The organism is Chromobacterium amazonense (assembly GCF_001855565.1).
Classification (GTDB): domain Bacteria; phylum Pseudomonadota; class Gammaproteobacteria; order Burkholderiales; family Chromobacteriaceae; genus Chromobacterium; species Chromobacterium amazonense.
The window spans coordinates 1-55,764 of record NZ_MKCR01000012.1 but is presented as its reverse complement, the minus strand read 5'-3'; the positions used below and the strand labels follow the sequence as shown (position 1 = coordinate 55,764).

Annotated in this window: 56 protein-coding genes, 5 tRNA genes and 1 riboswitch (1 of these 62 only partly in view); of the genes, 14 read left to right on the top strand and 47 right to left on the bottom strand. The window is 61.4% G+C overall.

Annotated elements, in window-relative coordinates; genetic code table 11:
- The 35 genes from rpsN to rsmD form a co-directional block, all read right to left on the bottom strand.
- On the bottom strand, positions 1 to 226 hold the 5' portion of the coding sequence (rpsN, locus tag BI343_RS07640) for a 30S ribosomal protein S14 (protein WP_043627122.1). It extends 80 nt beyond the left edge of the window; only the first 226 of its 306 coding nucleotides appear in the window; the start codon lies at positions 224 to 226; the stop codon falls past the left edge of the window.
- A 4-nt stretch (positions 227 to 230) separates the two neighbouring features.
- Positions 231 to 770 (bottom strand): 50S ribosomal protein L5, encoded by a 540-nt coding sequence (gene rplE, locus BI343_RS07635; protein WP_043627125.1) that lies wholly within the window; start codon positions 768 to 770, stop codon positions 231 to 233.
- A 9-nt stretch (positions 771 to 779) separates the two neighbouring features.
- On the bottom strand, positions 780 to 1,094 hold the full coding sequence (rplX, locus tag BI343_RS07630) for a 50S ribosomal protein L24 (protein ID WP_011137722.1): 315 nt from the start codon (positions 1,092 to 1,094) through the stop codon (positions 780 to 782).
- Positions 1,095 to 1,103: 9 nt separating this feature from the next.
- Positions 1,104 to 1,472, bottom strand: a complete 369-nt coding sequence (rplN, locus tag BI343_RS07625) for a 50S ribosomal protein L14 (protein WP_043579386.1) — start codon at positions 1,470 to 1,472, stop codon at positions 1,104 to 1,106.
- A gap of 205 nt (positions 1,473 to 1,677) precedes the next feature.
- Complete coding sequence (gene rpsQ / locus BI343_RS07620) at positions 1,678 to 1,941, bottom strand: 30S ribosomal protein S17 (RefSeq protein WP_043627127.1); 264 nt, start codon at positions 1,939 to 1,941, stop codon at positions 1,678 to 1,680.
- 1 nt (position 1,942) lies between these two features.
- Positions 1,943 to 2,131, bottom strand: coding sequence for a 50S ribosomal protein L29 (gene rpmC / locus BI343_RS07615; protein ID WP_043627129.1), 189 nt, complete (start codon positions 2,129 to 2,131; stop codon positions 1,943 to 1,945).
- On the bottom strand, positions 2,131 to 2,547 hold the full coding sequence (gene rplP, locus BI343_RS07610; protein ID WP_043627131.1) for a 50S ribosomal protein L16: 417 nt from the start codon (positions 2,545 to 2,547) through the stop codon (positions 2,131 to 2,133). Before rplP ends, rpmC begins: the two co-directional genes overlap by 1 nt.
- Positions 2,531 to 3,232, bottom strand: a complete 702-nt coding sequence (gene rpsC, locus BI343_RS07605; protein ID WP_043579382.1) for a 30S ribosomal protein S3 — start codon at positions 3,230 to 3,232, stop codon at positions 2,531 to 2,533. The genes rplP and rpsC overlap by 17 nt, the downstream gene beginning before the upstream one ends.
- A gap of 10 nt (positions 3,233 to 3,242) precedes the next feature.
- On the bottom strand, positions 3,243 to 3,572 hold the full coding sequence (rplV, locus tag BI343_RS07600) for a 50S ribosomal protein L22 (protein ID WP_043627133.1): 330 nt from the start codon (positions 3,570 to 3,572) through the stop codon (positions 3,243 to 3,245).
- 9 nt (positions 3,573 to 3,581) lie between these two features.
- The gene (rpsS, locus tag BI343_RS07595; protein ID WP_011137729.1) at positions 3,582 to 3,860 is read right to left on the bottom strand and encodes a 30S ribosomal protein S19; all 279 of its coding nucleotides are present in this window, start codon (positions 3,858 to 3,860) and stop codon (positions 3,582 to 3,584) included.
- Positions 3,861 to 3,866: 6 nt separating this feature from the next.
- On the bottom strand, positions 3,867 to 4,700 hold the full coding sequence (gene rplB / locus BI343_RS07590; RefSeq protein ID WP_043627136.1) for a 50S ribosomal protein L2: 834 nt from the start codon (positions 4,698 to 4,700) through the stop codon (positions 3,867 to 3,869).
- An 11-nt stretch (positions 4,701 to 4,711) separates the two neighbouring features.
- A complete protein-coding gene (gene rplW, locus BI343_RS07585; protein WP_019100830.1) occupies positions 4,712 to 5,020 on the bottom strand; it encodes a 50S ribosomal protein L23 in 309 nt (102 codons plus the stop codon).
- Positions 5,017 to 5,637 (bottom strand): 50S ribosomal protein L4, encoded by a 621-nt coding sequence (rplD, locus tag BI343_RS07580; RefSeq protein WP_071109263.1) that lies wholly within the window; start codon positions 5,635 to 5,637, stop codon positions 5,017 to 5,019. The genes rplW and rplD overlap by 4 nt, the downstream gene beginning before the upstream one ends.
- Positions 5,637 to 6,281, bottom strand: a complete 645-nt coding sequence (gene rplC / locus BI343_RS07575; protein ID WP_043627140.1) for a 50S ribosomal protein L3 — start codon at positions 6,279 to 6,281, stop codon at positions 5,637 to 5,639. The genes rplD and rplC overlap by 1 nt, the downstream gene beginning before the upstream one ends.
- Before the next feature lie 158 nt (positions 6,282 to 6,439).
- On the bottom strand, positions 6,440 to 6,751 hold the full coding sequence (gene rpsJ, locus BI343_RS07570) for a 30S ribosomal protein S10 (protein WP_011137734.1): 312 nt from the start codon (positions 6,749 to 6,751) through the stop codon (positions 6,440 to 6,442).
- An 18-nt stretch (positions 6,752 to 6,769) separates the two neighbouring features.
- On the bottom strand, positions 6,770 to 7,960 hold the full coding sequence (gene tuf / locus BI343_RS07565) for an elongation factor Tu (protein WP_071109258.1): 1,191 nt from the start codon (positions 7,958 to 7,960) through the stop codon (positions 6,770 to 6,772).
- 79 nt (positions 7,961 to 8,039) lie between these two features.
- Positions 8,040 to 10,136: an elongation factor G gene (gene fusA / locus BI343_RS07560; protein ID WP_071109262.1), complete on the bottom strand. Its 2,097-nt coding sequence runs from the start codon at positions 10,134 to 10,136 to the stop codon at positions 8,040 to 8,042.
- Positions 10,137 to 10,163: 27 nt separating this feature from the next.
- Positions 10,164 to 10,634: a 30S ribosomal protein S7 gene (rpsG, locus tag BI343_RS07555; RefSeq protein ID WP_043629991.1), complete on the bottom strand. Its 471-nt coding sequence runs from the start codon at positions 10,632 to 10,634 to the stop codon at positions 10,164 to 10,166.
- A 111-nt stretch (positions 10,635 to 10,745) separates the two neighbouring features.
- On the bottom strand, positions 10,746 to 11,117 hold the full coding sequence (rpsL, locus tag BI343_RS07550) for a 30S ribosomal protein S12 (protein ID WP_011137738.1): 372 nt from the start codon (positions 11,115 to 11,117) through the stop codon (positions 10,746 to 10,748).
- Between the two features lie 164 nt (positions 11,118 to 11,281).
- Positions 11,282 to 15,472 carry a DNA-directed RNA polymerase subunit beta' gene (rpoC, locus tag BI343_RS07545; protein ID WP_071109261.1) on the bottom strand — a complete coding sequence of 1,397 codons (4,191 nt, stop codon included), beginning with the start codon at positions 15,470 to 15,472 and terminating at the stop codon, positions 11,282 to 11,284.
- 57 nt (positions 15,473 to 15,529) lie between these two features.
- A complete protein-coding gene (gene rpoB, locus BI343_RS07540; protein ID WP_071109260.1) occupies positions 15,530 to 19,705 on the bottom strand; it encodes a DNA-directed RNA polymerase subunit beta in 4,176 nt (1,391 codons plus the stop codon).
- 154 nt (positions 19,706 to 19,859) lie between these two features.
- Positions 19,860 to 20,231 carry a 50S ribosomal protein L7/L12 gene (gene rplL, locus BI343_RS07535; protein ID WP_043629984.1) on the bottom strand — a complete coding sequence of 124 codons (372 nt, stop codon included), beginning with the start codon at positions 20,229 to 20,231 and terminating at the stop codon, positions 19,860 to 19,862.
- 36 nt (positions 20,232 to 20,267) lie between these two features.
- The gene (gene rplJ, locus BI343_RS07530) at positions 20,268 to 20,762 is read right to left on the bottom strand and encodes a 50S ribosomal protein L10 (protein WP_043629983.1); all 495 of its coding nucleotides are present in this window, start codon (positions 20,760 to 20,762) and stop codon (positions 20,268 to 20,270) included.
- Between the two features lie 86 nt (positions 20,763 to 20,848).
- A tRNA-Thr gene (locus BI343_RS07525) sits at positions 20,849 to 20,923 on the bottom strand.
- Between the two features lie 181 nt (positions 20,924 to 21,104).
- Complete coding sequence (rplA, locus tag BI343_RS07520; protein ID WP_043629979.1) at positions 21,105 to 21,800, bottom strand: 50S ribosomal protein L1; 696 nt, start codon at positions 21,798 to 21,800, stop codon at positions 21,105 to 21,107.
- A 1-nt stretch (position 21,801) separates the two neighbouring features.
- Complete coding sequence (rplK, locus tag BI343_RS07515; RefSeq protein ID WP_071109259.1) at positions 21,802 to 22,233, bottom strand: 50S ribosomal protein L11; 432 nt, start codon at positions 22,231 to 22,233, stop codon at positions 21,802 to 21,804.
- A 100-nt stretch (positions 22,234 to 22,333) separates the two neighbouring features.
- Positions 22,334 to 22,867, bottom strand: coding sequence for a transcription termination/antitermination protein NusG (nusG, locus tag BI343_RS07510; protein ID WP_021479133.1), 534 nt, complete (start codon positions 22,865 to 22,867; stop codon positions 22,334 to 22,336).
- Entirely contained in the window at positions 22,867 to 23,223 is a 357-nt protein-coding gene (secE, locus tag BI343_RS07505; protein WP_083340862.1) for a preprotein translocase subunit SecE, read from the bottom strand. Before secE ends, nusG begins: the two co-directional genes overlap by 1 nt.
- 64 nt (positions 23,224 to 23,287) lie before the next feature.
- Positions 23,288 to 23,363: transfer RNA gene (locus tag BI343_RS07500), tRNA-Trp, on the bottom strand.
- A 7-nt stretch (positions 23,364 to 23,370) separates the two neighbouring features.
- Positions 23,371 to 24,561 (bottom strand): elongation factor Tu, encoded by a 1,191-nt coding sequence (tuf, locus tag BI343_RS07495; protein WP_071109258.1) that lies wholly within the window; start codon positions 24,559 to 24,561, stop codon positions 23,371 to 23,373.
- Between the two features lie 40 nt (positions 24,562 to 24,601).
- A tRNA-Thr gene (locus BI343_RS07490) sits at positions 24,602 to 24,676 on the bottom strand.
- Between the two features lie 24 nt (positions 24,677 to 24,700).
- A tRNA-Gly gene (locus BI343_RS07485) sits at positions 24,701 to 24,774 on the bottom strand.
- 52 nt (positions 24,775 to 24,826) lie between these two features.
- A tRNA-Tyr gene (locus BI343_RS07480) sits at positions 24,827 to 24,911 on the bottom strand.
- A gap of 139 nt (positions 24,912 to 25,050) precedes the next feature.
- The gene (locus BI343_RS07475; RefSeq protein WP_043627471.1) at positions 25,051 to 25,302 is read right to left on the bottom strand and encodes a YfhL family 4Fe-4S dicluster ferredoxin; all 252 of its coding nucleotides are present in this window, start codon (positions 25,300 to 25,302) and stop codon (positions 25,051 to 25,053) included.
- Between the two features lie 103 nt (positions 25,303 to 25,405).
- The gene (gene rsmD / locus BI343_RS07470; RefSeq protein ID WP_071109257.1) at positions 25,406 to 25,960 is read right to left on the bottom strand and encodes a 16S rRNA (guanine(966)-N(2))-methyltransferase RsmD; all 555 of its coding nucleotides are present in this window, start codon (positions 25,958 to 25,960) and stop codon (positions 25,406 to 25,408) included.
- 227 nt (positions 25,961 to 26,187) lie between these two features.
- On the opposite strand from rsmD, the gene ftsY reads away from it, so the two are divergent.
- The 4 genes from ftsY to rpoH all read left to right on the top strand — a co-directional run bounded on the left by ftsY (position 26,188) and on the right by rpoH (position 29,923).
- On the top strand, positions 26,188 to 27,330 hold the full coding sequence (gene ftsY / locus BI343_RS07465; protein ID WP_071109256.1) for a signal recognition particle-docking protein FtsY: 1,143 nt from the start codon (positions 26,188 to 26,190) through the stop codon (positions 27,328 to 27,330).
- Between the two features lie 56 nt (positions 27,331 to 27,386).
- Positions 27,387 to 28,040 (top strand): cell division ATP-binding protein FtsE, encoded by a 654-nt coding sequence (ftsE, locus tag BI343_RS07460; protein WP_043627476.1) that lies wholly within the window; start codon positions 27,387 to 27,389, stop codon positions 28,038 to 28,040.
- On the top strand, positions 28,037 to 28,945 hold the full coding sequence (gene ftsX, locus BI343_RS07455; RefSeq protein ID WP_043627477.1) for a permease-like cell division protein FtsX: 909 nt from the start codon (positions 28,037 to 28,039) through the stop codon (positions 28,943 to 28,945). The genes ftsE and ftsX overlap by 4 nt, the downstream gene beginning before the upstream one ends.
- 114 nt (positions 28,946 to 29,059) lie before the next feature.
- A complete protein-coding gene (rpoH, locus tag BI343_RS07450) occupies positions 29,060 to 29,923 on the top strand; it encodes an RNA polymerase sigma factor RpoH (protein ID WP_071109255.1) in 864 nt (287 codons plus the stop codon).
- A gap of 82 nt (positions 29,924 to 30,005) precedes the next feature.
- On the opposite strand, the gene BI343_RS07445 is transcribed toward rpoH, so the two are convergent.
- From BI343_RS07445 to BI343_RS19275, 3 genes are all read right to left on the bottom strand, one after another.
- Positions 30,006 to 31,790: a PglL family O-oligosaccharyltransferase gene (locus BI343_RS07445; RefSeq protein WP_071109254.1), complete on the bottom strand. Its 1,785-nt coding sequence runs from the start codon at positions 31,788 to 31,790 to the stop codon at positions 30,006 to 30,008.
- A gap of 92 nt (positions 31,791 to 31,882) precedes the next feature.
- On the bottom strand, positions 31,883 to 33,346 hold the full coding sequence (locus BI343_RS07440) for a PglL family O-oligosaccharyltransferase (protein WP_071109253.1): 1,464 nt from the start codon (positions 33,344 to 33,346) through the stop codon (positions 31,883 to 31,885).
- Between the two features lie 427 nt (positions 33,347 to 33,773).
- On the bottom strand, positions 33,774 to 34,283 hold the full coding sequence (locus BI343_RS19275; protein WP_083340865.1) for a pilin: 510 nt from the start codon (positions 34,281 to 34,283) through the stop codon (positions 33,774 to 33,776).
- Positions 34,284 to 34,559: 276 nt separating this feature from the next.
- Here BI343_RS19275 and BI343_RS07435 point away from each other — a divergent pair, with 276 nt between their 5' ends.
- The 4 genes from BI343_RS07435 to BI343_RS07420 all read left to right on the top strand — a co-directional run bounded on the left by BI343_RS07435 (position 34,560) and on the right by BI343_RS07420 (position 39,886).
- Positions 34,560 to 35,909 carry an adenosylmethionine--8-amino-7-oxononanoate transaminase gene (locus BI343_RS07435; RefSeq protein ID WP_071109252.1) on the top strand — a complete coding sequence of 450 codons (1,350 nt, stop codon included), beginning with the start codon at positions 34,560 to 34,562 and terminating at the stop codon, positions 35,907 to 35,909.
- Positions 35,910 to 36,003: 94 nt separating this feature from the next.
- Entirely contained in the window at positions 36,004 to 37,506 is a 1,503-nt protein-coding gene (locus BI343_RS07430; RefSeq protein WP_071109251.1) for a hypothetical protein, read from the top strand.
- 86 nt (positions 37,507 to 37,592) lie between these two features.
- Positions 37,593 to 38,711, top strand: a complete 1,119-nt coding sequence (proB, locus tag BI343_RS07425) for a glutamate 5-kinase (protein WP_071109250.1) — start codon at positions 37,593 to 37,595, stop codon at positions 38,709 to 38,711.
- Positions 38,712 to 38,812: 101 nt separating this feature from the next.
- A complete protein-coding gene (locus BI343_RS07420; protein WP_071109249.1) occupies positions 38,813 to 39,886 on the top strand; it encodes an ABC transporter substrate-binding protein in 1,074 nt (357 codons plus the stop codon).
- A 141-nt stretch (positions 39,887 to 40,027) separates the two neighbouring features.
- On the opposite strand, the gene BI343_RS07415 is transcribed toward BI343_RS07420, so the two are convergent.
- Both BI343_RS07415 and ruvB read right to left on the bottom strand, forming a co-directional pair.
- A complete protein-coding gene (locus tag BI343_RS07415; protein WP_071109248.1) occupies positions 40,028 to 40,450 on the bottom strand; it encodes a hypothetical protein in 423 nt (140 codons plus the stop codon).
- 84 nt (positions 40,451 to 40,534) lie between these two features.
- The gene (gene ruvB, locus BI343_RS07410; RefSeq protein WP_043627494.1) at positions 40,535 to 41,572 is read right to left on the bottom strand and encodes a Holliday junction branch migration DNA helicase RuvB; all 1,038 of its coding nucleotides are present in this window, start codon (positions 41,570 to 41,572) and stop codon (positions 40,535 to 40,537) included.
- A gap of 78 nt (positions 41,573 to 41,650) precedes the next feature.
- A riboswitch (FMN riboswitch) is annotated at positions 41,651 to 41,800 on the top strand.
- A 132-nt stretch (positions 41,801 to 41,932) separates the two neighbouring features.
- On the opposite strand from ruvB, the gene ribB reads away from it, so the two are divergent.
- Both ribB and BI343_RS07400 read left to right on the top strand, forming a co-directional pair.
- Entirely contained in the window at positions 41,933 to 42,565 is a 633-nt protein-coding gene (ribB, locus tag BI343_RS07405) for a 3,4-dihydroxy-2-butanone-4-phosphate synthase (protein WP_071109247.1), read from the top strand.
- Complete coding sequence (locus BI343_RS07400; protein WP_244886597.1) at positions 42,562 to 43,263, top strand: riboflavin synthase subunit alpha; 702 nt, start codon at positions 42,562 to 42,564, stop codon at positions 43,261 to 43,263. The genes ribB and BI343_RS07400 overlap by 4 nt, the downstream gene beginning before the upstream one ends.
- A 186-nt stretch (positions 43,264 to 43,449) precedes the next feature.
- Here the strand turns inward: BI343_RS07400 and ruvA are convergent, their stop codons facing one another.
- The 4 genes from ruvA to amgK all read right to left on the bottom strand — a co-directional run bounded on the left by ruvA (position 43,450) and on the right by amgK (position 46,495).
- Positions 43,450 to 44,043 (bottom strand): Holliday junction branch migration protein RuvA, encoded by a 594-nt coding sequence (gene ruvA / locus BI343_RS07395; protein WP_071109245.1) that lies wholly within the window; start codon positions 44,041 to 44,043, stop codon positions 43,450 to 43,452.
- A gap of 192 nt (positions 44,044 to 44,235) precedes the next feature.
- Positions 44,236 to 44,766, bottom strand: a complete 531-nt coding sequence (ruvC, locus tag BI343_RS07390) for a crossover junction endodeoxyribonuclease RuvC (RefSeq protein WP_071109244.1) — start codon at positions 44,764 to 44,766, stop codon at positions 44,236 to 44,238.
- Entirely contained in the window at positions 44,763 to 45,461 is a 699-nt protein-coding gene (murU, locus tag BI343_RS07385) for an N-acetylmuramate alpha-1-phosphate uridylyltransferase MurU (protein WP_071109243.1), read from the bottom strand. The genes ruvC and murU overlap by 4 nt, the downstream gene beginning before the upstream one ends.
- Positions 45,461 to 46,495 carry an N-acetylmuramate/N-acetylglucosamine kinase AmgK gene (gene amgK, locus BI343_RS07380; protein WP_071109242.1) on the bottom strand — a complete coding sequence of 345 codons (1,035 nt, stop codon included), beginning with the start codon at positions 46,493 to 46,495 and terminating at the stop codon, positions 45,461 to 45,463. Before amgK ends, murU begins: the two co-directional genes overlap by 1 nt.
- A gap of 257 nt (positions 46,496 to 46,752) precedes the next feature.
- Here amgK and BI343_RS07375 point away from each other — a divergent pair, with 257 nt between their 5' ends.
- The 3 genes from BI343_RS07375 to pdxA are packed head-to-tail and all read left to right on the top strand — an operon-like array spanning position 46,753 to position 51,338.
- On the top strand, positions 46,753 to 49,032 hold the full coding sequence (locus BI343_RS07375; protein WP_071109304.1) for an LPS-assembly protein LptD: 2,280 nt from the start codon (positions 46,753 to 46,755) through the stop codon (positions 49,030 to 49,032).
- 9 nt (positions 49,033 to 49,041) lie between these two features.
- Positions 49,042 to 50,355, top strand: coding sequence for a peptidylprolyl isomerase (locus BI343_RS07370; protein ID WP_189339011.1), 1,314 nt, complete (start codon positions 49,042 to 49,044; stop codon positions 50,353 to 50,355).
- Positions 50,355 to 51,338: a 4-hydroxythreonine-4-phosphate dehydrogenase PdxA gene (gene pdxA / locus BI343_RS07365; RefSeq protein WP_071109240.1), complete on the top strand. Its 984-nt coding sequence runs from the start codon at positions 50,355 to 50,357 to the stop codon at positions 51,336 to 51,338. Before BI343_RS07370 ends, pdxA begins: the two co-directional genes overlap by 1 nt.
- 36 nt (positions 51,339 to 51,374) lie before the next feature.
- On the opposite strand, the gene BI343_RS07360 is transcribed toward pdxA, so the two are convergent.
- Genes BI343_RS07360 through BI343_RS07350 form a run of 3 tightly spaced genes read right to left on the bottom strand, consistent with a single transcriptional unit; the run spans position 51,375 to position 53,338 of the window.
- Positions 51,375 to 51,878: a TPM domain-containing protein gene (locus BI343_RS07360; RefSeq protein WP_071109239.1), complete on the bottom strand. Its 504-nt coding sequence runs from the start codon at positions 51,876 to 51,878 to the stop codon at positions 51,375 to 51,377.
- A gap of 1 nt (position 51,879) precedes the next feature.
- On the bottom strand, positions 51,880 to 52,731 hold the full coding sequence (locus BI343_RS07355; protein ID WP_071109238.1) for a TPM domain-containing protein: 852 nt from the start codon (positions 52,729 to 52,731) through the stop codon (positions 51,880 to 51,882).
- A 1-nt stretch (position 52,732) separates the two neighbouring features.
- The gene (locus BI343_RS07350; protein WP_071109237.1) at positions 52,733 to 53,338 is read right to left on the bottom strand and encodes a LemA family protein; all 606 of its coding nucleotides are present in this window, start codon (positions 53,336 to 53,338) and stop codon (positions 52,733 to 52,735) included.
- Positions 53,339 to 53,651: 313 nt separating this feature from the next.
- Between BI343_RS07350 and BI343_RS07345 the strand changes: the two genes are divergently transcribed.
- On the top strand, positions 53,652 to 55,764 hold a 2,113-nt coding region (locus BI343_RS07345), incomplete at its 3' end, for a DUF3683 domain-containing protein (protein WP_139165676.1).

Below are 55,764 nucleotides of genomic sequence, written 5' to 3'. Positions count from 1 at the left end.
TACGGAACACACCACGCGGACGACCGGTCACGGCGCAGCGGCGACGCTGGCGAACCGGAGAAGCGTTGCGCGGCAGTTGCTGCAGTTGCAGGCGGGCGGCGAAACGCTCTTCTTCCGAGAGGTTCTGGTTGTTGATGGTGGCGATCAGGGCTTCACGCTTGGCAGCAAACTTATTGGCCAGCTTGACGCGCTTTTCTTCACGGTTAATCAGTGCAAGTCGTGCCATGTGCTTAACCCTTGAACGGGAACTTGAACGCGGCCAGCAGAGCGCGGGCCTCTTCGTCAGTCTTCGCCGTGGTGGTGATAGTGATGTTCATACCACGCAGAGCATCGATCTTGTCGTACTCGATTTCCGGGAAGATGATCTGTTCTTTAACGCCCATGTTGTAGTTGCCACGGCCATCAAAGGACTTGGCAGATACACCACGGAAGTCGCGAACGCGCGGCAAAGCGATGGTTACCAGGCGGTCCAGGAACTCGTACATGCGTTCGCGACGCAGAGTCACCTTGCAACCTACCGGGTAGTTGTCGCGAATCTTGAAGCCTGCGATGGACTTGCGAGCGGTGGTGACAACCGGCTTCTGGCCGGCGATCTTTTCCAGGTCGCCCACGGCGAATTCCATTACCTTCTTATCGGCAACGGCTTCGCCCACGCCCATGTTCACGGTGATCTTCTCGATACGCGGAACTTGCATGATCGACTTGTAGCCGAACTGTTTCATCAGTTCTGGCACTACGCTGTCTTTGTAGAAATCGTAGAGACGTGCCATGTTAGCTCCTTAGGCGCCGATAACTTCGCCGCTGGACTTGAACACGCGCACCTTGCGGCCGTCTTCAAGAACCTTGAAGCCTACGCGGTCAGCCTTTTGGCTTGCCGGATTGAAAATCGCGACGTTGGAAGCATCGATGGGCATGGTCTTCTCGACGATGCCGCCAGCTACGCCACGTACCGGGTTCGGCTTCTGGTGTTTCTTGGCGACATTCACGCCTTCAACTACCAGCTTGGTTTCCAGAACACGCAGGACGGTACCGCGCTTGCCTTTGTCTTTACCGGTGATTACTACGACTTCATCACCTTTACGAATTTTGCGCATGTGACCTCCTTACAGCACTTCAGGAGCCAGCGATACGATCTTCATGAAGCGTTCGGTACGCAGTTCACGCGTAACGGGCCCGAAGATACGTGTGCCGATCGGCTCAAGCTTGTTGTTGAGCAGTACGGCAGCATTGCTGTCAAACTTGATCAAAGAGCCATCCGGACGGCGCACGCCTTTGGCAGTGCGTACCACGACCGCGTTGTATACGTCGCCTTTTTTGACGCGACCACGCGGAGCGGCATCCTTGATGCTCACCTTGATGATGTCACCTACGCTAGCATAGCGACGCTTGGAGCCACCCAGCACCTTGATGCACATAACGTGACGCGCACCAGTGTTGTCAGCGACCTCAAGCATGGTCTGCATTTGGATCATTTGAGATTACCTTTCTAATCCAACTTTATCCGTCACTTTCCACTGCCGTTAGCCTGGGCGCGATGCCAGGCTCGAACAGCGGAAACGCCACAGATCATTCTGTGGCGTATCAAACGGCCAGTTTTGGACCCCGTAAGGGCGGAACTCCTGCACGAAGGGTGCAGGAGATGGCCATTATACAGAGGACCGAAGCCCTCTGCAAGCTTTATACCTGGCGAGATTTCTCAACCAGGCCAGTTACCACCCACGATTTGGTCTTCGAGAGCGGGCGGGACTCGCTGATTACTACGATGTCGCCTGCCTTGAACTCGTTGTTTTCGTCGTGTGCGTGGAACTTCTTGGAGCGACGGATGATCTTGCCGTAGATCGGGTGCTTGACTTTGCGCTCGACCAGTACGGTCACGGTCTTATCCATCTTGTCGCTGACCACAACGCCGGTCAGCGTACGTACCACTTTGGTTTCGCTCATCTTAAACTGCCTTTTCTTTCAGAACGGTACGAACACGAGCGATGTCGCGACGCACTTTCTTCAGTTCAGAGGTCTTGGCGAGTTGCTGAGTAGCGTGCTGCATGCGCAGCGCAAACTGGGCCTTCAGCAGGCTCAGCAGTTCCGCCTTCAGCTCTTCAACAGTTTTGGCTTTCAGTTCGGACGCTTTCATTACTGACCTACCTGTTTGGTTACGAACACAGTGGCGATCGGCAACTTAGCTGCGGCCAGACGGAAAGCTTCGCGAGCGAGTTCCTCGGATACGCCATCCATTTCGTACAGCATCTTGCCAGGCTGAATCTCAGCCACGTAGTACTCCGGAGAGCCCTTGCCCCCGCCCATACGGACTTCGGCCGGCTTGGAGGTGATCGGTTTGTCCGGGAAGATACGGATCCAGATGCGGCCGCCACGCTTGATGTGACGAGTCATCGCACGACGCGCAGCTTCGATCTGACGCGCGGTCAGACGACCACGACCAACAGCCTTCAGACCGAAATCACCAAAGCTCACCTTATTGCCACGAGTGGCGATACCGGTGTTACGGCCTTTGTGCTGTTTGCGGTACTTGAGTCTAGTTGGCTGCAGCATTGCGGGCACCCTTTCTCATTTTCTTCTCGGGAGCTGCCGGCGCGGCCACAACTTGGCCCGGCTTCAGCTCGCCTTTGTATACCCATACCTTGATGCCGATGATACCGTAGGTAGTCTTGGCTTCGGAGGTAGCGTAATCCACGTCAGCGCGCAGGGTATGCAGCGGAACGCGGCCTTCGCGGTACCATTCGCTACGCGCGATGTCGATACCGTTCAGACGACCGGACGACATGATCTTGATGCCTTCGGCACCCAGACGCATGGCGTTTTGCATGGCGCGCTTCATGGCGCGACGGAACATAACACGCTTTTCCAGCTGGGAAGCGATGCCGTCGGCGATGATTTGCGCGTCCAGTTCCGGCTTGCGAACTTCTTCGATGTTCACGTGAACCGGCACGCCCAGGCGCTTTTGCAGTTCTTGCTTCAGAACTTCAATGTCTTCGCCCTTCTTGCCAATCACCACGCCCGGACGGGCGCTGTGAATGGTGATGCGGGCGGACTTGGCCGGACGCTCGATGGTTACGCGGCCAACCGAAGCGTGACCCAGACGCTTCTTCAGGAATTCGCGAACTTCGATATCCTGCTTCAGCATTTCCGGGAAGTTCTGCGAAGACGCGAACCACTTGGAAGACCAGTTTTTGTTAACGGCAAGACGGAATCCCGTCGGATGAATCTTCTGACCCATTTCTTACCCCTTAATTGCCAACGGTCAACGAGATGTGGCAGGTCTGCTTTTCGATGCGATTGCCACGACCCTTAGCACGGGCAGTGAAACGCTTCAGACTAGCGCCCTTGTCAACAAAGATGCTGGTGACACGCAGGGTATCGATGTCAGCGCCTTCGTTGTGTTCGGCGTTAGCGATTGCAGATTCCAGCACTTTCTTGATGATTACCGCGCCCTTCTTCGGGGAGAAGGCCAGGATATTCAGCGCCTGATCAACGGGCTTGCCGCGGACCAGATCGGCCACCAGACGACACTTTTGTGCCGACAGGCGAACACTTTTCAGATTTGCAGATACTCTCATCGCTTCACCTTACTTCTTCTTCGCCTTCTTATCGGCAGCATGGCCTTTGAAGGTGCGAGTCAGCGAGAATTCACCCAGTTTGTGGCCGACCATGTTTTCAGAAACATAGACGGGAACGTGAGTGCGACCGTTGTGTACAGCGATGGTCAAACCAATGAAGTCCGGCAGGATGGTCGAACGACGGGACCAGGTCTTGATCGGACGCTTGTCGCTGGTTGCCCGTACCGCATCCACCTTCTTCAGGAGATGCAGGTCAACGAACGGGCCTTTTTTCTGCGAACGTGCCATTGTCAATTACCCTTTGTTGGAATAGCGACGGCGTACGATCATGTTGTCGGTACGCTTGTTGCGACGGGTACGGAAGCCCTTAGTCGGAGTGCCCCACGGGCTCACCGGCACGCGGCCTTCGCCAGTGCGGCCTTCACCACCACCATGCGGGTGATCGATCGGGTTCATCGCCGTACCGCGAACGGTCGGACGGATGCCGCGCCAACGAGTCGCACCGGCCTTGCCCAGCTTGCGCAGGGAGTGCTCTTCGTTACCCACTTCGCCAACGGTCGCACGGCAATCGACGTGCACCAGGCGGATCTCGCCAGAGCGCAGACGCAGTTGAGCGTACACGCCTTCACGAGCCAGCAGCATTGCAGAAGCGCCAGCGGAGCGAACCATCTGAGCGCCCTTGCCGGGTTGCATTTCCACGCAGTGGATAGTGGTACCCACCGGGATGTTGCGGATCGGCAGAGCGTTACCGGCCTTGATCGGAGCCTCGGAACCGGACAGCAGAACCGCGCCCACCTTCACGCCACGCGGGGCGATGATGTAGCGGCGTTCGCCATCGGCGTAGCACAACAGAGCGATGTGGGCAGTGCGGTTCGGATCGTATTCGATGCGTTCCACTTTTGCCGGGATGCCATCCTTGTTGCGACGGAAGTCGATCAGACGGTAGTGCTTCTTGTGGCCACCACCGCGATGACGCGTGGTGATGTGACCATTGTGATTGCGACCACCGGTGGAGTTTTTCTTCTCTACCAGGGCAGCGTGCGGAGCACCCTTGTGCAGGTCAGGGTTTACCACCTTGACGACAGCACGGCGACCCGCGGAAGTCGGTTTTACCTTAACGATAGGCATGCTCTATCTCCTTACTCCGCCGCGGCCGGGGTAGCGGTCAGGTCGATTTCTTGACCTTCAACCAGGCTAACGTAGGCCTTTTTCCAGTCACTGCGACGACCGATGCTACGGCCGAAACGCTTAACCTTGCCCTTGACGTTCACAGTGGAAACGCCTTCAACTTTTACGTTGAACAGCATTTCAACAGCGGCCTTGATTTCCGGCTTGGTTGCGTCTTTAGCAACACGGAACGCCATTTGCTGGTTCTTCTCAGCAATCATGGTGCTCTTTTCGGAAACGATCGGAGCAAGGATTACTTGCAACAGACGTTCTTGGTTCATGCCCACTGCTCCTCCAGTTGCTTCACGGCGTCGCGGGTGATCACGGTCTTCTTGAAGCGCAGCAGGCTGTACGGGTCAGCTTGTTGAGCTTCGATAACCAGCACGTTCGGCAGGTTACGGGAAGACAGATACAGGTTTTCGTTCAGCTCGCCAGTGATGAACAGAGCTTGCTCCAGACCCATCGGCTGCACAGTACCCACGAATTCCTTGGTCTTCGGGCTGGCTACATTCAGCTCGTCCACGATGATCAGACGCTCGTCACGCACCAGTTGCGACAGGATAGCTGCCATGCCAGCACGGAACATCTTGCGGTTGATCTTCTGGGTGAAGTTCTCGTCCGGCTTGTTCGGGAAGGCGCGGCCACCACCACGACGGTTCGGGGTGGAAGTCATACCTGCACGAGCGTTACCAGTGCCCTTCTGACGGAACGGCTTCTTGGTCGAGTGCTTCACTTCGGCACGAGTCAGCTGGGCACGGTTGCCGCTACGGGCGTTCGCCAGGAACGCGGTAACAACTTGGTGAACCAGAGCTTCGTTGTAGTCGCGGCCGAACAGGGAGTCGGACACTTGCAGGCTACCAACAGCCTTGCCTTGGGTATTGATTACATTCAATTCCATCACGCACCCGCTTTCACGCTAGGACGCACGACTACGTCGCCGTTCTTGGCACCCGGGACTGCGCCCTTGACCAGGATCAGCTGACGCTCGGCGTCGATACGAACGATCTCGAGGCACTGAACCGTGCTCTTGACGTTACCGTACTGACCGGCCATGCGCTTGCCCGGGAATACACGACCCGGATCCTGAGCTTGACCAATGGAACCCGGCGTATTGTGCGAACGCGAGTTACCGTGGGAAGCACGGTTGGAAGAGAAGTTGTGACGCTTGATCACACCGGAGAAGCCCTTACCCTTGGAGGTACCGGTTACATCAACCAGTTGACCAACGGAGAAGGTTTCAACAGCGACAGCATCGCCCAGCTTCAGATTGGAGACAGCTTCGGCGGACAGAGCGAACTCTACCAGAACCTCACCTGCTTCAACGCCGGCTTTGGCGAAGTGGCCAGCTGCAGCCTTGTTTACACGATTGGCCTTCTTGGAGCCAAAAGTGACCTGAACGGCATTGTAGCCGTCAGTTTCTGCAGTTTTGATTTGCGTGACGCGGTTAGCGGACATGTCCAGCACAGTTACCGGGATGGTTGCGCCATCTTCGGCAAAAATGCGGGTCATGCCGACTTTGCGACCGACAAGACCTAAACTCATGTTTATTTCCTTTTTCAGGCGCCGATTGCGATTGACCGGCATAAAAAACACGACATAAAAAACAAAAACGGACTCGCCAAAATGGCGAGTCCGCTAATGTATCACAGAAAATTCAAGAGTCGCAAGCACTTAGCCTGCAAACCCTTGAACTTAAGCGATTACTGCAGCTTGATTTCCACATCCACACCGGCCGGCAGGTCGAGCTTCATCAGAGCGTCAACAGTCTTGTCGGTCGGGTCTACGATGTCCATCAGACGCAGGTGAGTGCGGATTTCCAGCTGGTCGCGGGAAGTCTTGTTCACGTGCGGGGAGCGCAGAACGTTGAAACGCTCGATCTTGGTCGGCAGCGGAACCGGGCCCTTAACAACGGCGCCGGTGCGCTTAGCAGTCTCAACGATTTCCTGAGCGGAACGATCGATCAGGTTGTAATCGAACGCCTTCAGGCGGATGCGGATCTTTTGGCTAGACATGAAAAATCTCCGCTTCCGTTACTTGAGGATCTTGGCAACCACGCCGGCGCCGACGGTACGCCCGCCTTCGCGGATAGCGAAGCGCAGACCTTCTTCCATGGCGATCGGTGCGATCAGCTCAACGGAGATTTCCACGTTGTCGCCCGGCATTACCATTTCCACGCCTTCTGCCAGCTTGATCGCGCCGGTCACGTCGGTCGTACGGAAGTAGAACTGCGGACGGTAGTTCGCGAAGAACGGGGTGTGACGGCCACCTTCGTCCTTGGACAGCACGTACACGGAAGCTTGGAACTCGGTGTGCGGGGTGATGGAACCCGGCTTGGCCAGAACCTGGCCGCGCTCGACGTCTTCACGCTTGGTGCCGCGCAGCAGCACGCCCACGTTGTCGCCGGCTTGACCTTGGTCCAGCAGCTTGCGGAACATTTCCACGCCGGTGCAGGTGGTCTTGGCGGTAGCCTTCAGACCCACGATTTCCAGCTCTTCGCCAACCTTGACGATGCCGCGCTCAACGCGACCAGTCACCACGGTGCCGCGGCCGGAGATCGAGAACACGTCTTCGATCGGCAGCAGGAACGGCTTGTCGATGGCGCGTTCCGGAGTCGGGATGTAGGAGTCCAGAGCAGCAGCCAGACGGAAGATGGACGGTTCGCCCATTTCGGATTGGTCGCCTTCCAGCGCCAGACGCGCGGAACCGATCACGATCGGAGTGTCGTCGCCCGGGAAGTCGTAGGAAGACAGCAGATCGCGCACTTCCATTTCCACCAGTTCCAGCAGCTCAGCGTCGTCAACCAGGTCAGCCTTGTTCAGGTAAACGATGATGTACGGCACGCCAACCTGACGGGACAGCAGGATGTGTTCGCGGGTTTGCGGCATCGGACCATCAGCGGCCGAGCAAACCAGGATAGCGCCGTCCATCTGGGCAGCACCGGTAATCATGTTCTTAACGTAGTCGGCGTGACCCGGGCAGTCTACGTGAGCGTAGTGGCGCGATTCGGTTTCGTATTCAACGTGCGCGGTATTGATGGTAATACCACGAGCCTTCTCTTCCGGCGCGCTATCGATCTGGGAGTAGTCCTTAGCTTCGCCACCGAACTTCTTGGACAGAATGGTGGTGATAGCGGCGGTCAGGGTGGTCTTACCGTGGTCCACGTGACCGATGGTGCCGACGTTTACGTGCGGTTTGGTCCGCTCAAACTTTTCTTTTGCCATTTTGCAAAATTCCTTAATTAAAGAACATTAGATCGGGGCTGACCGGACAGATTGAAATGCCGGCCAGCCTCAGCGCGCATTACTTCTTAGCAGCCATTACGGCGTCAGCAACGTGCTTCGGAGCCTCGGAGTAGTGCTTGAACTCCATGGAGTACGTCGCACGACCCTGAGACATGGAACGCAGGTCGGTGGAGTAGCCGAACATCTCGGCCAGCGGTACTTCGGCCTTGATCTTCTTGCCACCCAGACCATCATCGTCCATACCCTGAACGATGCCGCGACGACGGTTCAGGTCGCCCATCACGTCGCCCATGTACTCTTCCGGCGTCTCCACTTCCACAGCCATCATCGGCTCGAGGATGCACGGACCGGCGCGGCGCATGGCTTCCTTGAATGCCAGCGAGCCTGCCAGTTCGAACGCGATCTGCGAGGAGTCGACGTCGTGGTAGGAACCGAAGGTCAGACGCACAGTCACGTCCACCACCGGGAAGCCAGCCAGAATGCCGTTGTTCAGGGTGTTTTGGATACCCTTGTCCACAGACGGGATGAATTCGCGCGGAATCACGCCACCCTTGATCTCGTCGAAGAACTTGTAGCCATTGCCTTCGCCGGAGGGCTCCAACGTGATCACGGCATGACCGTACTGACCCTTACCACCAGACTGCTTAACGTGCTTACCTTCAACATCGGTAACCGTCTTGGTGATGGTTTCGCGGTAGGCCACTTGCGGAGCGCCGACGTTAGCTTCCACGCCGAATTCGCGCTTCATGCGGTCAACCAGAATTTCCAGGTGCAGTTCGCCCATACCGGAAATGATGGTTTGGCCGGATTCTTCGTCGGTACGCACGCGGAACGACGGGTCTTCCTTGGCCAAGCGGTTCAGGGCCACGCCCATCTTTTCCTGGTCAGCCTTGGTCTTCGGCTCAACGGCAACGTGAATCACCGGATCCGGGAACTCCATGCGCTCCAGGATGATTTCGGCGTCAACGGCGCACAGGGTTTCACCGGTGGTGACTTCCTTCAGGCCGATGGCGGCGGCGATGTCGCCGGCGCGCACTTCGTCGATTTCCTTACGGTCGTTGGCGTGCATCTGCACGATACGGCCGATGCGCTCTTTCTTGCCCTTGACCGAGTTCAGCACGGTGTCGCCGGACTTCACCACGCCGGAATAGACGCGGAAGAAGGTCAGCTGGCCCACGTACGGGTCGTTCATCAGCTTGAAGGCCAGAGCCGAGAACGGCTCTTCGTCGGAAGCGTGACGCTCGGCTTCCACGCCATTGGTCTCGCCCTTGATCGCCGGAACTTCAACCGGCGACGGCAGCAGCTCGATCACGGCGTCCAGCATGCGCTGAACACCCTTGTTCTTGAACGCGGAACCGCACAGCATCGGCTGGATTTCGCACTTCAGGGTCCGCTCGCGCAGGCCGGCGATGATTTCTTCCTCGGTCAGCGCTTCGCCGCCCAAGTACTTGTCCATCATCTCGTCGCTGACTTCGGCAGCGGCTTCGACCATCTTCTCGCGCCATTCTTCGGCAACGGCAACCAGGTCGGCCGGGATGTCGCCATATTCGAACTTCATGCCCTGAGAGGCTTCGTCCCAAATGATGGCCTTCATCTTCAGCAGGTCAACCACGCCACTGAAACCGTCTTCAGCGCCGATCGGCACAACGATAGGCACCGGATTGCCGCGCAGACGGGTTTTCACCTGTTCTACGGCACGGAAGAAGTTGGCGCCTTGACGGTCCATCTTGTTCACGAAGGCAATGCGCGGAACCTTGTACTTGTTAGCCTGACGCCATACGGTTTCAGACTGCGGCTGCACGCCGCCCACAGCGCAGTACACCATCACGGCGCCGTCCAGAACGCGCATGGAACGCTCCACCTCAATGGTGAAGTCCACGTGTCCCGGGGTGTCGATGATGTTGAAACGGTGCTCGGGGAATTGCATCCCCATGCCCTTCCAGAACGTGGTGGTGGCGGCGGAGGTGATGGTGATGCCACGCTCCTGCTCTTGCTCCATCCAGTCCATGGTAGCGGCGCCGTCGTGAACCTCGCCGATCTTGTGGTTCACGCCGGTGTAAAACAGAATACGCTCGGTAGTAGTCGTCTTACCGGCGTCAATGTGAGCGGAGATACCGATATTACGGTAGCGCTCGATGGGGGTTTTCCGTGCCACGGTTTACACCTTAAAAAGTGAACTAGCTTAGAAACGGAAGTGCGAGAAGGCCTTGTTGGCCTCTGCCATGCGGTGCACTTCGTCACGCTTCTTCATCGCGCCGCCACGGCCTTCAGCCGCGTCGATCAGCTCACCAGCCAGGCGCAGGTCCATGGACTTTTCGCCGCGCTTGCGCGCAGCGTCACGCAGCCAGCGCATGGCCAGGGCCATACGACGGGACGGACGGACTTCAACAGGAACTTGATAGTTTGCACCACCTACGCGGCGGCTCTTCACTTCCACCACCGGCTTGGCGTTGGACAGCGCGGTGTTGAACACTTCCAGAGCGTTCTTGCCGGTTTTCTTTTCGATCTGTTCCAGCGCGCCGTAAATGATGCGTTCCGCAACAGACTTCTTGCCGTCGATCATCACGACGTTCATGAATTTGGAGAGATCCTGGGAACCGAACTTCGGATCCGGCAGAATTTCACGCTTGGGGACTTCTCTGCGACGTGGCATGTTAATTCCTTAATTATTCAGTTGAGCTCTACTTGCTCATGACTACCCAACGGAGCAGTCACTTACTAGACGACCCTGAGTGTTGATCAGGCCGCCTTGAGTACGTCCCAATTACTTAGGACGCTTGGCACCGTACTTGGAGCGAGCTTGCTTACGGTCTTTCACGCCAGCGGTATCCAGGGAACCGCGCACGGTGTGGTAACGCACACCCGGCAAGTCCTTGACACGACCGCCGCGGATCAGCACCACGGAGTGTTCCTGCAGGTTGTGGCCTTCACCGCCGATGTACGAAATGACTTCGAAACCGTTGGTCAGACGAACCTTGCACACTTTACGCAGAGCCGAGTTCGGCTTCTTCGGAGTGGTGGTGTAAACACGGGTGCACACGCCACGCTTCTGCGGGCAGGCTTCCAGCGCAGGCACCTTGCTCTTCGCCGTGATGGCGACGCGGCCCTTGCGAACGAGTTGGTTAATGGTTGGCATTACTATCAGTTCCTAGTTGAAGCTTCCCGGAAGCAACACGCCTCCAGAAAGGACGGAGGATTATATTTTAGTCAACGGCTTACCGTCAAATAAAAAACGCCGCTCCAGCAACGTTAACCGTTGATGGAGCAGCGTTTTTTCAACACTTGGCCGCAAGGCCCAGCTTAGTCGTCGCTTTCCAGCGCGGCCGGAGCCGGATCGAACAGCTGTGAATCGCCAGCGTCCAGGCCCAGGTGTTGACGGCGACGGGTGCGGTGGTAGGCGAGACCGGTGCCGGCCGGGATCAGACGGCCGACGATCACGTTTTCCTTCAGACCGCGCAGGTCGTCCTTCTTGCCCATGATGGCCGCTTCGGTCAGCACGCGCGTGGTTTCCTGGAAGGAAGCCGCGGAGATGAACGAGTCGGTGGACAGCGAAGCCTTGGTGATGCCCAGCAGCACGTTTTCGTACTGCGCCGGCTCCTTGCCTTCCGCCATCATCTTGTCGTTCATTTCCAGCACGTCGGCGCGCTCCACCTGCTCGCCCTGGATGAATTCGGTGTCGCCGCTGTCGGAGATGACCACGCGACGCAGCATCTGGCGAATGATCACCTCGATGTGCTTGTCGTTGATCTTCACGCCCTGCAGACGATACACCTCCTGCACTTCCTGAACGATGTAGCGGGCCAGCGCCTCGATGCCCTGCAGACGCAGGATGTCGTGCGGATCGACCGGACCGTCGACGATGGATTCGCCGCGGTTCACCACCTGGCCGTCGTGGACCAGCACGTGCTTGTCCTTCGGAATCAGGTTTTCGTAACCGTTGCCTTCCAGATCGGTAATGATCAGGCGCTGCTTGCCCTTGGTGTCCTTACCGAACGAAACGGTACCAGTCACCTCCGCCAGCATGCCGGCATCTTTCGGCGAACGGGCTTCGAACAGCTCGGCCACGCGCGGCAGACCACCGGTAATGTCGCGGGTCTTGGACGATTCCTGCGGGATGCGGGCCAGCACTTCGCCCTTGCCCACGTCCTGACCATCGCGCACGGTGATGATGGCGCCGACCTGGAAGGTGATCGATACCGAGGCGTCGGAACCGGCCAGCTTCACTTCGTTGCCGTTGTCGTCAAGCAGCTTCACCAGCGGACGCAGCATCTTGGACTGGGAGCCGGCGCGGCGTTTCGGGTCGATGACCACCAGCGTGGACAGGCCGGTCACTTCGTCGGTCTGCTTGGCTACGGTCACGCCTTCTTCGACGTTCTCGAACTTCACGCGGCCAGCGTACTCGGTGATGATCGGACGGGTGTGCGGATCCCAGGTGGCCAGCACGGTGCCTGCCTTGATCTGCAGACCGTCGGTCACCATCAGGGTCGCGCCGTACGGCACCTTGTGACGCTCGCGCTCACGGCCCATGTCGTCGTGGATCACCACTTCGCCGGAGCGGGTGATGACGATGAGCTCGCCCTTGGTATTCGCCACGTAGCGCATCTGGCTGGAGAAGCGCACGGTGCCGTTGGACTTGCCTTCCACCTGGCTGGCGGCTGCGTTTCGAGACGCGGCGCCACCGATGTGGAAGGTACGCATGGTCAGCTGGGTGCCCGGTTCGCCGATGGACTGCGCAGCGATCACGCCCACGGCTTCGCCAGCGTTGACCTGCTTGCCGCGCGCCAGATCGCGGCCGTAGCACTTGGCGCACAGGCCGTAGCGCGTGTCGCAAGTGATGGCGGTGCGAACCTTGACTTCGTCGATGCCCAGGCTGTCGATCAGATCGACCATCTGCTCGTCCAGCAGCGTAGCGGCTTCGATCACGGTTTCGCCGGTGGACGGGTCCACCACGTCAACCGCGGTCACGCGGCCGAGGATACGGTCGCGCAGCGCTTCGATCACGTCGCCGCCCTGCAGCACGGCCTTCATGGTGAAGCCGTTGGTGGTGCCGCAATCATCCTCGATCACCACCAGATCCTGGGTTACGTCGACCAGACGACGCGTCAGGTAACCGGAGTTAGCGGTCTTCAAGGCCGTATCCGCCAGACCCTTACGGGCGCCGTGGGTCGAGATGAAGTACTGGAGTACGGTCAGACCCTCGCGGAAGTTCGCGGTAATCGGCGTTTCGATAATCGAACCGTCCGGCTTGGCCATCAGACCCCGCATGCCGGCCAGCTGCTTGATCTGGGCTGCGGAACCCCGCGCGCCCGAGTCGGCCATCATGTAAATGGAGTTGAAGGATTCCTGATCGACTTCCTTGCCGTCGCGGTCCAGCACCTTCTGCTTGGACAGCTCGTCCATCATCGCCTTGGCGATCTTGTCGCCGGTGCGGCCCCAGATGTCGACTACCTTGTTGTAGCGCTCGCCCTGGGTCACCAGACCTTGACGGTACTGTTCCTCGATCTCCTTGACTTCCTTGTTGGCCTCACCCAGCAGGTCAACTTTCTTGGCCGGGATCTGCATGTCGTCCACGCAGATGGAGATGCCGCCGCGGGTGGAGTAGGCAAAACCGGTGTACATCAGCTGGTCGGCGAAGATCACCGTGTCGCGGATGCCGCAACGACGGAACGAAGCGTTGATCAGCTTTGAGATCTCTTTCTTCTTCAGCGCCTTGTTGATGTGCTCGAACGGCAGGCCCTTAGGCAGGATGTCGGACAGAATGGCGCGGCCCACGGTGGTGTCGTAACGCTTGATCACCGGTTGGAATTCGCCCTGCTCGTCCTTTTCCCATTCCTTCAGACGGACGGTGATGCGGGTGGCCAGCTCGACCTGACGGGTTTCGTAGGCGCGATGCACTTCCTTGGTGTCCGCAAACACCATGCCTTCGCCCTTGCCATTCACCTTGTCGCGGGTCATGTAGTACAGACCCAACACGATATCCTGCGACGGCACGATGATAGGCTCGCCGTTGGCCGGGGACAGCACGTTGTTGGTGGCCAGCATCAGGGTGCGGGCTTCCATTTGCGCTTCCAGCGACAGCGGGACGTGGACGGCCATTTGGTCGCCGTCGAAGTCGGCGTTGAACGCCGCGCAGACCAGCGGGTGCAGCTGGATGGCCTTGCCTTCGATCAGTACCGGCTCGAACGCCTGGATACCCAGGCGGTGCAGCGTCGGCGCGCGGTTCAGCAGCACCGGATGCTCGCGGATCACGTCTTCCAGGATGTCCCAGACTTCCGGCACTTCCTGTTCGACCAGCTTCTTGGCCGCCTTGATGGTGGACGCCAGGCCCATCACTTCCAGCTTGTGGAAGATGAAGGGCTTGAACAGCTCCAGCGCCATCTTCTTCGGCAGGCCGCACTGATGCAGACGCAGGGTCGGACCTACGGTAATCACGGAACGACCGGAGTAGTCCACGCGCTTACCCAGCAAGTTCTGACGGAAACGACCGCCCTTGCCCTTGATCATGTCGGCCAGCGACTTCAGCGGACGCTTGTTGGCGCCGGTCATGGCCTTGCCGCGACGGCCGTTGTCCAGCAGGGAGTCAACCGATTCCTGCAGCATGCGCTTTTCGTTGCGCACGATGATGTCCGGTGCGCGCAGCTCCAGCAGGCGCTTCAGACGGTTGTTACGGTTGATGACGCGGCGGTACAGGTCGTTCAGGTCGGACGTGGCGAAACGGCCGCCGTCCAGCGGCACCAGCGGACGCAGCTCCGGCGGCAGCACCGGCAGCACTTCCAGGATCATCCATTCCGGCTTCATGCCGGAACGTTGGAAGGCCTCCAGCACTTTCAGGCGCTTGGCGATCTTCTTGATCTTGGTGTCGGAGTTGGTGGCTTCCAGCTCGCGGCGCAGGTTCTCGATCTCGCTGTCGAGGTCCAGCTTCTTCAGCAGTTCCTTCACCGCCTCGGCGCCCATCATGGCGACGAACTCTTCACCATACTGGTCTTCCTTGTCCAGGAAGTCCTCTTCGGTCAACAGCTGGCGGTACTGCAGCGGAGTCATGCCCGGATCGGTCACGACGAACGCTTCGAAGTACAGCACGCGTTCGATGTCGCGCAGCGTCATGTCCAGCACCATGCCCAGACGCGACGGCAGCGACTTCAGGAACCAGATGTGCGCGGTCGGGCTGGCCAGCTCGATGTGGCCCATGCGCTCGCGGCGCACTTTGGACAGCGTGACTTCCACGCCGCACTTCTCGCAGATGACGCCGCGATGCTTCAGGCGCTTGTACTTGCCGCACAAGCATTCGTAGTCCTTCACCGGTCCGAAGATGCGGGCGCAGAACAGGCCGTCGCGTTCCGGCTTGAAGGTACGATAGTTGATGGTTTCCGGCTTTTTGACTTCGCCATAAGACCAGGAACGGATCTTGTCAGGCGAGGCGATGCCGATCTTAATCGCATCAAACTCTTCTTCTTGCGTGACTTGCTTAAAGAGGTCGAGCAGAGCTTTCATTGCGTCTCCAGTCAGGGGACAGGCGCGGCGTCAATCTTGCCGCGCCCATGGACCCAATCAATAACGTTCCAGGTCGATATCCAGGCCGAGCGAACGGATTTCCTTCACCAGCACGTTGAAGGATTCCGGCATGCCGGCATCGATCTTGTGCTCGCCCTTGACGATGTTTTCGTAGACCTTGGTACGGCCGGTCACATCGTCAGACTTCACCGTCAGCATTTCCTGCAGGGTGTAGGCGGCGCCATAGGCTTCCAGCGCCCACACTTCCATCTCACCGAAACGCTGGCCGCCGAACTGGGCCTTGCCGCCCAGCGGCTGCTGGGTCACCAGCGAGTACGGGCCGGTGGAACGGGCGTGCATCTTGTCGTCGACCAAGTGGTGCAGCTTCAGGTAGTGCATCACGCCTACGGTGACCTTGCGGTCGAAGGCTTCGCCGGAGCGGCCGTCGAACAGGGTCATCTGGGTCTTGGACTCGTTGAACTCCATCTTTTCGGTCAGCTCGTCGCCATCCGGGTAAGCCAGATCCAGCATGTGCTTGATCTCGGCTTCCTTGGCGCCGTCGAATACCGGCGTGGCGAAGGTCATGCCCTTGCGCAGGTTCTGCGCCAGCTGCAGCACTTCGTCGTCGCTCAGGCTGGCGATCTGCTCCGGCTTGCCGGTTTCGTTGTAGATGCGCTCCAGGTAGCCGCGGATTTCGGCAGCCGACTGCTGTTCCTTCAGCATGCGGTCGATGCGCTCGCCGATGCCCTTGGCGGCCCAACCCAGGTGCACTTCAAGAATCTGACCGATGTTCATACGCGACGGTACGCCCAGCGGGTTCAGCACGATGTCGACCGGACGGCCGTCGCCCATGTACGGCATGTCTTCCACCGGCAGGATGCGCGATACCACACCCTTGTTGCCGTGGCGGCCAGCCATCTTGTCGCCGGCCTGCAGGCGGCGCTTCACGGCCAGGTAGACCTTGACCATCTTCTGCACGCCCGGCGGCAGCTCGTCGCCCTGGGTCAGCTTGCGCTTCTTGTCTTCGAACTTGAGGTCGAATTCTTCGCGCTTCTGCGCCAGGCTTTCCTTGATCAGCTCCAGCTGCTTGGCGATGTCTTCATCGCTCATGCGGATGTCGAACCAATCATGCTTGGTCGGCAGGCTTGCCAGGTATTCCTGGTCGATCACGGTGCCCTTGGCCAGACGCTTCGGACCGCCGTTGGCAACCTTGCCCACGATCAGACGCTCGATACGGCTGAAGGCGTCGTTGTCGAAAATCCGCAGCTGGTCGTTCAGGTCCAGACGGTAGCGCTTCAGTTCCGCGTCGATGATGGACTGGGCGCGCTTGTCGCGCTCGATGCCTTCGCGGGTGAACACTTGCACGTCGATCACCGTGCCCACGGTGCCGGTCGGCACGCGCAAGCTCGTGTCCTTCACGTCGGAAGCCTTCTCGCCGAAGATGGCGCGCAGCAGCTTCTCTTCCGGCGTCAGCTGGGTTTCACCCTTAGGCGTGACCTTGCCCACCAGCACGTCGCCGGCTTCGACTTCGGCGCCGATGTAGACGATGCCGGACTCATCCAGACGGCCTGCCATGCGTTCGGACAGGTTCGGGATGTCGCGGGTGATTTCTTCCGGCCCCAGCTTGGTGTCGCGGGCAACCACGGACAGTTCTTCGATGTGGATCGAGGTGTAGCGGTCTTCTGCAACCAGCTTTTCCGAGATCAGGATCGAGTCTTCGTAGTTGTAGCCGTTCCACGGCATGAAGGCGATGGTCATGTTCTGACCCAGCGCCAGCTCGCCCAGGTCGGTGGAGGCGCCGTCGGCCACCACGTCGCCGCGCGCGATGTGGTCGCCCACCTTCACGATCGGACGCTGGTTGATGTTGGTGTTCTGGTTGGAACGGGTGAACTTGGTCAGGTTGTAGATGTCCACGCCCACTTCGCCAGCGGTCGCTTCCTCGTCGTTGACGCGGACCACCACGCGGCCGGCGTCGACGTAGTCCACCACGCCGCCGCGACGCGCCACCACGGTGGTGCCGGAGTCAACCGCCACGGAACGCTCGATGCCGGTGCCGACATACGCTTTTTCCGGACGCAGGCACGGTACGGCCTGACGTTGCATGTTGGCGCCCATCAAGGCGCGGTTCGCGTCGTCATGCTCCAGGAACGGAATCAGCGAGGCAGCAACGGATACCACCTGGCCGGTGGCCACGTCCATGTACTGCACGCGATCCGGCGTCGCCAGAATGGTTTCGCCCTTCTCGCGGCAGGTCACCAGCTCGTCGACCAGGCGGCCTTCGCCATCCAGCTCGGCGTTGGCCTGAGCGATGACGTAGCGGCCTTCCTCGATCGCGGACAGGTAATCGATCTCGTTGGTGACCTTGCCATCCACGACCTTGCGGTACGGGGTTTCCAGGAAGCCGAACTCGTTGGTGCGGGCGTAGACCGACAGCGAGTTGATCAGACCGATGTTCGGGCCTTCCGGCGTTTCGATCGGGCACACGCGGCCGTAGTGGGTCGGGTGCACGTCGCGCACTTCGAAGCCTGCGCGTTCGCGGGTCAGACCGCCCGGACCCAGGGCCGATACGCGGCGCTTGTGGGTGATTTCCGACAGCGGGTTGGTCTGGTCCATGAACTGGGACAGCTGCGAGGAACCAAAGAATTCCTTGATCGCGGCGGACACCGGCTTGGCGTTGATCAGGTCGTGCGGCATCAGGTTGTCGGACTCGGCCTGGTTCAGGCGTTCCTTCACCGCGCGCTCGACGCGCACCAGACCGGCGCGGAACTGGTTCTCGGCCAGTTCGCCCACGGAACGCACGCGACGGTTGCCCAGGTGATCGATGTCGTCTACTTCGCCGCGGCCGTTGCGCAGCTCGGTCAGGATGGCGATCACGGACACGATGTCTTCCGTCGACAGCGTGCCTTCGGTCACATCGCGGCGCGAAGCGAACTTCTCGCCGATCAGGGTCTTGAACCACTCCGGCGTCTTGTCGTCGAACTTGTACTGGTAGGTGCGCGAGCTGAACTTCATGCGGCCCACGCGCGACAGATCGTAGGTTTCGTCGCTGAAGAACAGGCGCTGGAACAGCGCTTCCACCGCGTCTTCGGTCGGCGGTTCGCCCGGACGCATCATGCGATAGATCGCGACGCGCGCCTGGGTCTGGTCCTGGATGTCGTCGGTGCGCAGGGTTTGCGAGATGTACGCGCCCTGGTCCAGATCGTTGGTGAACAGCACCTCGACCTGATCCACCTCGGCCAGCGCCAGCTTGGCCAGCACTTCCTCGGTCACTTCATCGTTGGCGCGGGCGATCACTTCGCCGGTGTTCTGGTTCACCACGTTGACGGCCAGCACCTTGCCCAGCAGCGCGTCGGCCGGCACTTCGATGCGGTCCAGCTCGGCGGTCTGGATGTCGCGGATGTGCTTGGCGGTGATGCGCTTATCCTTGGCGACGATCAGCTTGCCGTCGGCGGCCACGATGTCGAACTTGGCCACTTCGCCCTTCAGACGCTCCGGAACCACGCGCATGAATACGCCGGTCTTGGTCAGGTAGAAGGTGTCGAAGCTGTAGAACTCGGACAGGATCTCTTCGTTGGTGTAGCCCAGCGCCTTCAGCAGGATGGTCACCGGCATCTTGCGGCGACGGTCGATACGGAAGTACAGCAGATCCTTCGGGTCGAACTCGAAGTCCAGCCAGGAGCCGCGGTAAGGAATCACGCGAGCGGAGAACAGCAGCTTGCCGGACGAGTGCGTCTTGCCGCGGTCGTGCTCGAAGAACACGCCCGGAGAGCGGTGCAGCTGGGAGACGATGACGCGCTCGGTGCCGTTGATGATGAAGGAGCCATTGGCGGTCATGAGCGGAATCTCGCCCATGTACACCTCGTTCTCACGCACTTCCTTCACCACCGGCTTGGACGATTCCTTGTCGAAAATCGTCAGGCGGATGCGCGCGCGCAGAGGCGCGGCGAACGTGATGCCGCGCAGTTGGCATTCCTGTACGTCAAACGGCGGCTCGCCCAGAATATAGTGGGCAAAGTCGAGACGCGCATAGCCGTTGTGGCTGACGATCGGAAAGATCGACTTGAACGCAGCCTGAAGACCCACATCCTTGCGCTCATCCAGCGACGCACCCAGCTGGAGAAATTCGGTGTAGGAATCAATCTGGGTCGCCAACAGGAAGGGGACATCGAGAACACTGGCACGTTTCGCAAAGCTCTTACGAATACGTTTCTTCTCAGTAAACGAATAACTCATAGAGTCTCCATCGAGGTGGGTGGCGCAAGAAACCAAAAGTCAGCAGCCACGCCAAGTATATTGCTGGCTTTTACCTTCTTCGTTTCCGCCAACTACAAGCGCAATAAGGCTGGCGGATTTCTCCGCCAGCCTCACCTTCTTTTTTCAAAGAAGATTATTTGATTTCAGCCTTGGCACCGGCTTCGGTCAGTTGCTTAACGATGTCTTCGGCTTCAGCCTTGGCAACGCCTTCCTTCACGGACTTCGGAGCGCCGTCAACCAGGTCCTTGGCTTCTTTCAGGCCCAGACCGGTGATTGCACGGACAACCTTGATCACGCCAACCTTGTTGTCGCCAGCGGCGGACAGGATAACGTCAAACTCGGTCTTCTCTTCAGCAGCAGCAGCGCCACCAGCGGCCGGGCCGGCAACGGCTACGGCAGCGGCGGAAACGCCGAACTTCTCTTCGAACGCCTTAACCAGGTCGTTCAGTTCCATCACGGTCAGACCAGCAACGGCCTCGAGGATGTCTTCTTTGGTGATTGCCATGTGAAAATCTCCTGAATTCTATAAGAATCAAATAAGTTAAGCGGCTTCGGCTTGCTTCTCGGCCAATGCAGCCAGCGCGCGGGCGAAGCCAGCGACCGGAGCCTGCATAACGTAGAGAAGCTTGGACAGCAGTTCTTCGCGGCTCGGGATGGACGCCAGCTCAGCAACCTGAGCAGCGTTCAGCACCTTGCCATCGTAGGAACCGGCCTTGACGATGATCTTGTCGTCAGCCTTGGCAAATTGATGCAGCACCTTGGCAGCAGCAACCGGGTCGGCGGAAACGGCGTAAACCAGCGGACCGACCATTTGGTCAGCCAAGCCGGCAAACGGAGTGCCTTCCACAGCGCGACGCACCAGCGTGTTCTTCAGAACGCGCAGGTAAACGCCGTTCTCGCGCGCCTGAGCGCGGAGTTTGGTCATGCTGCTAACCTCGATGCCCCGATATTCAGCGATAACGAGGGTCTGAGCTTCTGCCAGCTGGGCAGATACTTCAGCGACTACCGCCTTTTTATCTTCGATATTGAGACTCAAGGTCTACCTCCTAGACTGAAATGAGACGAAAGGATTTTCGCCTCGCTTTGCAGCGGCGACCTGTATCAGGAGACATCAAAAAGAACTGGTGCTCATGGGCGGAATTGAACCGCCGACCTCTCCCTTACCAAGGGAGTGCTCTACCCCTGAGCTACATGAGCCTTGAACTTAAGAAGCCTGTTTCGGGTACACCATCTGCGTAGGATGCGGATTTCCGTACCGGCCAATCTGCTATTAAGCCTTGCGGCACCTACGGTCTTTGACAATCTGGCAGACAAGCCTGCCAGCCCAAAGCCTTTAACCAGGCGGCTTTCGCCGCCCGATCATGCTCCGGCAACGCGATTAGGCGCTGACGGTAGCGGTATCTACGCGAGCGCCGATGCCCATGGTGCTGGAAACGGCGATCTTTTTCAGATACACGCCCTTGGAAGCTGCCGGCTTGGCTTTCACCAGGGCATCAACCAGAGCGGAGAAGTTTTCACGCAGGGCTTCGGCTTCGAAGGAAGCGCGGCCGATGGTGGCGTGAATGATACCAGCCTTGTCGGTACGGTACTGAACCTGACCGGCCTTGGCGTTCTTCACAGCCTCGGCGACGTTCGGGGTAACCGTGCCAACCTTCGGGTTCGGCATCAGGCCACGCGGACCCAGGATCTGGCCCAGCTGACCCACAACACGCATCGCGTCCGGAGAAGCGATCACCACGTCGAAGTCCAGGTTGCCAGCCTTCACTTGCTCGGCCAGGTCTTCAAAACCGACCACTTCAGCGCCGGCAGCCTTGGCGGCTTCGGCGTTGGCGCCTTGAGCAAATACGGCAACGCGTACCGACTTGCCAGTGCCGCGCGGCAGAACCACGGAACCACGGACCACTTGGTCGGATTTACGCGGATCCACGCCCAGGTTCACGGAGATGTCGATCGACTCGTCGAACTTGGCGGTGGCAGCAGCCTTAACCAGGGCGATAGCCTCGTCAACAGCGTACAGCTTGTTGCGATCAACGGTAGCCTTCAGCGCCTGCATGCGCTTGGAGATCTTAGCCATGTTATACGCCCTCCACTTCCAGACCCATCGAACGGGCGGAGCCGGCGATGGTGCGAACAGCGGCATCCAGATCAGCAGCGGTCAGATCCGCCTGCTTGGTCTTGGCGATTTCTTCCAGCTGAGCGCGGGTCACTTTACCAACCTTGTCAGCATGCGCCTTGGAGGAGCCGGACTTGATCCCAGCAGCCTTCTTCAGCAGGAAGGTCGCCGGCGGCGTCTTCATGGTGAAGGTGAAGGACTTGTCTGCGTAAGCGGTGATCACAACCGGAATCGGCATGCCCGGCTCCATGCCCTGGGTTTGAGCATTGAAAGCCTTGCAGAATTCCATGATGTTCAGACCGCGCTGACCCAGTGCCGGACCGATCGGAGGCGACGGGTTGGCCTTGCCAGCGGGCACTTGCAGCTTGATATAGCCGACAATTTTCTTTGCCACGATTAAAGCTCCTAAAATGGGTATAGCGCAAAGAGAACTTCGCTCCCCGGACGAAAGCGCAACATGTTACACGCTTTCAAAAGTCTTGCCAAGCGAAATATTACAGCTTTTCGACCTGGCCGAATTCCAGCTCAACCGGCGTGTCGCGACCGAAGATCTGCACCGACACGCGCAACTTGTTGCGCTCGTAATTGACTTCATCCACCGAGCCATTGAAGTCATTGAACGGGCCATCGATGACGCGCACGCGCTCACCGACTTCGAACAAGACTTTCGGCTTCGGCTTTTCCACGCCCTCTTGCATCTGCTGCATGATGGCTTCGACTTCCTTCTTGGAAATCGGGGCCGGGCGGTTGGCCGTGCCGCCGACAAAACCGGTCACCTTGGGCGTACTCTTCACCAAGTGCCAGGTATCGTCGGTCATTTCCATTTCCACCAGCACATAGCCCGGGAAGAACTTGCGCTCGGTGATGGACTTGCGGCCGTTCTTGACGTCCACAACCTCTTCCACCGGCACCAGAATCTGACCAAATTGGTCTGCGATGTCGGAACGCTCGATACGTTCACGCAGCGCCTTTTGCACGCTCTTCTCAAAACCCGAATAAGCGTGTACCACATACCAGCGCTTTGCCATTATCTACCTCGACCGAGAATCACATCGTAAAACAGCCAGGACAGGCTGGAATCCACCAGCCACATGAAGAGCGCCAGCACCGCGACGAATACAAACACCATCAGCGTCACCTGGGTCGCCTCCTTGCGCGTCGGCCATACCACCTTACGAGCCTCGACAATCGACTCGTTGGCATAGACCACCAGCCCCTTGCCAGGAGCAGACGTCCATACTACGCCAGCAGCCAGCAAAACAGATACGATGAAAGCCAGCACGCGCAGCAGCCCTTGCCCTTCCGGGATCAGGTAAAAGCCGACGATGCCGGCAACAACCACAAGACCAGCTACGTACAACTTGATCTTATCTTGCATTTCCATGTCGAATCTTCTCTCGCATATGCGACAAAAGACCAACCGGCGCAGAGCGCCGGCTGGTCTTAATTGGCAGGCCAGGAGGGTCTCGAACCCCCAACCCTCGGTTTTGGAGACCGATACTCTACCAATTGAGCTACTGGCCTATAAACCTTACTTCAGAATCTTGGCAACCACGCCGGCGCCGACGGTACGCCCGCCTTCGCGGATAGCGAAGCGCAGACCTTCTTCCATGGCGATCGGTGCGATCAGCTCAACGGAGATTTCCACGTTGTCGCCCGGCATTACCATTTCCACGCCTTCTGCCAGCTTGATCGCGCCGGTCACGTCGGTCGTACGGAAGTAGAACTGCGGACGGTAGTTCGCGAAGAACGGGGTGTGACGGCCACCTTCGTCCTTGGACAGCACGTACACGGAAGCTTGGAACTCGGTGTGCGGGGTGATGGAACCCGGCTTGGCCAGAACCTGGCCGCGCTCGACGTCTTCACGCTTGGTGCCGCGCAGCAGCACGCCCACGTTGTCGCCGGCTTGACCTTGGTCCAGCAGCTTGCGGAACATTTCCACGCCGGTGCAGGTGGTCTTGGCGGTAGCCTTCAGACCCACGATTTCCAGCTCTTCGCCAACCTTGACGATGCCGCGCTCAACGCGACCAGTCACCACGGTGCCGCGGCCGGAGATCGAGAACACGTCTTCGATCGGCAGCAGGAACGGCTTGTCGATGGCGCGTTCCGGAGTCGGGATGTAGGAGTCCAGAGCAGCAGCCAGACGGAAGATGGACGGTTCGCCCATTTCGGATTGGTCGCCTTCCAGCGCCAGACGCGCGGAACCGATCACGATCGGAGTGTCGTCGCCCGGGAAGTCGTAGGAAGACAGCAGATCGCGCACTTCCATTTCCACCAGTTCCAGCAGCTCAGCGTCGTCAACCAGGTCAGCCTTGTTCAGGTAAACGATGATGTACGGCACGCCAACCTGACGGGACAGCAGGATGTGTTCGCGGGTTTGCGGCATCGGACCATCAGCGGCCGAGCAAACCAGGATAGCGCCGTCCATCTGGGCAGCACCGGTAATCATGTTCTTAACGTAGTCGGCGTGACCCGGGCAGTCCACGTGAGCGTAGTGGCGCGATTCGGTTTCGTATTCAACGTGCGCGGTATTGATGGTAATACCACGAGCCTTCTCTTCCGGCGCGCTATCGATCTGGGAGTAATCCTTAGCTTCGCCACCGAACTTCTTGGACAGAATGGTGGTGATAGCGGCGGTCAGAGTGGTTTTACCATGGTCAACGTGACCGATGGTGCCGACGTTTACGTGCGGTTTGGTCCGCTCGAACTTTTCCTTAGCCATGGCAAATTTCCTGAATACGAAACAAGCTAAATTTAAACGGTGGTGCCCATGGGCAGAATTGAACTGCCGACCTCTCCCTTACCAAGGGAGTGCTCTACCCCTGAGCTACATGGGCCCTAAACAGGCTATATCAAACGCTTGGAGCGGGTGAAGGGAATCGAACCCTCGTCGTAAGCTTGGAAGGCTTCTGCTCTACCATTGAGCTACACCCGCCTGGCTTCACAACTAGACAGCGATGCTTCACTGCCAAGCGCTTTTCTAAATCTGGTGGAGGGAGAAGGATTCGAACCTTCGAAGGCAGAGCCGTCAGATTTACAGTCTGATCCCTTTGACCGCTCGGGAATCCCTCCTGAAAGAGACCCGAATATTATAGATGGCCTTGCAGGCCGTCAACACCTTTTGCGAAAAAAATTACAGTTTCCGTCCTGAAAATAAAAAACGCCCCACCCAGGATGGGGCATCTTCTTTTTTATCAATCACTTGCCGGAATCAAGCCTGGCCGGAAATTTTCAGATACTTTTGGTACAGCTCATCCTTGGTCTCCGGATGCGACGGATCGAGCGGGATGCAATCGACCGGACAGACCTGCTGGCACTGCGGCTCATCGTAGTGGCCGACGCACTGAGTGCACAGATTGGGGTCGATCTGATAGATCTCTTCGCCTTGCGAGATCGCGTTATTGGGGCACTCCGGCTCACAGACGTCGCAGTTGATGCACTCGTCGGTAATGATCAAAGACATAGTAATTTCCTCAAGTATTCCACATCGTGAATTCTGTCACCCGCCGCCGCCAGTCGCAAGGGCGCGCTGGTTATATCGTTAGACGGGCGCGGGACTGAAGGCGCTAGTCCGAGACGCGCCCCAGCAGGCCGTACTGCACCATGCCGGCCTTGTCACGCTTGAGCAGCGCCAGCCCTTCCGGCAGCGCGTCCGGCCATTGACGGGCCTCGACGTACGCCACCCCGCCTTCGGACAGGCACTGCGCCAAGAGCGGCAGCGCCTGCTGCAACAAATCGGAGTCGTAGGGCGGATCTACGAAAATGACATCGAAGCGCTCGCGGCAGTTCTTCAAATACAGCAGCGCGTCGCCGCTCATCACTTCCAACGCGCCAGCCTGCAGCAACTGCCGGTTCGCCTGCAGCGATTCGCACACCTGCCGCGACTTCTCCACCATCACCACGCGCCGCGCCGAGCGCGACGCGGCCTCAAAGCCCAGCGCGCCGCTGCCGGCGAACAAATCCAGGCAGTTTTTTCCATACAAATCCTGGCCCAACCAGTTAAACAGCGTCTCGCGGACGCGATCCGGCGTCGGCCGCAGTCCGGCCGCATCAGGGAAAGGCAACAAGCGGCGTCGGAACTCGCCGCCAATGATTCGGACCTTGTTACGTGACTGACTCATGACTCTCGTCTTTTTGAAACAAGGGCAGGAGTTTAACCCGATCAGCACTTTAGCGCCTCTTTCACGCTGCTTTGCCGGCAAATCTGTCGCGTCCCCGACGAAATTCCGGGCTATTCCTTATATATGTTTTGCGTGAATCGCTTCGATCCCATGCGCACAAGCCTGTACGAGACGCCGTTTGAGGATACAATTTAGTCATTTATCGCTTTTCCCTGGTTCATTTACGCATGTTCAGCTTCTTCAAGAAAAAGCCCAAGCCGGTGGAAACGCCGCAAATCGAGACTCCGGCGCAGCCAACGGCCGCTATCGAAGACGTAGCGCCCGCCATCCCGCAGCCCGCAGCGGAAACGCCGGCGCCTTCCGCCGCAGCGCCCGCACTCGTCGAAACTGTCGCCCCGGCAGCCGAGGCTGCAACAATCAGCGCCCCGCCGCAGCATGCGGAGGAAACCGCGCCGCTGAAGAAAATGAGCTGGACCGAACGCCTGAAGGCCGGTCTGTCCAAAACCCGCGACAAGCTGGGCAAGCAGCTGGCCGGCCTGTTCGGCGGCGGCAAGATCGACGAGGAACTGTACGAAGACCTGGAAACGGTGCTGCTGACCGCCGACATGGGCATGGATGCCACGGTCCATCTATTGAAGGATGTGCGCGAACGCGTGTCGCTGAAGGGTTTGAAAGACGCATCGGAACTGAAAGGCGCGCTGAAGGATTCGCTGCAGGACCTGATCGGGCCGCTGCAGGTGCCGCTGAACGTGGAAGGCAAGAAACCGTTCGTGATCATGATGACCGGCGTCAACGGCGCCGGCAAGACCACTTCCATCGGCAAACTGGCCAAGTATTACCAGAGCCAGGGCAAGAGCGTGCTGCTGGCCGCCGGCGACACCTTCCGCGCCGCCGCGCGCGAACAGCTGATCGCCTGGGGCGAACGCAACAACGTGACGGTGATCGCGCAACAGGGCGGCGACTCGGCCGCCGTCTGCTATGACGCGATCCAGGCCGCCATGGCGCGCGGCATCGACATCGTTCTGGCGGACACCGCCGGCCGCCTGCCGACGCAGCTGCACCTGATGGAGGAGATCAAGAAGGTGAAGCGCGTGATCCAGAAGGCGCTGCCGGACGCGCCGCACGAGGTGGTGCTGGTGCTGGACGCCAATATCGGCCAGAACACCGTCAATCAGGTGAAGGCCTTCGACGATGCGCTGGGCCTGACCGGCCTGATCCTGACCAAGCTGGACGGCACGGCCAAGGGCGGCGTGATCGCCGCCATCGCCAAGCAGCGGCCGATTCCGCTGCGCTTCGTCGGCGTGGGCGAAAGCATTGACGATCTGCGGCCATTCAATAGCCGCGACTACATCGACGCGCTGTTCGAATAACATGATCGCGGCTGCCGATGCGGCCGCCTTTCTCAGCCAACAAGCGGGAAATCTCAATGATACAGTTCGACCAGGTCACCAAGCGCTACCCAGGCGGCAACGAAGCCCTGAAGAACCTGTCGTTCACCATAGAAACCGGCGAAATGGTGTTTCTGGCCGGCCACTCCGGCGCCGGCAAGTCCACCCTGCTCAAGCTGATCGCCGGCATCGAGCGCGCCACCAGCGGCGGCGTGCTGGTCAATGGCCAGAACCTGTCCAAGCTGCGCGGCAGCCAGCTGCCTTATGTGCGCCAGCATCTGGGCATGGTTTTTCAGGATCATAAAATCCTGTTCGACCGCAGCGTGTTCGACAACGTGATGCTGCCGCTGGACATCATAGGCTTCGACCGCCGCGACGCGGCCAAGCGCGTGCGCGCCGCGCTGGACAAGGTGGGCCTGCTGAACAAGGAAAAAATGATGCCGATCCGCCTGTCCGGCGGCGAACAGCAACGGCTGTGCATCGCGCGCGCCGTGGTGCACCGCCCCAGCATCCTGCTGGCGGACGAGCCGTCAGCCAACCTGGACCGCGCCTACGCGCTGGACATCATGGAGTTGTTCAAATCCTTCCACCAGGTGGGCGTGACGGTGCTGATCTCCGCCCATGACGAAACCCTGATGGAAGATTACGGCCGCCGCATCATCCGCCTGAGGGAAGGACAGTTCGCCGCATGAAACACTTTCTCTATCTGAACTGGCAAAGCGCCAAACTGGCGCTGCTCAAGATCCTGCGCCAACCATTCGGCAGCATGTTGACGCTGTTGATGCTGGCCTTGGCGCTGGCCCTGCCCTTGTCGCTGTATCTGGCCGTCAGCAGCGTGCAGGATTGGGTGGGCCGCCTGACCGCCACGCCGCAGATCACCTTGTTCATGGAGCTGTCCGCCGAGGAGGCGGACATCGCCGCCGTGCAAACCACGCTGGCCCACCACCCCAAGGTGAAAAGCTTCACTTTTGTCAGCAAGGGCAAGGCATTGCAAGATCTGGAACAGCGCAATGGTCTGTCCGGCCTGTCCGATGGACTGGAAGGCAACCCGCTGCCCGATGCCTTCGTCGTGACGCCCAAGACGCTGGAACCCCGCGAAATGGAAATGCTGCAGAAGGAGCTGTCCGGCCTGCCGATGGTGGAAACAGCTCAGTTCGACGCCCATTGGGCCAAACGGCTGTACGGCATGGTGGAGATGGGCCAGAAGCTGACCGCCTTCCTCGCCGCGGCGCTGGGCCTGGCGCTGGTGCTGGTGACGCACAACGCCATCCGCATGCAGATTCTGGCGCGGCAGGATGAGATCGAGGTATCCAAGCTGATCGGCGCCACGGATAGCTTCATCCGGCGTCCCTTCCTGTACCATGCGCTGTGGCAGGGGGTGCTGGCCGCCCTGCTGGCTTGGGGCCTGTCGTGCTGGCTATCGTCGATGGCCAATCCGGCCATCCGCGAATTCGCCATGCTGTACGGCGAACGGGTGGAACTGCGCGTCCTGACGCCGCTGGAGCTGGCGGCCCTGATCGGCATCTCCGCGCTGCTGGCGATGCTGGGCGCGCGGCTGGCCGCGGACCACCATCTGCGCAAGGTCGAACCCAAATAGACAAAATAGCTATCGAGCCGATTGTTAAAAATCATTGACTCGGGAACCTTTCCTTGCTAGCACTCTCAATACACGAGTGCTAAGATAGCACTACCCAAGGAGGTAGCCATCGCAATGAACACAACATTTGCCCTTCCCGTCCCGTCGACCAGCGGCAGCCTGGAACAGTATATCCAGGCCGTCAACAGCGTGCCGATGCTGACGCAGGAGCAGGAAACCGAGCTCGCAACCCGTTTCCAGCAGGAAAACGATCTGGAAGCGGCGCGGCAAATGGTGCTGTCGCACCTGCGCGTGGTGGTGTCCGTCGCTCGCGGCTATGCCGGCTACGGCCTGCCGCAAGCCGATCTGATCCAGGAAGGCAATATCGGCCTGATGAAGGCGGTCAAACGCTTTGAACCGGGCCGCGGCGTGCGCCTGTTCTCGTTCGCCATCCACTGGATCAAGGCCGAGATCCACGAATTCATCCTGCGCAACTGGCGTCTGGTGCGCATCGCCACCACCAAGCCGCAGCGCAAGCTGTTCTTCAACCTGCGCAGCATGAAGAGCGGTTTCTCCGCCCTGTCCGAACAGGAAGCCAAATCCATCGCCGCCGATCTGGGCGTCAAGCCCGAGGAAGTGCGCGAGATGGAAATCCGCATGAACGGCCAGGACGTCTCGCTGATCGGCGATTCCGACGACGACGACAGCTACGCGCCGATCGACTGGCTGGCCGACAGCCATAGCGAGCCGACGCGCGCGCTGGAACGCCGCGCCTTCGATCATTTGCAGTCCGAAGGCCTGGAATACGCGCTGTCCACGCTGGACGCGCGCAGCCGCCGCATCGTCGAAGCGCGCTGGCTGGCCGACGACAGCGGCTCCACGCTGCACGAGCTGGCGGCGGAATTCGGCGTATCCGCCGAACGCATCCGCCAGATCGAAGCCAAGGCGCTGAGCAAAATGAAAAACGCGCTGAGCGAAGGCGTGGTGCTGGACAACTAAGTCCCGCTCACCGCCCGAAAAAAAGCCGCTCGAACCATCGAGCGGCTTTTTATTTGCCCGCCATCCGGCGAGCGCATGCCTATCACTCCTGCAAGGTGCGGAACTTGGCCGGCAACTTGTCGTAGGCTTCACGGCTGATCTTGCGCAGCGGCTCCCATTCCGGGTTCGCGTCGCCCAGCGTCTCGATGAACTGGCCGGCGTAAGTGGGGAACGACGCCAGCGTGGTGCGCAGCGTCTGCTCTGCCTTGGCCTTCTGGCCCGCCAGAATCTCCATCTGCGCGCGCTTCAGCATCACGTCCGGGTACGGACGGAAGGCGGTCAGCCTGTCCTCCAGCGCCAGCTTCTGCTTCAGATTGTCGCGGGTGATCGGCAGATAATCGTCCAGCGTGTACAAGGCGTGATAGGCGAACAAGGGCTTGGTTTCGATGATTTCGATCAGCCGCTCGCTGCGCTTGGCATCCTTTTGCGCGTTGCCGGTGGGCGTATACAGATTGACCAGCTCCCAGAACATCGGCGTGGTGCTGATGGACAACCAACCCACCCACACCAGCGCGCCCAAGAGCGGCAAGCGCAACCAGGGCGCCGGCAGCTTCTCGTCGCGCGGCGCCATAGCGACGAAGATCACCAGCATCGCCAGGAAGTAGAAGTACCACAGCGGGTACTCCAGCATGCTATGGGTCAAGGTCACCGCCACGCAGCCCAAGGCAAGCACGCCCTCCGGCGTCGCCGCGCGGCGGAAGAACGGCAGCACCACCCACAGGAAGCCGCCCACCACCAGCGCCGTGGCCGGGCCGCCCATTTCCGCCAACAGCTGCATCACCAGATTATGCGCGTTGGTGAACAAGCCGCTGTTGTAGCCGGCCGCGGCGAACTGCGGCAGCGGCTGCAGGCGCACGCTCTCCGCCGCGTATTGCGACCAACCCACGCCCCACAGCGGATGCGCCTGGAAAGTCAGCCAGGCCTTGTGCATCTCGGCGAAGCGGCGCGCGCCCATATCGTCGCCATTGGCCGCCAGCCGCGCCACGCCGGAAGCGTTTTCCACGTCGGTGTGGGTCAGCAGGGAGATCAAATGATTGAACAGCGGCAAGGCGAACTGCGCGGCGACGATCACCACGCTGGTCAGCCACATCGCCTTCATCAGCCGGCCCAGCGCTTCATCGCGGTTGCGCCAGTACCACAGGCCCGCCAGCGCCGACATCGCAACCAGATACAGCAAAATGGAGCGCGAGCCGGCCCAAGCCAGCATCAGCGACATCCACAGCACCAAAGCGATCAGCCAGTTGCGGCCCAGGCGGCCCACAGCGAACAGGTAAACGCCGGACAGCACCGACCACATCAAGTAATGGGCATACTGATTGCGCTGGCCGATATGGCCGAAGATATTGCTGGTGGGGTGGGAGCTGTCATAGAACAGGCCCAGCACCGGCGCCAGCCCGGTCACCTGGGCCGTGCCGATCAACGACTGCACCAGGCCGCCCACGACGATGGCGCGCGCCAGCCATACCGCAAACTCCCGCTCGCCGAACGCGCCGCGCAGCGACGCCGTCACCGAGGCCAGCAAGGCCAGCGACAGCCAGCCCAACGCGGTGACGTAGCTCATGCCCGGGAACAAGAGGTGAACGAATTGCGGCTGCAGCGCCCACACCGCCGCCAGCAACAGGCACCACCAGCTGGCGCGCGGCATGGCGTCGAACAAGCGGCCGGACGGCATCAGCAAGACGCCGGCGGCCAACAGCAGCCAGATCACATTGATTTCGCCGAACCACTGCGGCAGCGGCACAAAGTGCACGCGCGAGGCGAACGGCACGATGGCGATCAAGCCCAGCGCCAGCAGCGCCAGGCGCTCGGATAGTTTCTGAAAAGTCATGGCAGACCAGAGGTTGGAAACAGCGGAGCCGGCAGCATACCGCATGCGCCGGCTCCATTGAACACACCATATGTTTCGGGCTGTTACAAGGCTCAGAAGATAGGCTGGCGCGTCACCGGGGAGGCGACGGTCATCACGGCGGCGAGGCGGCCGGGGTCGGTGGCCCCGCCCTGCGCCGCGCCGGCTTTCACCGCCTTGGAGGCCATGTCCTGCAAAGGCTTCAGCTCTGGCTGGCGGTAACGCGCCAGCTCATGCTGGAACAGCGGCGTGTAATCCGGGTAATTGGCAATCGCCATCGTCAGCGCCTGCTTGGCCGGCTCGGCCTGGCCATTCAAGGCGCGCAGGATGGACAGCTTGATCAGCACGGTCGGAAACGGTTGGTAGCGCGCCACGCGCTCCGCGAGTTCCAGTTGCAAATCGCGCATGATGCCGTCCGGCTGCAAATAGTTGACCATGCCCAAATCCGCTTCCCAGCTCCACAACGGATTGCGCGACAACTCGGACAGTTTCAGCGAGCGCTTGGCGTTGTCCAAACTGGCCTGCAAGGTATTCTCGTTGCGCGGCGTGAAATTCTGGATCAGCTGCCGGTAAGGCAGGATGCCGCTTGCCACATAGGCCAGGGCCAGCACGCCTGCGCTCAAGCCCAAGACTTGCCGGAAGCGCCCGCTCAATTGCACCGTCCAACCTTTGGCGGGACTCAGCGTGCAAATGATCACCAGCATCAGCAGGAAGGGCAGATACCACAGCGGGTATTCAAACATCGAATGCCCCAGCAACATCATGGCGATGCTGATCAGCAGCAGATTGTCTGCCGTCTGCTCGCCGCGCCGGAAATACGGCAGCAGGCAGCACAGCAAACCACCCACCGCAAGCAAAGTACCAACCAGACCGGTTTCCGCCAGCAGCTGGAAAATCAGATTATGGGAATGGGTAAACAGCCAGCTCTCCGGCACCTTGGGCCAACCGCCGTACGCCTCCAGCCAAGCGGAATGCCAAGCATAACCGCCCAGCCCCACGCCAAGCCACGGATGCTGCGTGAACACCTCCCAGGCCTTGCTCCATTCGATGCGGCGGCGCGCTCCGAAACCAGCGTCCAGCAAGCGGTCGGAACCGCTCTGCACATGGATGGGCAAGCCGATGGCTTGCAAAACGCTATCAATCTGCTGGTTGAATATCTGGATCAAGGCGAGGGCCAGCACCGACCAAGCCAAGGCGCAGGCCATGCGCGCCACAGTCTCGTCCTGCGGCACGCGTCGATGCCAGAACCAGGCCAGCAAGGCCAGGCCCAAACCGTACGCCAGCGGCAGCCGCGCGCCGGTCCAGCTCATCAGCAGCGCCAGCACCAGCACCGCGCTGCCCGTCGCCACTCGCCCCATGCGGCCCGTAGCGTACAGGTAGGCGGCGGAAACGGCTCCCCAACCCAAAAACTGCGCCAGCTGGTTGCGCTGGCCGAAGTTGCCAATCACATCGCTAGAACCCGGATTGAACAGCACCCAACCACGCGCGAGCGGGGCCAGCCCTAATGCCTGGATGAAGCCCAGCACCGACTGCAACAAGGCCGCGGCGAGGACAACTGATGCGATACAAAGAATAAGCTGATTACGTTGATTGCTTTCAAACTGTGCAACGGCCAAACTAACTATGGCCAGAAAAAATAACGCAAGGACAGAAAAAGGCAGGCTGTACTGCAGCCTTAGCAACTGTAGCAAACTGAATAGGAAAATGAAGAAAAATGCAGCTTTACAATTAGAAGTTTGACCTTTTATGTTATAGAAACACAAACCAAGCAAACCAAGTCCTGCCAGACTTATACATGCAGCACTACTTACCCAATCGCCTACCGGCTGAAAATGCCAAGGATTGAAAAATGGCAAGGAAACGGATGTCACTAATAGACATTGAAGCCACATGGTTCGCATAAAGATATTCCAAAAAAAACGGGCAGAAGTATCTGCCCGCCTCACCTTAAATCATGTTAAAAAATTAACGGCACTCTGCCGGGGCCATACTAGATGCTAATGTAGCAGCGTTACTACCAACCTTTGCCGTGCTACTTGCTGTCAAGCACTGCCATAGAATCTGACTCGTCACCGCTGCATTCGTAGCAGATGAGCTATCTGGCAAAGCGGTATTAGTACCACCACTTGCCACATAGTAAGGCACCAACATCAAGGTATTAGCGCCAGATGCTGCGACGTTAGATTGAAAAGTAACAGTAATCGCACCGGTGGTATCCGAAACTGAAACCCCAGAAACATTCTTAGTTGCCTGACCAAAGGTATAGCCTGAACTGTATTTTGTATTACCATTTACAGCAGATTCCGATACCGAAACTTTGGCAGCATCTGCAACGCTCAAACCTTCAGTTACCCGAGCCCGAGCGGTATAATTCTGATACGAGGGAATCGCAATCGCAGCCAAGATACCGACAATCGCCACCACGATCATCAATTCGATCAGGGTGAAACCCTGCTGGATTTGTCTTTTCTTCATGTTGAACTCCATGGTCTAGTCAAGCTTGAGTCTGGCAAGGCGCCGCGCAATCCGCGCGGCTTGCCCGCCTCTTCTTCAAAAAACGGACGCGTGCTGCGCGTCTTCTTTCTCTGTCAAACCATACAGCAGGAAGCATGCCACCCTGCTTCGCCGTGATTTTACGCTGCGCGCATGTCGATTGATCGGCCGCCAGACGGCATAAACTGACGTTTTTCGTCACATCGGTCATTTTCCCGCCCTGTGTTAGCATCGGCCATCACCCCACAGGAGGCCCCCATGAGCAACCAAGCCTGGCTGGAACGCAGCCGCGCCGCCGTATGGCACCCGTGCACGCAGATGAAGCGCCACGAAAGCCTGCCCATCATCCCCATCGCCAGCGCGGATGGCGTCTGGCTGACCGATTTTGACGGCAAGCGCTATCTGGACGGCGTCAGCTCCTGGTGGGTCAATCTGTTCGGCCACAGCCATCCGCGTATCAAGCAGGCGATACGCGAACAATTGGACAGCCTGGAGCACGTGATGCTGGCCGGCTTCACCCACCGCCCGGTGGTGGAGTTGTCCGAGCGGCTGGCCGCGCTGTCTGGCTTGGGCCATGCCTTTTATGGCTCCGATGGCGCCAGCGCGACGGAGATCGCGCTGAAGATGAGCTTCCATTATTGGAAAAACAGCGGCCAGCCGCAAAAGACGCGCTTCGTCAGCCTGGAAAACAGCTACCACGGCGAAACGGTCGGCGCGCTGGCGGTGACCGATGTGCCGATTTTCTCGTCCACCTACGCCGATCTGCTGAAACCCAGCCTGCGCGCGCCGTCGCCGGATGCCCGGCAGGCCGCGCCCGGAGAAACGGCCGCCGATGTGGCCCGCCGCGCCGCCCAATCGCTGGGCAATCTGCTGGCCAAACGCAGCCATGAGATCGCCGCCGTCATCGTGGAGCCGCTGGTGCAGGGCGCGGCCGGGATGGCGATGTACGATCCGGTCTATCTGACGGAATTGCGCCGGCTGTGCGATCAATACCAGGTGCACTTGATCGCCGACGAAATCGCAGTCGGCTTCGGCCGCACCGGCAGCTTCTTCGCCTGCCAGCAGGCCGGCGTCGCGCCGGACTTCCTGTGCCTGTCCAAGGGCATCACCGGCGGCTTTTTGCCGCTGTCCTGCGTGCTGACGCGGGACGATGTCTACCAAGCCTTTTACCATGACGACGTGGCGCGCGGCTTTTTGCACTCGCACAGCTATACCGGCAACGCGCTGGCCTGCGCCGCGGCGCTGGCGGTGCTGGACATCTTTGAAGACGAAAACGTGCTGGAAGCCAACCGCATCCTGGCGGAGGACTTTACCCGCCGCATGCAGCCGCTGCGCCAGCGGCCGGATGTGCGCCATTTCCGTCAGCGCGGCATGATCTGGGCCTTCGACGTGGAGACTTCGCGCACGGACTTTGCATTGGCCTATTTTTCGGCCATGCTGAAACGCGGATGCTTGTTGCGGCCCATCGGAAAGACGGTCTACTTCATGCCGCCGTACACACTGAGCGGCGAAGAAATGCAGTGGCTGGTCGATGCCAGCCTGGAGGCACTGGACGAGGTGCAGGCCGGCGAAGCCCGCACAGGGGGCGACGCCACTGCTCTGCCATGAAAACCTTGCCGCGGCCACGCAATACCAATCGCATGCCAAATCCTGATGCCTTAGCCTGGTCTGGATGCTGTGGCTTGCCTTGCCAAAGAGGAATATGGACCCGCAACTCGTCGACACCCAGCCCGCCAGCGTGGAAGCCTGGCTGGAGCGGCTGCCTTACACCGACTTGCTGGAATGCGGCCGTCTGCTGGCGCAGGCGCTGTACCACCTGGGACGCACGCCGCTGGAGCCGATGCTGCGCTACAAGCTGCTGATGCTGTACCTGAAGGCGCTGGACCGTTATTACCCGCTGCTGGAAGGCGAAACCCAGCACAGCGACATCCTGTCCTCGCCCAAGAGCCGCCAGTTGGCGGTGGTCGGCGTCAAGCTGTTTTCCAATTTGTTCATCGGCTTCAAGCAGGCGCTGCAGGACAAGCTGGCCCGCCCCGGCCTGCTGGAGCGCGAACAGCCCAAGGTGGGGCTGCTGCTGTATACCATGATGGCGGCGCGGCAATGCCTGAACCTCTATCAGCAATACTATTGCCCGCTGCCGGACGGCTTCTGGCTGGATTGCCATCAGCTGTATGAGATCGCGCGGGAAAAGAGCTGGCAAGACCGCTCGCTGGCCAATGACGACACCCTGGCCGACATCTACCGGCAGATCCTGCTGCTGGGGCTGACCGCCACCAATCGCTTGTCGCCTGCCGAAATGCAGCTGGCCCGGCAACTGGTTTACAGCCTGGCCAAGCAGGTGACGCTGCTGCCGGTGGGCGAACTGGACGAAAACCGTCACGGCTACCTGTTGGACCCGCAGGAAGATGCGCCGCCGCGCTACCTGCTGGCCAGCGCCGCCGCGCTGCCGCACGCCTGCTACTTGTTGGAAATGGCGGGCGCCTTGGCCAGCATGCGCCGCAGCCTGGAGCAGTTGCAGAAAGCCGGCGCGGCGGCCTCCGGCGGGCAGGTCAACGAAGAAATCCACGTACTGACCCAACTCAGCGAAGCCTGGCAACGTCCACGGCGGCGCAAACACAGCCGCGAATCCGCGCAAGGCGCGGTGGAAGTCATCGCCGGCACCGCCCAGATCTGGCACCGCGTCAATGGCGGCAGCTGGCAATTGCCCGGCGCCGGCGCGACCGAAGAAACCTCGCGCTTGCGCCCCCCGCCGCTCCCGTGCCTGATGACCATCGTCAACCACAGCGACAGCGGCTATCTGCTGCGCGGCGTGCCGCGCGAACAACCGCTGCGCGCCGGCGAAATCCTGCTGATCAACCCGCCGGACCAGCCAGAGGCCGCCCGCTTATGCGCCGTGCGCTGGGTGCTGATGCAGCCGACCGGCAAGGAAATCGAATGCGGCGTGGAGGTTCTCTGCCCTGCGCCGGCGCCTGCCCTGGTCATGCCTAGCATCACCTACCACGGCGACACGTATCAGCGCTGCCTGCTGCTGCCACCGCACGGCAACCATCCAGAGTTGCTGGAAATGGTGGGGCGGCCGTTCAGCCAGTTGCGCGAGTTCCGGCTGCGCGCCGCCGATGGCGAGCGTTTGATCCGCACAAGCAAGCTGCATCAGCAATCGCCGTATTTCCAGCTGATGGAATATCGCCCCAGCGAGCTGTTTTGACTTGGCTCAAGCCTCGCTCAAGCCCAGCCCTTTTTCGGGTACACTGAGCTCTCTATAATCATTTGCTTTAATAGAGAGGTCTGTCGATGCATTCGGTGATTCACGCTTCCGACCGTATCGTGGTCAAAGTCGGCTCCAGCCTGGTGACCAACGACGGCAAGGGCCTGGACCTGTCCGCTCTGGCGCGCTGGGCCGCCGAAATCGCCGAACTGAAACGCCGCGGCAAGCAGGTGGTGCTGGTTTCCAGCGGCGCCATAGCCGAAGGCTGCCAGCGGCTGGGCTGGACCGTGCGGCCCAAAGGCGTACACGAGCTGCAAGCCGCGGCCGCCGTGGGCCAGATGGGGCTGTGCCAGGCCTACGAGAGCGCCTTCCGCGCCTTTGGCCTGCAGACGGCGCAGATTCTGCTGACCCACGAAGATCTGGCCGACCGCACCCGCTATCTGAACGCCCGCTCCACGCTGGTGAGCCTGCTGAATCTCAATGTGGTGCCCATCATCAATGAGAACGACACCGTGGTCACCAGCGAAATCCGCTTTGGCGACAACGACACGCTGGGCGCGCTGGTGACCAACCTGATCGAGGCCGATGCGCTGGTGATCCTGACCGACCAGCAGGGCCTGTTCAGCGCCGACCCGCGCAAGCACCCGGACGCCGAATTCATCCACGAGGCCGAGGCCGGCGATCCCCGGCTGGAAGAAATGGCCGGCGGCGCCGGCTCCAGCGTCGGCACAGGCGGCATGATCACCAAGATCCTGGCCGCCAAGCGCGCCGCGCGCAGCGGCGCCGCCACCGTGATCGCCTGCGGCCGCGAGCCGCATGTGCTGTCGCGGCTGGCCGACGGCGAAGCCATCGGCACCCAGCTGGTGGCCGCCACCAACCGCATGGCGGCGCGCAAGCAATGGCTGGCCGATCACCTGAAACTGGCCGGCCGCCTGCTGCTGGACGACGGCGCCGCCCGCGCCATCCGCGAACGCGGCACCAGCCTGTTGCCGGTGGGCGTCAGCGCGGTGGAGGGCGACTTCCTGCGCGGCGAAGCGGTAGCCTGCGTCGACGCGGAAGGAAACGAGGTGGCGCGCGGCCTGGTCAACTACAGTTCGGACGAGGCGCGCCAGATCATGCGCAAGGGCACCCGCGAGATCGAAGCCGCCCTCGGCTACATCGTCGAGCCGGAATTGATACACCGCGACAATATGGTGGCCTTGTAAACACGCTGCGCCCTCCCCGCGGCGGGAGGCGCGACGTTTTCCCGACCCCTGCCAGTGTCTGGCCGGGGTTTCATTTTTCGCTATCACAAGGATGACATGGTATGAACAAGCTGGCTCTTTCGGCGCTGATGACACTAGCCTGGGGTTCGGCATCCGCCGCGGATGTGCTGCACATCTACAATTGGAACAATGCGCTGTCCGCGGATACCGCCAAGCGTTTCGAGCAATCCTGCAACTGCAAGCTTGTGCAGGACTACTACGGCGACAACGAGGAAATGCTGGCCAAGCTGGCCGCCGGCGCCAAGGGCTACGACATGGTGTTCCCCACCGCCTTCGCCGTGAACACGCTGCTCAAGCAGGGCAAACTGCAGCCTCTGGACAAGAGCAAACTGCCCAACTGGAAAAACCTGAACAGCGGCTATCTGGCGCTGAACCAGCCGTTTGACCCGGGCAACCGCTACGCCGCGCCCACGGTGGTGTCGCTGACGCTGCTGGGCTATAACGCCACCCAGCTGAAGAAAGCCGGCGTGGCCGACAAGGCGAACAGCTGGGCCTTGGTCTTCGATCCGGCGGTGCTGGCCAAGATCAAGGGCAAAGTGACGGTGCTGGACAGCCAGCGCGAGCTGATGGCCGCCGCGCTGATGTACCTGGGCAAGGACGCCAACTCCGCCAATCCGGCGGACTGGAAGGCCGCGGCGGAGGTGATCCGCCAGGCCAAGCCGTACTGGGCGGCGTTCAACAACCAGAGCTACATCAAGGAGCTGACGGTAGGCAATATCTGGGTGGCGCTGGGCTACTCGAATGACCTGTTCCAGGCGCAGCAGGACGCCAAGGCAGCCAAGCGCCCGTTCGAACTGGCCTACCAGCCGCAGAAGGAAGGCAATGTGCTGGCCATCGACAATATGACCATCCTGAAGGACGCGCCGCGTCCGGACCTGGCGCACAAGTTCATCAACTTCATGCTGGACGGCAGGAACGCGGCGGAAATCTCCAACCAGATCGGTGCCACCAATCCGGTGAAGGCCGCCGAAGCCTTCTTCAAGCCGCAGATCAAGGCCAATCCGGTGATCATGCTGGAGCCGTCCAAGGGCAAGTATGTGGCGCTGAAAGATCTGGACGTGAAGTCACGCCGCGAGCTGAACCGCCTGTGGTCGCAAGTGAAGATCGGCCGCTGAGCCCGCGCTTATGAAACAACCCCGTCCATGGACGGGGTTGTTTTTCCAGCGCCTTATCGCGCATGAAGCCTGCTGGCTTCCGACGACAAAACCAAACACGCCTGACAAGAACGCAGCGTTTCCTGACAGACTTGCGGCAGCTCACTCCATCTCGTGCGGACGACGGCCTTCCGCTTCCTGGCGGCGGAACTCGACCGCCCGCATGATCACATAGGCCAGCATCGCGAACAGGAAGAACAACAGCACCACCCAGGCGATGGAGCGCAGCGTTTCAATGCCTGCGGTGTACAGCTCCAGCATCCAGCGCTGGCCGCTCAGCTCCAGCTGAGTGCTGCCCTTTCCCGGCGCCGGCGCCAGGTAGCGCTCCAGCGACCACGGCCGCACGCCGCCGGAAATGCCGCTGACGACAATGGCGAAGAACACATACTTGCGCCAGGCATCGGCCAGCTCCTGGCCCAAGGTGCGGCCCAGAATCTTGGCCACGGCCGGGTCGAAGAAGCGGGCGGCGGCGACAGCGGCCACAACCACCACGATCAGGATGGTGGCGAACAACACGTAGAACATGATCTCTCGCTTACGGTGCAAATAAATTCATTGTACGCGATTCGCATGCCCGCCACCGGCTTCCTGGCTTGCCATGGCGCAAACTCAAGCGTCTTTGACCGGCAAGCCGAAATGCAGATAGGCCTGGGCCGTCGCCATGCGGCCGCGCGGCGTGCGCTGCAGATAACCCTGCTGGATCAGGAACGGTTCGATCACGTCTTCTATGGTGTCGGTGGATTCGCCTATGGCCGCGGCGACATTGTCCAGCCCCACCGGCCCACCGCCAAACTTCTCCAGAATGGCTTGCAGCAGCTTGCGGTCCATCACGTCCAGGCCGGCCGGATCCACGTCCAGCATGGCCAGCGCGGCGTCCGCCACCGCTGCCGTCACCACGCCGTCGGCCTTCACCTCGGCGTAGTCGCGCACGCGGCGCAGCAGGCGGTTGGCGATGCGCGGCGTGCCGCGCGATCGCTTGGCCACTTCAAACGCGCCGTCGTCGGACAAGGTGACGTTGAGCAGGCCAGCCGAACGGCTGACGATGCGCGTCAGCTCCTCGGCGTTGTAGAACTCCAGCCGGGCGACGATGCCGAAACGGTCGCGCAGCGGATTGGTCAGCATGCCGGCGCGGGTGGTGGCGCCCACCAGCGTGAACGGCGGCAGGTCCAGCTTCACCGACCGCGCCGCCGGCCCCTCGCCTATCATGATGTCGATCTGGTAATCCTCCAGCGCCGGGTAGAGGATTTCCTCGACGACCGGCGACAGGCGGTGGATTTCGTCGATGAACAGCACATCGTGCGGCTCAAGGTTGGTCAGCAATGCCGCCAGATCGCCGGCGCGCTCCAGCACTGGGCCGGACGTCTGGCGCAGGTTGACGCCCATCTCGCGCGCCACGATGTGGGCCAGCGTGGTCTTGCCCAGGCCCGGCGGGCCGAACAACAGCACATGGTCCAGCGCCTCGCCGCGCTTCTTCGCCGCCTCGATGAAGATTTCCAGCTGCTCGCGCGCCTTCTTCTGGCCGACATACTCGTCCAAGAGCTTGGGCCGCAGCGCGCGCTCCAGCGCCTCTTCCTGGTCGGACGCGCGTTGCGGGGTAACGATGCGGCGCTCCGGCGCGGCGCCGAACAGCTTGTCGGTTTCTATCATCGGGGACTCTTGGTGGCGGATTCTTGCTGCCGATATTCTAACACCGCGCTATACTCGCCGCTGGCCGCACTGTGCGGCCAACGTCTTCGGGGCGGGGTGCAATTCCCCACCGGCGGTATGGCGCGATACGCGCCGAGCCCGCGAGCGCCTTCGCCGCACGGCGAAGGGTCAGCAGATCTGGTGAAACGCCAGAGCCGACGGTTATAGTCCGGATGAAAGAAGACGACGCCAGTCATCCGTCCGCGCCCGCGGCTGGAAAACTGTGTCGTATCCGCGCGTTTATCGCGCCGGATAGCCATGCGCTATCCGCTTCACGCCCACGGGACGTGTTTCTCAATCGATTATTTGAGGACCGTTTCCATGAACGCCAACACCGATATCCTTTCCCTGCGCGTCCAAACCGCGCTGTCCGCCCTGCGCCAAGGCCTGCCGGTCATCGTCGCCGACGACGCCGACCGCGAAAACGAGGCCGATCTGATTCTGGCCGCCGATGCCCTCACCGTGCCGGAAATGGCCAGGCTGATCCGCGACTGCAGCGGCATCGTCTGCCTGTGCCTCACCCCGGAACATGCCGAGCGCCTGCAGCTGCCGCCGATGGCGGCGCAGAACGGCAGCCGCTACGGCACGAACTTCACCGTCGCCATCGAGGCGGCCGAGGGCGTGACCACCGGCGTCTCCGCCGCCGACCGCGTCACCACCATACGCGCCGCCATCGCCCCGGACGCCAAGCCCGGCGATCTGGTGCGGCCCGGCCACGTCTATCCCATCGTCGCCCGCGCCGGCGGCGTGCGCGAGCGGCGCGGCCATACCGAGGCCTCGGTGGAGCTGGCGCGGCTGGCTGGTTTCAGTCCGGCCGGCGTGCTGTGCGAGTTGATGAACCCGGACGGCAGCATGATGCGCGGCCAGCAAGTGCAGGACTACGCCGAACGCCACGGCCTGCCGCAGCTGTCCGTCGCCGAACTGGCCGAATGGCTGCAACGCAATCAGGCATGAAGGGACGGACCATGTTCAGCGGCATCACCCAAAGCATCGCCCACGTCATCGCCATCCAGGACGGCGACGGCAGCCGGCGGCTCACGCTGGCCTTCGCGCCTGGCTTCTGCCAGGGGCTGCGGCAGGGCGCCAGCGTCGCCGTCAATGGCGCCTGCCTCACCGTGGCCGCGCCGCCGCGCCAAGACAACGCCGAGTTCGACCTGATCCTGCCGACGCTGATCACCAGCACGCTGGCCAATTGCCGGGTGGGCGACGCGCTCAACGTCGAGCGGGCGCTGGCCGATGGCGCGGAAAACGGCGGCCACGCGCTGTCCGGCCATGTCGATTACCAGGCCCAGGTCGAGCAGACGCGCCGCCTCGGCGACAACCTGTGCCTGCGGCTGACGGTGCCCGCCGGCGCGCTGCGCTACCTGTTCGCCAAAGGCTACGCGGCGCTGGACGGCGTCAGCCTGACCATCGCCGCCATCGACAAGCGCGAGGGCTGGTTCGAAGTGTGGCTGATTCCGGAAACCCTCCGCGCCACCACGCTGGGCCAGAAAAAGCCGGGAGACCACCTGAATCTGGAAATCGAGCGGCACACGCAGGTGCTGGTGGATTCGACGCGCGAAGCGTTGGAGGAAAAACTGAGCGCGCTGATGGAACTGCTGGGGCCGCAGTCGGCTCACGCCGGCCGGACCGTCCTGGCGCTGCCGGCCTAAACGACGGCAACAAAAAGGGCGGCCTAAGCCGTAATGCCGTTCACTTAAGAGAAAAGCATCGTCTCCGTGCATGGGAAACGGTGCTTTTTTTGTGGATTCCTGTGCTCTCAAGGCCAGAAAAGTCGCCCGAAAATCCTTAAGTGAACGGCATTACGGCCTAAGCCGCCCTTGTTTGATCCGCCCGCCTCAACCCTTCATCAAGCTCTTCAGCGCCAGCCGCACGCCCTCGCTGACGGTGACGTCGGCAGGCAGGCTCTTGGTCGCGGCCGATGCCTCCTTGTCGTTGTAGCCCAAGGCCAGCAGCGCGTTGACAATGTCGCTTTTCTCATCCGGGGTGGCGGCGAAGGGCAGGCCGCCCGGAACCGTCAGGTTGCCGCCGGTAGCCAGTTTGCCGCGCAGCTCCAGCACCAGCCGCTCCGCCGTTTTCTTGCCGATGCCGGGCACCGACGACAGCCGCTTGATGTCTTCGCTGGCCACCGCGATGGCCAGCTCGTCGGCAGTCATGCCGGACAGGATGGCCAGCGCGATCTTGGCGCCGATGCCGCTCACCTTGATCAGTTGGCGGAAAGTCTGCCGCTCTTCCTTGCTGGCGAAGCCGAACAGCAAATGGGCATCCTCGCGCACCACCAGATGGGTGAACAGCGTGGTGTTCTGCCCCAGGGCGGGCAGTTGGTAGAAAGTGGTCATCGGCACATCGACTTCGTAGCCGACGCCGCCCACATCCATCACCACCTGCGGCGGCAGTTTCTCGATCAATTTGCCCGTCAGGCGTCCGATCATGATGATTCTTCCTGTGAAAAACTTAGTGATAGCCACGGAAACACACAGAAAAACACGGAATGAAAAACACCCGCCGGAGCAAGGCCCCCTGATCCAGACTTAGCCCAAAGCGTCCGTGTCTTTCCGTGTGCTTCCGTGGCGAATGCGTTTTAGGTTGAGCGGCGGAACGCCCGGCCTTGCCGGGCTTCCGCCCTACACCAGCCGCCCGCCGCGCACTTTGAGGCCGCGCCGCGCCAGCTGGCCGATGGCCCCGCCGCTATGATTGGCGTGGGTCAGCGCCACCGCCAGCGCGTCGGCGGCGTCGGCCTGCGGCGTGCCGGACAGATTCAGCATGCGCACCACCATGTACTGCACCTGCTCCTTCGGCGCCTTGCCTTGGCCGACGACGGATTGCTTGACCTGCAGCGCCGTGTATTCCGCCACCGGCAAGTCTTTCAACACCAGCGCCGTCATGCAGGCCCCGCGCGCCTGGCCCAGCATCAGCGTGGCGGCCGGGTTGACGTTGACGAACACCTGCTCCAGCGCCGCCTCGGTCGGCTGGTAAGTGGCGATCACCTGATGGATGCCGTCGACGATCACTTTGACCCGCTCGGCCAGACTGGCGCCTTGCGGGGTGCGGATGGCGCCGGAAGCGACGTAGTGGCGCTGATTGCCGACCACGTCTATCACGCCGAAGCCGCAGATGCGGCTGCCGGGATCGATGCCGAGGATGCGCCGGCTCATGCCGTCCAGCCGGCGGCGATACGGTCGGCCTCGGCCAGCCGCTCCGGCGTGCCCACGTCCAGCCACAGGCCCTGTTGCACCTCGCCGCGGACTTGGCCCCGCTCCATCGCCGCCAGCAGCCACGGCAGCAAGGCACTGGCCTCGCCGGGCCGCACCTCGCGGAAGAAGGCCGGATGGTAGGCGGCCAGGCCGCAGAAAGTGTACGGCGTGTCGCCGTCCTCGCAGGCGGCCACGCGGCCATCGGCGCGCAGCGTCAGGTCGCGGCCGGTCTTGTAGCCCGCCTTGGGCGTCAGCGCCAAGTGCGCCTGCGCCGAGTCGCCATCCAAGTTGGATGCGGCTTCGATCAGTCTTTCCAGCGGAAAATCAGTCAGCACATCGCCATTCAGCACGATGAACGGCGCGTCGCCCAACAAGGGCAAGGCCGTGGCGATGCCGCCGGCGGTCTCCAGCGCCTGGCCTTCCGGCGAATACGCGATCGACACGCCGAAGCGCGAACCATCGCCGAGCGCTTCTTCAATCTGCTCGCCCAGCCAGGCATGGTTGATCACCAGCTGGCTCACGCCGGCGCGGGCCAGCCGCTCGATATGCCACTGGATCAGCGGCTTGCCGCCCGCCATCAGCAGCGGCTTGGGCGTATGGTCGGTCAAGGGCCGCATCCGTTCGCCGCGGCCAGCCGCCAGTATCATCGCCCGCATCAGCTGCCCTTCACGCCCAGCACCGGGTAGCTGGACTGCAGCTCCTCGTCGGTGGCGTCGCGGCCCACCAGCTCCACCAGCAACTGGTAGAACGGCGCCAGCTCGCTGTAGCGGCGCGTGGTCCGCTTCAGATACTTGATGAAGCGCGGGATTTCGGCGCGGTATTTGTCCTTGCCGTCGCGGTGATAGAGGCGGGAGAAGATGCCGGCGACTTTCAGATGGCGCTGCACGCCCATCCATTCGAAGGCGCGGTAGAAATCATCAAAGGCGTCCGACACCGGCAGGCCGGCGGCGCGCGCCTTCTCCCAGTAGCGGATGGCCAGATCGAGCACGAATTCCTCTTCCCACTCGATGAAAGCGTCGCGTAATAGCGACACTACGTCGTAACTGATCGGGCCGTACACCGCATCCTGGAAATCAAGCACGCCGGGCGCGCCGGCCGTCAGCATCAAATTGCGCACGATGAAGTCGCGGTGCACGAAAACCTTGGGCTGCGCCAGCAGCGCCGGCAGCAACGCCTTGACGCCGGCATCCCACAATTGGCGCTGCTTGAAGTCCAGCGGCTTGCCGAGCTCCTTGGCGCAATACCATTCGGTGAACAGATTCAGTTCGCGCGTCAACAATGCCTCGTCGTATTCCGGCAACACGCCCGGCTGGCTGGCTTTCTGAATCTCCACCAGCGTATCCAGCGCCTCCTCCAGCAGACGGCGGTGCACCAGCGGACGCTCGTCGTACTGCAGCGCGGCGAGGTACGTCACCTTGCCCAGATCCTCCATCACGATGAAGCCCTGCTCGCGGTCGCGCAGGTCTATCCTGGGCACCTTGACCATGGAGAAGATGTCCCGGACCTGAACGTAGGCGTCGGTGCCGATATGCTCCGGCGGCGCGTCCATCACGATGCGGGTAGCGCCGTCCGGCCAGATCGCGCGGAAATAGCGGCGGAAGTCGGCATCTGCGGCGGCGAATTCAACCTGGATTTCATCGCCAGGATATTGCTCGGCCAGCCATTTCTTGAGCTGTTCCAGTCTTTGCATGTCGCTTTGTCGTGGTGCTGATAGAATTGAGCGATTTTATACTGCCCATGGGGGCCTGTTAACGCTAATTTAGACCCGGCGCAGCGCTGAGAAGTCGCGCAATGCAAGGCGGAGGATGCAGCGCTTGGTGATTCCAAGCGCAAGTCCGACAGCGCAGCAGCGGGCGGCTTAGCAGAGCTGCCCTTCGGGACCGGACTTTCCGGCCGCTGTATCAAAATTAACGCAACAGGCTCCGGCCCCACGATATGGCTTTGTGCATGCCCATACAAAAACCGACTCCGCTGGCGCTGGCCCTGGCCGCCGCCTTTGCCCTGAACACCCAAACGGCACGCGCCGAAGACGATGCGCCGATCGCCGTACCGAACCCGCCTTTGCAACAAGGCCAGACCAAGGTCGTCGCGGACAATATCGACGGCGAAACCGATGTGGTGCTGCACGCCAAAGGCAATGTCGTGGCCACCCGCGACGACCAGAAACTGGAGTCCGACTGGCTGGACTACTACCAAGCCAAGAGCCTCGCCAAGGCCGGCGACCGTTTCCGGCTGACCCGCGGCGGGGACGTGATCACCGGCACCACGCTGGACTACAACGTCAACGACTACACCGGCACGGGCATGAATCCGGTGTTCACGATGGCGAAGCAGAGCCCTGCGGCGGCGAAGCCGCAAGCCGCGACGGCGCCAGTCTCGGCCGCCTCCGGCGGTCCCAAACCAATGACCATGCGCGGCGACGGCAGCCAGATCGACTTCCAGGGGCAGAACCAATACCGCGTCTACGGCAGCCGCATGACCACCTGCGATCCGGGCGACGATGCCTGGTATCTGCACGCGGGCAGCACCGATCTCGACTACAACAGCGGCGTCGGCGTGGCGCGCAACGCCTGGATGCAGTTCTACGGCGTACCGATTCTATACTCCCCGTGGATAGACTTCCCGCTCAACAGCAACCGCAAGTCCGGCTTCCTGACGCCCACCTTCAAAACCGGCACCGCCGGCACCGAGTTCTCGCTGCCTTACTATTGGAATATCGCGCCTAATTACGACGCGACCATCACGCCGCACATCAACACCAAGCACGGCAATATGCTGGCCGGCGAGTTCCGCTATCTGCAGCCCAACTACAGCGGCACGATCTACACCGAGCAGTTGCCCAATGACAAGGTCACCAATACGGCCCGCAACGCCTGGAGCGTCAACCACTCGCAGAACCTGGGCCATGGGCTGACATTTGGCCTCAGTTACAACTCGGTGTCCGACCGCACGTATTTCAGCGACTTCGGCGACCAGGTGGCCATCGCCTCCAACGTCAACCTGAACCAGGAGGCGACGCTGAGCTATGGCATGGGATGGAGCGGCGGCTCCGGCAACGCCACCTTGCGCGTGCAGCACTACCAGAACCTGACGCTCAATCCGGTGCCGACCGACATCCCCTATGCGCGGATGCCGCAGTTGACGTTCAACGCCAGCCAAAGCCTGCCTGCCGGCTTCAGCGCCAATCTGATGACCGACCTGACGCGCTTCGACCACCCCAGCCTGCAGACCGGCGACCGCTTCGTCGCCTACCCCAGCGTGAGCTGGAATTTCGACCGCAGCTGGGGTTTCATCCGCCCCAAGCTCGGCGTCAACTTCACCGAGTACAACCTCAACGCGTTCCCGAACCAGCAACAAGGCACGCGGACGCGGACGCTGCCGATCTTCAGCACCGACGCCGGCCTGTACTTCGACCGCGACACCGAATTCATGGGCAAGGACCACTTGATGACGCTGGAACCGCGGCTGTTCTACGTCAACATTCCGAACAAGTATCAGGATGACCTGCCTAACTTCGACACCACGGTCAACGACCTGAACTTCGCCCAGCTGTTCACCGAAAACCGTTTCTCCGGCTACGATCGCATCAACGGCGCCAACCAGGTCACCACCGCGCTGACCAGCCGCTTCATCGACCAGACCAACGGCCTGGAGCGTCTGCGCCTCGCCATCGGCAAACGCTTTTACTTGTCGGACGACATCACGCAAAACGTCAACCAACCCAGCTCCGACCTCTTGCTCAGCGCCGCCGGCGATCTGACCCGTTCCTGGCGTTTCGACAGCAGCTACCAATACAACCAGCAGCTCGGCACGACCGAGCGCTACAATGTCCAGCTGCGCTATAGCCCGGAAGCCGGCAAGGTGGCCAGCGTGCGCTGGCGCTACGGCCGCTACGAACAGCTGGACAACTCCGCCACCTACGGTCCGCTGCGCCAGGTGGACGTGGCCGCGCAATGGCCGATCGCCCGCCGCTGGTACGCCATCGGCCGCTACAATTACTCGCTGATCACTCGCAAGCCTATTGAGCAGCTGGCCGGCTTCGAGTACAACGATGGCTGCTGGTCGGCGAGATTGTTCAGCCAGCGCTTCGTCACCGATCCGCAGACCACCAAGAATTCGCTGTTCTTCCAATTGGAACTGAGGGGACTGGGTGCCTTGGGCAGCGGCGGCGTGCAGGACACGCTGCGCCTGGCCATCCCCGGTTACACCAAGACTAACGAGCAATAAAGCCTGACCATGAAAAAGACCCTGCTTGCCCTGATGATCGCTAGCGTCGCTCAGGCGTCGCTGGCTGCCCCCGCACCCGCTTCCGCCCAAACCGCCGTCGCGCCGGTGCGTGAAGTCGACCGCATCGTCGCCGTGGTCAACAAGAATGTGATTACCTGGCAGGAACTGCAGGCCCGGGTCAACGAGGCGATCAAACAGCTGGAGGCGCAAAAAGTGACGCCGCCGGCTCGCGATGTGCTGCAACGCCAGTTGCTGGAGCAGATGATCACCGAGGAAGTCCAACTGCAGTACGCCGCCAGCGGCGGACTGCGCATCGAAGAATCGGCCATCAACCAGGCGATCGCCAACCTGGCCAAACAAAACAAGCTGACCGAAGCCGGCCTGAAGGCCCAACTGGCCCGCGACGGCATCACCATGGACCGGCTGCGCAGCGATATCCGCCGCGAGCTGACGATTTCCCGCTTGCGCGACAGCGAAGTCGCTTCCCGCGTTTCCGTCAGCGACAGCGAAGTGGAACAGGTGCTGAAGAGCGCGCAGAGCGCCAACCGCACCGAATACCATCTGGCCAGCCTCCTGGTCAGCGTGCCGGAGCGCGCCGACGCCAAACAGATCGACCAGTTGTCGCAGAAAGTGCATAAAGCCCAGGCCGAGCTGAATGCCGGCCAGCCTTTCGCCAAGGTTTCCGCCGCCTATTCCGACGCGCCCAATGCGCTGAAGGGCGGCGACATGGGTTGGCGTCCCGCCACTTCCTTGCCGCTGGAATTCGTGCAAATGCTGGAGCAACTGAAGCCGGGCGGCTACACCGACGTGATCCGCACCCAGCAGGGCTTCTTCATCTTCCAATTGCAGGACAAGCGCAGCGGCGGCACGCCTATGCTGGTCGAGCAATACCATGCGCGCCACATCCTGATCCGCACCAACGAGGCCGTGTCCGAATCCGACGCCAAGGCCCGCATCGACCAAGTGCGCGACCGCATCCTGCGCGGCGCCAAGTTCGCCGACATGGCCAAGCTGTACTCCGAAGACGGCAGCAACGCCAAGGGCGGCGACCTGGGTTGGGTGAATCTGGGCGATCTGGTGCCGGAGTTCGAGAAGGCGATGGTGGCCCTGCCTATCGGCCAGGTATCCGAACCGGTGCGCTCGCCGTTCGGCTGGCACTTGATCCTGGTCGAAGGCAAACGCAATCAGGACGTGTCCAGCGACCACGAAAAGATGGCGGTGAAACAGCAGATCCGCGCCCGCAAGATGGAACAAGCCTACGCCGACTGGGTGCGCCAGCTGCGCGACTCCGCCTTCGTCGAAGAACATCTGGACGACAAGTGATGAACCGCCCCGTGCTGGCCGTCACCGCCGGAGAGCCGGCCGGCATCGGGCCGGACCTGGCCCTGCTGCTGCCTGAACTGGCGCCGCGCAGCCGCTGCGTGGTGGTGGCGGACCGGGGCCTGCTGGCCGAGCGCGCGGCGCAGCTGGGGCTAGCGATCACGCTGGTCGACTACCGCCGCGACCAGCCGGCCCCGGCCGGCGCGCTGGAAGTCTTGCATGTTCCGCTGGCTGCGCCGTCAACGCCCGGCCAGCTGGCTCCGGCCAATGGCCGCTATGTGCTGGATACGCTGGATGCGGCGATAGACGGCTGCATGGCTGGCGAATTCGCCGCCATGGTCACCGCGCCGGTGCATAAGGGCGTGATCAACGACGCCGGCGTGCCGTTCACCGGACATACCGAATACCTGGCCGAACGCACCGGCGCCAAAAAAGTGGTGATGATGCTGGCCGGCGGCGGCATGCGCGTGGCGCTGGCGACCACCCATCTGCCCTTGCGCGACGTCGCCGACGCCATCACCGCGCCGCTGCTGGACGAAGTCATCCGCATCCTGCATGCCGATCTGACGGGCAAATTCGGCATCGCCGCGCCGCGCATCCTGGTGGCGGGATTGAATCCGCACGCCGGCGAGGGCGGGCATATGGGACGCGAGGAAATCGACGTCATCGAACCGGCGCTGGCCAAGCTGCGCGCGGAAGGCATGCATCTGATCGGCCCGCTGCCGGCCGACACGCTGTTCAATCCGGACAAGCTGGCTGCTGCCGACGCGGTGCTGGCCATGTACCACGACCAGGGCCTGCCGGTGCTCAAGCACGCTAGTTTCGGCGCCGGCATCAATATCACGCTGGGCCTGCCCATCATCCGCACCTCGGTCGATCACGGCACGGCGCTGGACCTGGCCGGCAGCGGCCGCGCCCATCCGGGCAGCCTGGTCGAGGCGGTGCAGCTGGCGGAACAGCTGGCCATCCACTCCCGCCGCGGCTAGGGGCTGCCCGGCGTAGCCTGCGAAGATCGCCAGGGATCAGCGCACAATCACCTGATCCGGCAGCTCATTGACGAAGGGTTCGCCGCGGCGCGGCGCATGCTTGGTCAGCAGCGCGTGTATGCGCTTCAGCCCCAGCTCCAGCCCCACCACATGATCGCGCGCGGCGAAAGCTTGCTGCATCGCGGTGCAAATATCAGCCCAATCCTGCGCCGGCACCCGGCGATTGATGCCGCGGTCGGCAATGATCTCGATCCGCCGCTCCGCCAGCAGGAGATAGACCAAGACGCCGGTGTTCTCCTCGGTATCCCACACCCGCAGTTCGCCGAACCACTGCAGCGCCCGCTGCCGCGCGCTCATGCCGCGCCAGGCGGCGCGCCAGTCCAGCGCGGACTCCACCACGAAGCGCAGCTGCCCGCAGTGCGCCTGCTCGGATTCGGCGATATGCCGCTCCAGCCTGGCCAACTGCCGGGCCGGAAACTGCCGGCGCGCCTGCCAGCCGGTGCTGCTCAGGTGGCGCCATACGCGTTCCCATCGATTCATCTCACCAGTCTCCCGAAGCCCCGCCGCCGCCGAAATCGCCCCCGCTGCCGGACCAGCCGCTGCCGCCATCGCCGGAACGTCCGCCGCCTCCGCCGCCGCCCCAATTGCCCCAACTGGCCAGGGACAGGCCATGTTCGCCCAGCACCAGGCACAAGCCTGCCGCCACCACGCCGATCAACAAGGCGGTCGCGGCGGCTGCGCCCAGCAATAGGGAAGCGGCCACGCTGAGGCAGCCCATGATGAAGCTGCCGATCAAGCGGCCAAACAGCCGGCCGGCCACGCCGGAACCGACCAGCAGGAAAAACGCCAGCAGCGGCCAGCTATCTTCCCAGCCGTCGCCTTGCGCGGCCTGCCGCTTGGGTTCCGGCAGTTTTTCGCCGTCGATCAGGCCCTCGATCTGCGTCGCCGCCGCCTGGATGCCCTGCAAGCGCAGGCCTTGCTTGAACAAGGGCCGCAGCGTGTCCTGCAGGATGCGCTTGGCGTAGATGTCAGGAATCGCGCCCTCCAGCCCGCGCCCCACCAAGAGCTGAGTCTTGTGAGTATCGGCCACGATCAGCAGCAGCACGCCGTCATCCACGCCCTTGCGCCCCAGCTTCCAGCTTTCCATCACCCGAGTGCCGTAATCAAACGGCGTTTCCGGCTCGACCGACGGCACGATCAACACCGCCAGCTGGCTGCCCTTGCGCTGGTGAAAGTCCAGCAGCTGCTTTTCCAGCTGGCCTCGCTCGGCGTCGGTCAGAAAAGCCGCCTGGTCGATCACCGGCGAGGTCGGCGGCGGCACCGCCACCTCGGCGCGGGCCGCGCCCATCAGCAGCCACAGCGCCAAGCCCAGCCAGGCCCATGCGCGGCTCATCTCACTTGCCTTGCTGATCGAAGTTCACCTGCGGCGGAGCGGCAATCGCCTTCTCGTTGTCCACGGTGAAGTTGGGGCGGGTCTTCAGGCTGAACATCATCGCGGTCAGGTTGTTGGGGAAGCTGCGCACGGTGACGTTATAAACCTGCACCGCGTCGATATAGCGCTTGCGCGCCAGCGCGATTCGGTTCTCCGTGCCTTCCAGCTGCGCCTGCAGATCGCGGAACGACTGGTCCGCCTTCAACTGAGGGTAGTTCTCCGACACCACCAACAGGCGGGACAGCGCCGAGCCCAGCTGATTCTGCGCGGCGGTGAACTGCTTGAGCTTGTTTTCGTCCGTGGCGGACGCCGCGTCCATCTGGATGCTGCCGACGCGGGCGCGGGCCTCGGTCACCTGGGTCAGCACATCCTTCTCGTGCGTGGCGTAACCCTGCACCGTCTTGACCAGATTGGGAATCAGGTCGGCGCGGCGCTGGTACTGGTTCAGCACCTCGGACCAGGCGGCGTTGGCCGCCTCATCCTGAGACTGCATCGCGTTATAGCCGCAACCGCTCAGCGAAGCCGCCAGGGTAAACACCAGCAACAGTTTCTTCCACATCCTCGCCATCCTTTCCATATTGCAATTATCCACAAGGGCAAACATCCCAAAGCCATAGCTTACCCAAAAACAGAGCCATGCCGGTAATCGGAAAAACTCATAGACATGCCAGAGCGCAGCATAAAATGACGTCAAGCCAATCCATGCTCCAACATTTAGGTGCCGTGACTTTTTGGGCGCTTCACCCATGCATTCGCCTCATGGAGGCCGGCAATCTCTTGATCTAAAGAGGAAAAATCCCTATTCAACACATGTTTTTCGCATCGCAGCAATTAGGCTAAACTGGCAGGCATTCCTCTAATAAAACCCAGCTTGCGGACAAATGACAGCCATCACCAGCGAACAGCGATTGCGGGAAATCCCGTATAACTATACTTCCTACTCCGACCGCGAAATCGTGGTTCGCCTCTTGGGCGAACCTATGTGGAAACTGCTGGACGATCTGCGCGGGCAGCGCAAGACCGGCCGCTCCGCGCGGATGCTGTTCGAGGTGCTGGGCGATATCTGGGTGGTGGACCGCAATCCGTATCTGGTGGACGACCTGCTGGACAATCCCAAGCGTCTGGCCGCGCTGGTGGAGGCGATGCGCCATCGGCTGACCGAGATCGAGAAACGCCGCGACGGCAACGATAAAGTCCAGCTGATGATCGCCGCCGCGCGCGAGGCGGTGGATGACTTCGAACGCCAGTTCGAGGAAACCCGCGAGCTGCGCGCCAGCGTGCTGAAGAAGCTGAGCCGGCTGACCCGCCGCGACAATATCCTGTTCGACGGCCTGTCGCGCGTCGCCCACGTCACCGACGCCACCGACTGGCGCGTCGAATATCCGTTCGTGGTGCTGAGCCCGGACAGCGAAGCGGAGATGGCGCCGCTGGTGCGCGCCTGCATCGAGCTGGGCCTGACCATCATTCCGCGCGGCGGCGGCACCGGCTACACCGGCGGCGCGGTGCCGCTGGACCGCATGAGCGCGGTGATCAATACCGAAAAACTGGACCGCCACCTGGGCGTCGAATTCATCGAGCTGCCGGGCCTCACCGGCAAGCGCGCCACCATTTCCTGCGGCGCCGGCGTGGTCACCGCCCGCGTGTCCGAAGCCGCCGCCGCCGCCGGCCTGGTGTTCGCGGTGGACCCGACCTCGGCCGAGGCCTCCTGTATCGGCGGCAATATCGCCATGAACGCCGGCGGCAAGAAGGCGGTGCTGTGGGGCACCACGCTGGACAATCTGGCCTGCTGGAAGATGGTGGACCCGGACGGCCATTGGCAGCTGGTGGAACGCATAGGCCACAACTACGGCAAGATCCACGATGTGGAAGAAGCGCGCTTCCGCGTCTCGCGGCTGGCCGACGATGGCATCACCGTGGAAAGCAGCCGCGAGCTGGTGATTCCCGGCAGCGCCTTCCGCAAAGTGGGCCTGGGCAAGGACGTCACCGACAAATTCCTGGCCGGCCTGCCCGGCGTGCAGAAGGAAGGCTGCGACGGCATCATCACCAGCGCGCGCTTCGTGCTGCACAAGATGCCTAAGCACACCCGCACCGTATGCCTGGAGTTCTTCGGGACCGTGGCCGAGGCGACGCCGGCCATCGTCGAGATCACCGACCTGTTCAAACCGGGCGGCGCCTGTCTGGCCGCCGGCGTGCAGCTGGCCGGCCTGGAGCACCTGGACTGGCGCTACGTGCGCGCGGTCGGCTACGCCACCAAGGCCAAGAGCAAGGGCCGGCCCAAGATGGTGCTGATCGCCGACATCGTCTCCGACGACGAGAACGCCGCCGCCGATGCCGCCAGCCAAGTGGTGCGCATCGCCAACGCCCGCCACGGCGAGGGCTTCATCGCGGTGACGCCGGAAGCGCGCAAGACCTTCTGGCTGGACCGCAGCCGCACCGCCGCCATCGCCAAGCACACCAACGCCTTCAAGATCAACGAGGACGTGGTGATCCCGCTGCCGCGCCTCGGCGATTACAGCGACGGCATCGAACGCATCAACATCGAGCTGTCCATCGCCAACAAGATCGAACTGTTGGACACCCTGACCGAGTACTTCCACGGCCGGCTGCCGGTGGACAAGATGGACACCAACCTGCCGTCGGAAGAGCTGATCGGCGACCGGCGCGCCGCCGCGCTGTCGCTGCTGGCCGTCAACCGAGACCGCTGGCAATGGCTGCTGGACCACATGGACGCGCCGTTCCATGAATACGCCAGCCGCTGGCCCGACGCGCCGCGGGAAGACGCCGCCGCGCAGCCGGACACGGTATTCCACGCGCTGCGCGACTTCATCCTGCGCGTCAGTTGGAAGCGCGAAGTGCTGGCCGAACTGGAACAGATCTTCTCCGGCACCGCCGCCGCCGGCATCCGCGCCGCCATCCGCGAACTGCAGCAGCACGTGCTGCGCGGCCGGGTGTTCGTGGCGCTGCACATGCACGCTGGCGACGGCAATGTGCACA

Excerpts from the sequence above, each read along its gene's own strand:
- rpsQ (WP_043627127.1), bottom strand. The coding sequence starts at position 1,941 with ATGAGCGAAACCAAAGTGGTACGTACGCTGACCGGCGTTGTGGTCAGC.
- ruvC (WP_071109244.1), bottom strand. The coding sequence starts at position 44,766 with ATGAGCCGGCGCATCCTCGGCATCGATCCCGGCAGCCGCATCTGCGGC.
- BI343_RS07360 (WP_071109239.1), bottom strand. The coding sequence starts at position 51,878 with ATGAATCGATGGGAACGCGTATGGCGCCACCTGAGCAGCACCGGCTGG.
- ftsE (WP_043627476.1), top strand. The coding sequence starts at position 27,387 with ATGATACAGTTCGACCAGGTCACCAAGCGCTACCCAGGCGGCAACGAA.
- ruvB (WP_043627494.1), bottom strand. The coding sequence starts at position 41,572 with ATGATAGAAACCGACAAGCTGTTCGGCGCCGCGCCGGAGCGCCGCATC.
- nusG (WP_021479133.1), bottom strand. The coding sequence starts at position 22,867 with ATGGCAAAGCGCTGGTATGTGGTACACGCTTATTCGGGTTTTGAGAAG.
- rplX (WP_011137722.1), bottom strand. The coding sequence starts at position 1,094 with ATGCGCAAAATTCGTAAAGGTGATGAAGTCGTAGTAATCACCGGTAAA.
- ruvA (WP_071109245.1), bottom strand. The coding sequence starts at position 44,043 with ATGATCGGACGCCTGACGGGCAAATTGATCGAGAAACTGCCGCCGCAG.
- rplW (WP_019100830.1), bottom strand. The coding sequence starts at position 5,020 with ATGAACCAAGAACGTCTGTTGCAAGTAATCCTTGCTCCGATCGTTTCC.
- rpsJ (WP_011137734.1), bottom strand. The coding sequence starts at position 6,751 with ATGTCTAGCCAAAAGATCCGCATCCGCCTGAAGGCGTTCGATTACAAC.
- ftsX (WP_043627477.1), top strand. The coding sequence starts at position 28,037 with ATGAAACACTTTCTCTATCTGAACTGGCAAAGCGCCAAACTGGCGCTG.
- BI343_RS07355 (WP_071109238.1), bottom strand. The coding sequence starts at position 52,731 with ATGAGCCGCGCATGGGCCTGGCTGGGCTTGGCGCTGTGGCTGCTGATG.
- rplN (WP_043579386.1), bottom strand. The coding sequence starts at position 1,472 with ATGATCCAAATGCAGACCATGCTTGAGGTCGCTGACAACACTGGTGCG.
- BI343_RS07370 (WP_189339011.1), top strand. The coding sequence starts at position 49,042 with ATGAAAAAGACCCTGCTTGCCCTGATGATCGCTAGCGTCGCTCAGGCG.
- tuf (WP_071109258.1), bottom strand. The coding sequence starts at position 7,960 with ATGGCAAAAGAAAAGTTTGAGCGGACCAAACCGCACGTAAACGTCGGC.
- BI343_RS07400 (WP_244886597.1), top strand. The coding sequence starts at position 42,562 with ATGAAGGGACGGACCATGTTCAGCGGCATCACCCAAAGCATCGCCCAC.
- BI343_RS07475 (WP_043627471.1), bottom strand. The coding sequence starts at position 25,302 with ATGTCTTTGATCATTACCGACGAGTGCATCAACTGCGACGTCTGTGAG.
- murU (WP_071109243.1), bottom strand. The coding sequence starts at position 45,461 with ATGCGGGCGATGATACTGGCGGCTGGCCGCGGCGAACGGATGCGGCCC.
- ribB (WP_071109247.1), top strand. The coding sequence starts at position 41,933 with ATGAACGCCAACACCGATATCCTTTCCCTGCGCGTCCAAACCGCGCTG.
- BI343_RS07420 (WP_071109249.1), top strand. The coding sequence starts at position 38,813 with ATGAACAAGCTGGCTCTTTCGGCGCTGATGACACTAGCCTGGGGTTCG.
- secE (WP_083340862.1), bottom strand. The coding sequence starts at position 23,223 with ATGGAAATGCAAGATAAGATCAAGTTGTACGTAGCTGGTCTTGTGGTT.
- rpsL (WP_011137738.1), bottom strand. The coding sequence starts at position 11,117 with ATGCCAACCATTAACCAACTCGTTCGCAAGGGCCGCGTCGCCATCACG.
- rpmC (WP_043627129.1), bottom strand. The coding sequence starts at position 2,131 with ATGAAAGCGTCCGAACTGAAAGCCAAAACTGTTGAAGAGCTGAAGGCG.
- rpsG (WP_043629991.1), bottom strand. The coding sequence starts at position 10,634 with ATGCCACGTCGCAGAGAAGTCCCCAAGCGTGAAATTCTGCCGGATCCG.
- pdxA (WP_071109240.1), top strand. The coding sequence starts at position 50,355 with ATGAACCGCCCCGTGCTGGCCGTCACCGCCGGAGAGCCGGCCGGCATC.
- rplV (WP_043627133.1), bottom strand. The coding sequence starts at position 3,572 with ATGAGAGTATCTGCAAATCTGAAAAGTGTTCGCCTGTCGGCACAAAAG.
- rplE (WP_043627125.1), bottom strand. The coding sequence starts at position 770 with ATGGCACGTCTCTACGATTTCTACAAAGACAGCGTAGTGCCAGAACTG.
- proB (WP_071109250.1), top strand. The coding sequence starts at position 37,593 with ATGCATTCGGTGATTCACGCTTCCGACCGTATCGTGGTCAAAGTCGGC.
- amgK (WP_071109242.1), bottom strand. The coding sequence starts at position 46,495 with ATGCAAAGACTGGAACAGCTCAAGAAATGGCTGGCCGAGCAATATCCT.
- BI343_RS07430 (WP_071109251.1), top strand. The coding sequence starts at position 36,004 with ATGGACCCGCAACTCGTCGACACCCAGCCCGCCAGCGTGGAAGCCTGG.
- rplB (WP_043627136.1), bottom strand. The coding sequence starts at position 4,700 with ATGCCTATCGTTAAGGTAAAACCGACTTCCGCGGGTCGCCGTGCTGTC.
- tuf (WP_071109258.1), bottom strand. The coding sequence starts at position 24,561 with ATGGCTAAGGAAAAGTTCGAGCGGACCAAACCGCACGTAAACGTCGGC.
- BI343_RS07350 (WP_071109237.1), bottom strand. The coding sequence starts at position 53,338 with ATGGCGAGGATGTGGAAGAAACTGTTGCTGGTGTTTACCCTGGCGGCT.
- rplD (WP_071109263.1), bottom strand. The coding sequence starts at position 5,637 with ATGGAATTGAATGTAATCAATACCCAAGGCAAGGCTGTTGGTAGCCTG.
- BI343_RS07375 (WP_071109304.1), top strand. The coding sequence starts at position 46,753 with ATGCCCATACAAAAACCGACTCCGCTGGCGCTGGCCCTGGCCGCCGCC.
- rsmD (WP_071109257.1), bottom strand. The coding sequence starts at position 25,960 with ATGAGTCAGTCACGTAACAAGGTCCGAATCATTGGCGGCGAGTTCCGA.
- BI343_RS07435 (WP_071109252.1), top strand. The coding sequence starts at position 34,560 with ATGAGCAACCAAGCCTGGCTGGAACGCAGCCGCGCCGCCGTATGGCAC.
- BI343_RS07415 (WP_071109248.1), bottom strand. The coding sequence starts at position 40,450 with ATGTTCTACGTGTTGTTCGCCACCATCCTGATCGTGGTGGTTGTGGCC.
- rpoB (WP_071109260.1), bottom strand. The coding sequence starts at position 19,705 with ATGAGTTATTCGTTTACTGAGAAGAAACGTATTCGTAAGAGCTTTGCG.
- rplP (WP_043627131.1), bottom strand. The coding sequence starts at position 2,547 with ATGCTGCAGCCAACTAGACTCAAGTACCGCAAACAGCACAAAGGCCGT.
- ftsY (WP_071109256.1), top strand. The coding sequence starts at position 26,188 with ATGTTCAGCTTCTTCAAGAAAAAGCCCAAGCCGGTGGAAACGCCGCAA.
- BI343_RS07445 (WP_071109254.1), bottom strand. The coding sequence starts at position 31,790 with ATGACTTTTCAGAAACTATCCGAGCGCCTGGCGCTGCTGGCGCTGGGC.
- rplA (WP_043629979.1), bottom strand. The coding sequence starts at position 21,800 with ATGGCTAAGATCTCCAAGCGCATGCAGGCGCTGAAGGCTACCGTTGAT.
- BI343_RS19275 (WP_083340865.1), bottom strand. The coding sequence starts at position 34,283 with ATGAAGAAAAGACAAATCCAGCAGGGTTTCACCCTGATCGAATTGATG.
- rpsS (WP_011137729.1), bottom strand. The coding sequence starts at position 3,860 with ATGGCACGTTCGCAGAAAAAAGGCCCGTTCGTTGACCTGCATCTCCTG.
- rpoH (WP_071109255.1), top strand. The coding sequence starts at position 29,060 with ATGAACACAACATTTGCCCTTCCCGTCCCGTCGACCAGCGGCAGCCTG.
- rpsC (WP_043579382.1), bottom strand. The coding sequence starts at position 3,232 with ATGGGTCAGAAGATTCATCCGACGGGATTCCGTCTTGCCGTTAACAAA.
- rplL (WP_043629984.1), bottom strand. The coding sequence starts at position 20,231 with ATGGCAATCACCAAAGAAGACATCCTCGAGGCCGTTGCTGGTCTGACC.
- rplC (WP_043627140.1), bottom strand. The coding sequence starts at position 6,281 with ATGAGTTTAGGTCTTGTCGGTCGCAAAGTCGGCATGACCCGCATTTTT.
- rpoC (WP_071109261.1), bottom strand. The coding sequence starts at position 15,472 with ATGAAAGCTCTGCTCGACCTCTTTAAGCAAGTCACGCAAGAAGAAGAG.